This is a genomic window from Roseateles sp. P5_E4 (assembly GCF_054049255.1).
In genome coordinates this window covers 1-57,671 of sequence record NZ_JBFUMS010000016.1, presented here as the reverse complement: position 1 = coordinate 57,671, position 57,671 = coordinate 1, and the positions used below count along the sequence as shown (strand labels likewise).

At 65.0% G+C, this 57,671-nt stretch carries 44 protein-coding genes and 3 pseudogenes (1 of these 47 running past the window's edge); 25 read left to right on the top strand and 22 right to left on the bottom strand.

The genetic code is table 11. The features are described 5' to 3' along the window. Nucleotides 1-217, top strand: partial view of a hypothetical protein gene (locus ACXJLH_RS25570; RefSeq protein WP_457447141.1) — the end only. Its footprint begins 2,189 nt before the window's first position; 217 of the gene's 2,406 nt are visible here — the last part of the coding sequence; the start codon falls outside the window, past its left edge; its stop codon occupies nt 215-217. 413 nt (nt 218-630) lie between these two features. Here ACXJLH_RS25570 and ACXJLH_RS25565 read toward each other — a convergent pair whose 3' ends face one another. The 5 genes from ACXJLH_RS25565 to imuA all read right to left on the bottom strand — a co-directional run bounded on the left by ACXJLH_RS25565 (nt 631) and on the right by imuA (nt 10,643). Continuing rightward, nucleotides 631-3,753, bottom strand: a complete 3,123-nt coding sequence (locus ACXJLH_RS25565; protein WP_457447139.1) for a CHAT domain-containing protein — start codon at nt 3,751-3,753, stop codon at nt 631-633. Nucleotides 3,754-3,756: 3 nt separating this feature from the next. After that, a complete protein-coding gene (locus ACXJLH_RS25560) occupies nt 3,757-4,896 on the bottom strand; it encodes a hypothetical protein (protein ID WP_457447137.1) in 1,140 nt (379 codons plus the stop codon). 429 nt (nt 4,897-5,325) lie between these two features. After that, nucleotides 5,326-8,493 (bottom strand): error-prone DNA polymerase, encoded by a 3,168-nt coding sequence (locus tag ACXJLH_RS25555; RefSeq protein WP_457447136.1) that lies wholly within the window; start codon nt 8,491-8,493, stop codon nt 5,326-5,328. Beyond that, nucleotides 8,453-9,787, bottom strand: a complete 1,335-nt coding sequence (locus ACXJLH_RS25550; RefSeq protein WP_457447134.1) for a Y-family DNA polymerase — start codon at nt 9,785-9,787, stop codon at nt 8,453-8,455. Before ACXJLH_RS25550 ends, ACXJLH_RS25555 begins: the two co-directional genes overlap by 41 nt. Next, nucleotides 9,705-10,643, bottom strand: a complete 939-nt coding sequence (gene imuA / locus ACXJLH_RS25545; protein WP_457447132.1) for a translesion DNA synthesis-associated protein ImuA — start codon at nt 10,641-10,643, stop codon at nt 9,705-9,707. The genes ACXJLH_RS25550 and imuA overlap by 83 nt, the downstream gene beginning before the upstream one ends. A gap of 68 nt (nt 10,644-10,711) precedes the next feature. On the opposite strand from imuA, the gene ACXJLH_RS25540 reads away from it, so the two are divergent. Continuing rightward, the gene (locus ACXJLH_RS25540) at nt 10,712-11,398 is read left to right on the top strand and encodes a zinc-finger-containing protein (protein WP_457447130.1); all 687 of its coding nucleotides are present in this window, start codon (nt 10,712-10,714) and stop codon (nt 11,396-11,398) included. Nucleotides 11,399-11,647: 249 nt separating this feature from the next. Here the strand turns inward: ACXJLH_RS25540 and ACXJLH_RS25535 are convergent, their stop codons facing one another. The 6 genes from ACXJLH_RS25535 to ACXJLH_RS25510 form a co-directional block, all read right to left on the bottom strand. Beyond that, nucleotides 11,648-12,205, bottom strand: a complete 558-nt coding sequence (locus tag ACXJLH_RS25535; protein WP_457447128.1) for a hypothetical protein — start codon at nt 12,203-12,205, stop codon at nt 11,648-11,650. After that, complete coding sequence (locus ACXJLH_RS25530; protein ID WP_457447126.1) at nt 12,190-12,429, bottom strand: hypothetical protein; 240 nt, start codon at nt 12,427-12,429, stop codon at nt 12,190-12,192. The genes ACXJLH_RS25535 and ACXJLH_RS25530 overlap by 16 nt, the downstream gene beginning before the upstream one ends. Continuing rightward, nucleotides 12,430-13,008 carry a hypothetical protein gene (locus ACXJLH_RS25525; protein ID WP_457447124.1) on the bottom strand — a complete coding sequence of 193 codons (579 nt, stop codon included), beginning with the start codon at nt 13,006-13,008 and terminating at the stop codon, nt 12,430-12,432. Then, nucleotides 12,929-13,423 (bottom strand): hypothetical protein, encoded by a 495-nt coding sequence (locus tag ACXJLH_RS25520; RefSeq protein WP_457447122.1) that lies wholly within the window; start codon nt 13,421-13,423, stop codon nt 12,929-12,931. The genes ACXJLH_RS25525 and ACXJLH_RS25520 overlap by 80 nt, the downstream gene beginning before the upstream one ends. Before the next feature lie 14 nt (nt 13,424-13,437). Beyond that, a complete protein-coding gene (locus tag ACXJLH_RS25515) occupies nt 13,438-14,175 on the bottom strand; it encodes a hypothetical protein (protein WP_457447120.1) in 738 nt (245 codons plus the stop codon). Between the two features lie 318 nt (nt 14,176-14,493). Further along, nucleotides 14,494-15,456, bottom strand: coding sequence for an SOS response-associated peptidase family protein (locus ACXJLH_RS25510; RefSeq protein ID WP_457447118.1), 963 nt, complete (start codon nt 15,454-15,456; stop codon nt 14,494-14,496). Between the two features lie 120 nt (nt 15,457-15,576). On the opposite strand from ACXJLH_RS25510, the gene ACXJLH_RS25505 reads away from it, so the two are divergent. From ACXJLH_RS25505 to ACXJLH_RS25490, 4 genes are all read left to right on the top strand, one after another. Then, complete coding sequence (locus tag ACXJLH_RS25505) at nt 15,577-16,344, top strand: zinc-finger-containing protein (RefSeq protein ID WP_457447116.1); 768 nt, start codon at nt 15,577-15,579, stop codon at nt 16,342-16,344. A 667-nt stretch (nt 16,345-17,011) separates the two neighbouring features. After that, nucleotides 17,012-17,692, top strand: coding sequence for a hypothetical protein (locus tag ACXJLH_RS25500; protein ID WP_457447114.1), 681 nt, complete (start codon nt 17,012-17,014; stop codon nt 17,690-17,692). A gap of 1 nt (nt 17,693) precedes the next feature. Then, the gene (locus ACXJLH_RS25495) at nt 17,694-17,942 is read left to right on the top strand and encodes a hypothetical protein (RefSeq protein WP_457447112.1); all 249 of its coding nucleotides are present in this window, start codon (nt 17,694-17,696) and stop codon (nt 17,940-17,942) included. A 272-nt stretch (nt 17,943-18,214) separates the two neighbouring features. After that, the gene (locus ACXJLH_RS25490; RefSeq protein WP_457447110.1) at nt 18,215-20,905 is read left to right on the top strand and encodes a TrlF family AAA-like ATPase; all 2,691 of its coding nucleotides are present in this window, start codon (nt 18,215-18,217) and stop codon (nt 20,903-20,905) included. 117 nt (nt 20,906-21,022) lie between these two features. Here ACXJLH_RS25490 and ACXJLH_RS25485 read toward each other — a convergent pair whose 3' ends face one another. The 3 genes from ACXJLH_RS25485 to ACXJLH_RS25475 all read right to left on the bottom strand — a co-directional run bounded on the left by ACXJLH_RS25485 (nt 21,023) and on the right by ACXJLH_RS25475 (nt 22,580). Further along, nucleotides 21,023-21,844 (bottom strand): S1/P1 nuclease, encoded by an 822-nt coding sequence (locus tag ACXJLH_RS25485; protein ID WP_457447108.1) that lies wholly within the window; start codon nt 21,842-21,844, stop codon nt 21,023-21,025. Nucleotides 21,845-21,910: 66 nt separating this feature from the next. Further along, complete coding sequence (locus ACXJLH_RS25480; RefSeq protein WP_457447233.1) at nt 21,911-22,132, bottom strand: helix-turn-helix domain-containing protein; 222 nt, start codon at nt 22,130-22,132, stop codon at nt 21,911-21,913. Between the two features lie 145 nt (nt 22,133-22,277). Then, complete coding sequence (locus ACXJLH_RS25475; protein ID WP_457447106.1) at nt 22,278-22,580, bottom strand: helix-turn-helix domain-containing protein; 303 nt, start codon at nt 22,578-22,580, stop codon at nt 22,278-22,280. Nucleotides 22,581-22,867: 287 nt separating this feature from the next. Between ACXJLH_RS25475 and ACXJLH_RS25470 the strand changes: the two genes are divergently transcribed. Together ACXJLH_RS25470 and ACXJLH_RS25465 are read left to right on the top strand one after the other, a co-directional pair. After that, a complete protein-coding gene (locus ACXJLH_RS25470) occupies nt 22,868-23,236 on the top strand; it encodes a hypothetical protein (RefSeq protein ID WP_457447104.1) in 369 nt (122 codons plus the stop codon). Between the two features lie 50 nt (nt 23,237-23,286). Further along, a complete protein-coding gene (locus ACXJLH_RS25465) occupies nt 23,287-23,562 on the top strand; it encodes an antitoxin Xre/MbcA/ParS toxin-binding domain-containing protein (RefSeq protein ID WP_457447102.1) in 276 nt (91 codons plus the stop codon). Between the two features lie 703 nt (nt 23,563-24,265). On the opposite strand, the gene ACXJLH_RS25460 is transcribed toward ACXJLH_RS25465, so the two are convergent. The 4 genes and pseudogenes from ACXJLH_RS25460 to ACXJLH_RS25445 form a co-directional block, all read right to left on the bottom strand. Continuing rightward, complete coding sequence (locus ACXJLH_RS25460; protein ID WP_457447101.1) at nt 24,266-26,581, bottom strand: hypothetical protein; 2,316 nt, start codon at nt 26,579-26,581, stop codon at nt 24,266-24,268. Beyond that, nucleotides 26,578-27,669 (bottom strand): hypothetical protein, encoded by a 1,092-nt coding sequence (locus tag ACXJLH_RS25455; RefSeq protein WP_457447099.1) that lies wholly within the window; start codon nt 27,667-27,669, stop codon nt 26,578-26,580. Before ACXJLH_RS25455 ends, ACXJLH_RS25460 begins: the two co-directional genes overlap by 4 nt. Nucleotides 27,670-27,690: 21 nt before the next feature. Further along, nucleotides 27,691-28,734, bottom strand: coding sequence for a hypothetical protein (locus ACXJLH_RS25450; protein ID WP_457447097.1), 1,044 nt, complete (start codon nt 28,732-28,734; stop codon nt 27,691-27,693). 568 nt (nt 28,735-29,302) lie between these two features. Next, nucleotides 29,303-29,515: pseudogene (locus ACXJLH_RS25445) on the bottom strand (magnesium chelatase domain-containing protein); the annotation flags it as partial. Nucleotides 29,516-29,838: 323 nt separating this feature from the next. Here ACXJLH_RS25445 and ACXJLH_RS25440 point away from each other — a divergent pair. From ACXJLH_RS25440 to ACXJLH_RS25405, 8 genes are all read left to right on the top strand, one after another. Next, nucleotides 29,839-30,576, top strand: coding sequence for a TorF family putative porin (locus ACXJLH_RS25440; protein ID WP_056192317.1), 738 nt, complete (start codon nt 29,839-29,841; stop codon nt 30,574-30,576). Nucleotides 30,577-30,591: 15 nt separating this feature from the next. After that, nucleotides 30,592-30,930, top strand: a complete 339-nt coding sequence (glnK, locus tag ACXJLH_RS25435; RefSeq protein WP_056192325.1) for a P-II family nitrogen regulator — start codon at nt 30,592-30,594, stop codon at nt 30,928-30,930. 35 nt (nt 30,931-30,965) lie between these two features. After that, a complete protein-coding gene (gene amt / locus ACXJLH_RS25430; protein ID WP_457320170.1) occupies nt 30,966-32,480 on the top strand; it encodes an ammonium transporter in 1,515 nt (504 codons plus the stop codon). Nucleotides 32,481-32,568: 88 nt separating this feature from the next. After that, nucleotides 32,569-33,714: a GGDEF domain-containing protein gene (locus ACXJLH_RS25425; RefSeq protein ID WP_457447096.1), complete on the top strand. Its 1,146-nt coding sequence runs from the start codon at nt 32,569-32,571 to the stop codon at nt 33,712-33,714. A gap of 208 nt (nt 33,715-33,922) precedes the next feature. After that, nucleotides 33,923-35,188, top strand: coding sequence for a glutamate--cysteine ligase (gshA, locus tag ACXJLH_RS25420; RefSeq protein ID WP_056192333.1), 1,266 nt, complete (start codon nt 33,923-33,925; stop codon nt 35,186-35,188). 68 nt (nt 35,189-35,256) lie between these two features. After that, complete coding sequence (locus tag ACXJLH_RS25415; RefSeq protein ID WP_457447094.1) at nt 35,257-37,257, top strand: M13 family metallopeptidase; 2,001 nt, start codon at nt 35,257-35,259, stop codon at nt 37,255-37,257. 149 nt (nt 37,258-37,406) lie between these two features. Continuing rightward, complete coding sequence (locus ACXJLH_RS25410; RefSeq protein WP_056192339.1) at nt 37,407-39,290, top strand: potassium transporter Kup; 1,884 nt, start codon at nt 37,407-37,409, stop codon at nt 39,288-39,290. A gap of 138 nt (nt 39,291-39,428) precedes the next feature. Next, entirely contained in the window at nt 39,429-40,748 is a 1,320-nt protein-coding gene (locus ACXJLH_RS25405; RefSeq protein WP_457350932.1) for an APC family permease, read from the top strand. Here ACXJLH_RS25405 and ACXJLH_RS25400 read toward each other — a convergent pair. Continuing rightward, nucleotides 40,745-41,515 (bottom strand): class II glutamine amidotransferase, encoded by a 771-nt coding sequence (locus ACXJLH_RS25400; protein WP_457320178.1) that lies wholly within the window; start codon nt 41,513-41,515, stop codon nt 40,745-40,747. The two genes, ACXJLH_RS25405 and ACXJLH_RS25400, sit on opposite strands and share 4 nt — an antisense overlap. A 44-nt stretch (nt 41,516-41,559) precedes the next feature. On the opposite strand from ACXJLH_RS25400, the gene ACXJLH_RS25395 reads away from it, so the two are divergent. From ACXJLH_RS25395 to ACXJLH_RS25385, 3 genes are read left to right on the top strand one after another with little or no spacing between them, the layout of a single operon-like run. After that, entirely contained in the window at nt 41,560-42,738 is a 1,179-nt protein-coding gene (locus tag ACXJLH_RS25395; RefSeq protein ID WP_457447092.1) for a benzoate/H(+) symporter BenE family transporter, read from the top strand. Nucleotides 42,739-42,796: 58 nt separating this feature from the next. Next, the gene (gshB, locus tag ACXJLH_RS25390; protein WP_457390552.1) at nt 42,797-43,744 is read left to right on the top strand and encodes a glutathione synthase; all 948 of its coding nucleotides are present in this window, start codon (nt 42,797-42,799) and stop codon (nt 43,742-43,744) included. Beyond that, nucleotides 43,741-45,435: a DUF885 domain-containing protein gene (locus tag ACXJLH_RS25385; RefSeq protein WP_457447090.1), complete on the top strand. Its 1,695-nt coding sequence runs from the start codon at nt 43,741-43,743 to the stop codon at nt 45,433-45,435. The genes gshB and ACXJLH_RS25385 overlap by 4 nt, the downstream gene beginning before the upstream one ends. On the opposite strand, the gene ACXJLH_RS25380 is transcribed toward ACXJLH_RS25385, so the two are convergent. Next, nucleotides 45,425-47,338, bottom strand: coding sequence for a hypothetical protein (locus ACXJLH_RS25380; RefSeq protein WP_457447088.1), 1,914 nt, complete (start codon nt 47,336-47,338; stop codon nt 45,425-45,427). The genes ACXJLH_RS25385 and ACXJLH_RS25380 overlap by 11 nt on opposite strands. 33 nt (nt 47,339-47,371) lie before the next feature. Continuing rightward, a complete protein-coding gene (locus ACXJLH_RS25375) occupies nt 47,372-48,595 on the bottom strand; it encodes a flavin-dependent oxidoreductase (RefSeq protein ID WP_457447086.1) in 1,224 nt (407 codons plus the stop codon). A 64-nt stretch (nt 48,596-48,659) separates the two neighbouring features. Between ACXJLH_RS25375 and ACXJLH_RS25370 the strand changes: the two genes are divergently transcribed. From ACXJLH_RS25370 to ACXJLH_RS25345, 6 genes and pseudogenes are all read left to right on the top strand, one after another. Further along, nucleotides 48,660-49,163, top strand: coding sequence for a MarR family winged helix-turn-helix transcriptional regulator (locus ACXJLH_RS25370; protein ID WP_457447084.1), 504 nt, complete (start codon nt 48,660-48,662; stop codon nt 49,161-49,163). 26 nt (nt 49,164-49,189) lie between these two features. Next, a complete protein-coding gene (locus ACXJLH_RS25365) occupies nt 49,190-50,149 on the top strand; it encodes a Bug family tripartite tricarboxylate transporter substrate binding protein (protein ID WP_457390557.1) in 960 nt (319 codons plus the stop codon). A gap of 27 nt (nt 50,150-50,176) precedes the next feature. After that, entirely contained in the window at nt 50,177-52,597 is a 2,421-nt protein-coding gene (locus ACXJLH_RS25360) for a tetratricopeptide repeat protein (RefSeq protein ID WP_457447082.1), read from the top strand. Further along, complete coding sequence (locus ACXJLH_RS25355; RefSeq protein WP_457447080.1) at nt 52,594-54,720, top strand: FUSC family protein; 2,127 nt, start codon at nt 52,594-52,596, stop codon at nt 54,718-54,720. The genes ACXJLH_RS25360 and ACXJLH_RS25355 overlap by 4 nt, the downstream gene beginning before the upstream one ends. 2 nt (nt 54,721-54,722) lie before the next feature. Then, the gene (locus tag ACXJLH_RS25350; RefSeq protein ID WP_457390583.1) at nt 54,723-55,823 is read left to right on the top strand and encodes an S-(hydroxymethyl)glutathione dehydrogenase/class III alcohol dehydrogenase; all 1,101 of its coding nucleotides are present in this window, start codon (nt 54,723-54,725) and stop codon (nt 55,821-55,823) included. Between the two features lie 166 nt (nt 55,824-55,989). Continuing rightward, a pseudogene (locus ACXJLH_RS25345) lies at nt 55,990-56,939 on the top strand (IS481 family transposase). A 537-nt stretch (nt 56,940-57,476) separates the two neighbouring features. Here ACXJLH_RS25345 and ACXJLH_RS25340 read toward each other — a convergent pair. Beyond that, a pseudogene (locus tag ACXJLH_RS25340) lies at nt 57,477-57,671 on the bottom strand (IS481 family transposase); the annotation flags it as partial.

Sequence of the window (57,671 nt, the reverse complement as noted above, 5' to 3'; positions counted from 1 at the left end):
AGGCACTGTGTGGGGCGAGGACGGCATGATTAAGGCGTATGAACGCAAACGCGACGAGATTGGCGCCTGGAGGACAGATGAAGACGAGCGGCTCCGCACGTTTTCTGCTTGGCTGACCGAGCAACTAGACCGCCGGATCGACGCGGAGAAGCAGCGCGCGGACGAGAGCCTGGCGCTACGCAAGTACCAATATGGCGTGGGGAGTGAGGGCGACTGAGCCGCTTGCGACAGCGCAGCCGGCGTGGGCTCGCGCGCCGCTGCCCGTGCCGGTCAACGCGCCGCGATCATGCACGGGAAGGTGAACTGGCAACCTCAATAACCGGGCCCTCATGCCTTGTCAGACCGTGCGGCTGCTGTCGGCGACGACCGCGAACAGAGAATCCTGGCCACGTGCAGCCGTTCAACCTCGCATAGCGGGCGGCAGCAAGGTGCGCCCAAAGCCGAAGTTCATCGAACCTCAGCACCAGGCTGCTTGCTGCGCTTCGAGTCCGACAGCCGAACGGCTCTGCCCGACCCTGAAGAGACATCCGCCGACTTGATCTCGCCGCCCGAAAGCTGCCGAACCGCCTGGCTCAGCGGGGTAGGAAGCAACGGCCGCGCCGAAGGTCATCCGTGCTTCCGATCAGACCCTCAAGCCCCGTAGATCACAAAGGCTGCCCAGAAGTACGGGTGAGAGAACGGCCGCTCTCTTGCGCTTGCGAGCGTGTGGCGACGCAGTTCCCGTTGCAGCAGTGACGGGTCGATTGCCACGCCAGCTTCTTGCATTGCGCCGTAGTAGCGCGCGAGCGATTCATTGGTGGCGTCACGCAGCCAACGCTGCGCCGCGCGCAGCGCTTGCGCCGGACTCAGGCGATCACGAAGCAGACCCTCGTAGAGCCTTCGCGAAAGAAGCAGGGTCGCGGCATCGTCCACACGCCACGCCGTTCCAATGATCGCGGCCGCACCCGCCCTGATGAAGGCCGCCGGCAGGCCCAGGAACTCGTCTGGGCGGCCCACATCCGTCTTGCCGCTCTCGCACGCAGACAGCGTGATGAGGCGGCACTGCGACAAGTCCAGTTCCAAGGATATCCAGCGCTGCCCCACCAGGAAGAATTCCTCCAGCGCAGGCCGTCGCTCTGCGGCCGCACTCAGGCCCTCGTTGCTCCTCGTCAGCGCATCGTGCGCAAGCTGAAGCCCGGAGAAGTTGCCGCCTTCGGTCGTGTAGAACGCGTGGCAACTCAGATGGACATACCGCTTGCCGCGGACGCCGCCGATCACGTTTTGCCCACTGGCAGCCGCGCCCGCCAGCACTGCAGCTTGCGTCTTTTCGAACAGCGCGGCGATCGCGGTGCCTTCAGCACGGCCGAAGTCAAGATCCCCCAACGGGTCTGCGATGGCCAAGAAGGAGTCCGCCTGCCCGGCGCGCTTGGTTGCTCGCCGTTGCATCATGGACAGCAGGCGCAGGCTGGGCGCATATGAGATCGCATAGCTGTCCAGCAGACTCCCGGAGAACTCGGGGCCTGATGAAGCCGCCGACAGCGGCAGCAGTCCGAGCCCCCCTTGCGGAAGGACGACGACCGGAGCGCCCTCGGCCAGGCCCAGCGCCCTGAGTTTTTCGGCGACGCGCGCGCAGAACACGGACCACAGCCGCTCGCACATTGCGGCAACACCCTTGCGGCGCTCAGCGCGTGCCGCGTGGGCCTGCGAGTTGTTCCACTCGCCTATGAGTGCGATGAGATCGTTGTCGGTGAACTCGTCAAGCCACAGCAGGTCTTCGGCCGTGATCTGCGTGTGACCGCCCGGAACAACGAGGACGGCGCATCCGGCGATGCTGAAGGCTGGCAAGACGAGCGCCCCGCCTTCGGGGCAAAGCTCGAGGAGTCCTTGCTCGTCGATGTCTTTTCTGAGGGCCTTTGGCGTCGTCGCTTTGATCTTGGCAATGACGGCCGTCAACTCCAACCACGCGGTGCGGTTCATGTTGTCGACCAGCTCGGCGCGCTTGTCGTCGGCCCCAGGCTTGGTGGAGATGACTTTCGTCGTGCGCAGCATGCGTACGACCCGCCTCGCCTTCTCAAGCTCCTCGCACGTCTCAGGAGCCAGAAGGCCCTCGTCGACATCGAAGGCTTCCATCTCCTCGGACAGCACACGGCTGCGACCACCTTCAAGAAGCGCGATGCCCTCGCCCAAGCGACCCAGACGGAAGCAGATGTACGCAGCTGCGGCGTATGCGGTACCAAAGTCGCCGAATGCCTCTCGGCGATTCTCCTCGCTGTATTCCTCGGCGAGCATCTTTTCGGTGACGGCAATCGCGGATTGATAAGCGGCCAACGCGCCTTCCCAATCGCGCGTCTCAAGTGCAGCAAGCGCCTGTCGCAGATCGGCACTGCGCGGATCGCTCGCAAGTCGCGCCTCGAAGCTCTTCAGGTTTGCAAGGCGCAGGCGGCCTAAGGTTTCCTGAAGACGGTCCTCCGACAACTGATGCTGAACCTCCGCTGCGCGTTCCAGATGCTCCACCGCCTGGGTGGCGTTCGACAGGGCGTCACCCTTCTCGCGCTCCAGGAAGGCATTGCCCACGTTGAACTGCATCGCGGCCCAAGCGCTCGCGTCCTCCTCACGGTCGACCAGATTTGCCGCTGCCTGGTAGCACACCAAGGAGGCCTCTACGCGATCGGCGGGACCGCCTTCGCCATACTGGTAGCGCCAATAGCCCAGGGCGTCGTACGCCGCTGCCAGCGACCTCTCATCGCCGAGCGCGCGGAATCCTGCGACAGCAAGCTCATACTGTTCATCGGCCAGGGCGTGATCGGCCATTGCTTGCGCTACAACAAGGTGGCATTGGCTGCGCCGCGCGAGCCACGGTCCAGCCTGAAAGTCGGCGCGTGTGATCGGCTCGAGCGGGTGCTGCTGCGAGCCACCCGCATGGCCGGTCGATCGCGTGAGCTGGAACAGCATCATGTTCAGCTCCGCCCACAGCAAAGGGTTGTTGGTCGCGGTCAGCTCGCGCGTGGCCTGTTCCAGGTGGGCGACTGCACGAGTGAGATCCTGCGCGCGCAGCGCGCCAGCCGCTTTGTTCAGGGCATCGTTCGGCGATGTCTGAGGATCGTAGACCTCGGGTGCCGGAAGCAGCGCTCGAAGTCGTTCAGGTCCCACGCGGCGGCAGCTCTCCAGGAGTCCGCGCTGCTCGCGCAGCTCCCAGAGGGCTTCCCACTTGTGCTCCTCGCGCGCCCGGGCAATTCGCTCGTCCAGCTCCTGTGCGACATCAGGCTCATAGAGCTGGGGCACACACGTCAGCAGGTACTGCTGCTTCCAGCCCGTGTCGGCCTCGATGAGCGCGGTCGTCAATCCCTTGACCGGGTACGTTGGCGTGGCGCTCAGGGCATGAGGCAACAAGGCACGCGCGACCACTTCGACTTCTGAGAACAGCGAGTCGTCCCACAAGTCCTCCATCACCTCGCGCAGCATGCCCAGCGCAAACACGAGTTGGTTGTGGTCATCCAAGCTCATGGTGCCCGGGGAGGGCGAGAACACAAGCCGGGAGCCCTCGACGTCTCTAGCCACAAGAATGGGCGCGTTTGTGGCGGTCTGCGTGTTGCAGGCCTCGCAGCGAAAGACGTGGATGCTCCCGTCTAGGATTCGCGCACGCAGGTCGGGGTTCTCGGCGACGTCGGCAAGAAGCCAGACCACGGGCTGCCATGCGACGCCACAAGCGGGGCACTTCTCGAACAGCGGTGCCCCGCCCGACAGATCAAACGGTGCGAGCCGGGTGGCGGCCATGGGTCACCAGCCAGCTAGCGCTTGACGTGCCTTGACGACCTCTTCGGCATAGGCCTGTACCTCACGCTCCAGGTCCTCGTCCGCGCCTATCGCTAGAAGCTGTCGATCTGCGCGCTCATCGGGAACCCAGGACGATGCGTCGTTGTCTCGCTTGCCTCGGTAGCTGCGTTCGAGCACAGGCTGCATGGCCAGCTCACGGCAGCGCAAAAACGCCGCCTTCACGATCTGCTCTGCCTCGGCGCGCAAGTAGCTTGGCTCGGCACGCAGGAAGGTCTGCGCTTCCCGGATGAGCGTTCGGCACTTCTCCCACGCGCTCTTTCGTGCCTCGTCGTCGGCCAACGGATCGTCGAGTAGCCCCTGGGCGATGTCTTCCGCTTCGCGCAGGCGATCGTCCCACTGCGTGCCAACGCCCAGGTCTCTGGAGCGGGCGCTGGTCTTGCGAACCTCAATGACCACGTACGACAGGCCCGACAGCGGCTGCCCGCCCGCATACACACGCTGATCCTTCACCTCCAGCCGTGGAAGCGGTGACGGGATCGGGTTGTCAGCGTCGCGCGACCCCAGGACGACGTAGTAGCCGGGCGTGAGCTCGTTCGTCGACAGGTTGAAGTCGCCAGTGAACTGCAGGATGGGCTCCTGTTCCTCCGCCGGCAGGAAGGTCTGCACGATGTCCTCGGCCAGCGCGCTCACCGTCTTGGCGATCGCCACGCTCCCGGGCGCGAGCGAGAGGACGGCAGAGAAGCTGTCCTTGTTGACGAGCGCCGCGAGCTTGGTCAGCCGATTTTCCTTGTCCAGATGGAAGTCGACGGACAGGGAGACTTGGGACATCACCGCCGGCGTCAGGTCTACGAGGTTCACCGCCAGGCCCAGTTGCTCATCGACGCTCGGATTGACGGCGCGCGCCTGCTGCAGGGAGCGCAGGCCCTTTTCGCCCAGGAGCTGGTGATGCAGGTTAACCTGCGTGGACACAAGCACTGCCCGGACCTTGCTCCAAATGGAGCCCACGAAGGAAACCTGCGCCGCGTAGACGCGAATGGAGAAGTAGTCGACGCCGACCCGCACGGGATCAGAGGTGAACGCAGAGGGCACGAAGATCGGCGTCGACGTGCCGATCGCTGCATACGAAGAGTCTCGGCTCGCCATCTCACCCTCCACGTGTTGCCGGTGCTGCGACCGCACCTGGGCCCTCCTCTGGACGAGTCTAGTGGGCTGCCGCTCGCTCGGCACTCCCCACGTTCATAGACTCCACCGCGTCTGCAGGTCACGCCCCGCGCCGCATCGGCGAACCCCTTCGCCGGCCGCCCATTCATGCCGGCCACTCTATCTGAGCGAGGCCAGCAGCGGGGCCGGACGGAAGCAGTCGTGCCCCGACGCCTACTCCTGGCCGAGGGCGCCAGTTCGCCGCCGTTGACCGAATACCCGTTCCCGCTGCGGTGGCGACCGTCAACCCTGGAGTTGAACTTCGGCTTTGTCGCACATAGCTGCCGCATCGACGCCGGTCATGAACGCAGCAGCCGCTGCGAAGCTGACATGCCGATCCGTTCGCACGCGCTGGTAGGGCACGAGCTGAACTTATCTGAAATCGCGGCTCGTCGTGGCGAGCCCACCGAGCAGTGGAGACCAGTCCTCGAGGTGGCTCGCGACGATGTTGCTGACGCCGTGTTCGCGCTGAAGCCGCCCCTTCACGGCAACCAGCTGCCCGTTCAGCACGACCGGACGGATGTGCGGCTTTTCCCAGATGCCGCGATAGATGATGAGCTGGATCTCGCCGGCCTCGTCCTCCAGGGACAGGAAGATGACGCCCTTGGCGGTCTCAGGCTGCTGCTTCGTCGTCACGATGCCGCAGGTGTGCACCTCCCGGCCATCGGGCATGTCGTTCAGTTGGCCAGACGTCAACAGCCTGAAGCGCGGCTGTTCTTGAAGCTGCTGGCGAAGCAGGGCTAGCGGATGTGTGCGCAGGGTCAGCCGCAGCGAGTCGTAGTCGAACATCACGTCCTCGCCCTCTGGTCCCCGCTCCAGCTCAAGGTAGTCCTCGGGGATCGGCACGCCTTGGAAGAGCGGTGGCGCCTTCTGCAGCGCGCTCGCTTTCCAAACCTGCTGACGCCTGTGTCCGCTCAGGCTGGCCAGCGCATCGCCGGATGCCAGCGCCGTCATTTGCTGCTGGTTCAGCCTTGAGCGGCTGGCCAGGTCCTCGGCGCTCTCGAACGGATGCTCTGCTCGCGCCGCGCAGATGGCCTCTGCCGATTCGATCTTGAGGCTCTTGACGATCTTGAGGCCCAAGCGCACGGCACTGCCGTCGCCGTGTGGCTCCAGCGTGCACTCCCAGTTGCTGTACGTGACGTCGGGCGGCAGGATGACGACGTTCTTGCGACGCGCATCCTGGTACAGCTGACTGGACGAGTAGAAGCCCAGGGGTTGAGCGTTCATCATCGCGGCGAAGAACTCCATCGGGTGATGGCACTTCAGCCAGCAACTGGCATAGACCAGCAGCGCGAACGATGCGGCATGGCTTTCAGGAAAGCCGTATTCGCTGAAGCCCTCGATCTGCTTGAAGATCGACTCGGCGAACTCTGGGTCGTAGCCGCGCTCGGCCATGCCCTTGGTGATCTTCTCGTAGTGCTTCTTCAAGCCGCCCTTGCGCTTCCAGGCGGCCATGTCTCGACGTAAGCCGTCGGCCTCGCCGCCCGTGTAGCCGGCCGCGATCATGGCGATCTGCATGACCTGCTCCTGGAAGATGGGCACGCCCAACGTCCGCTCGAGCGCCGGCCTCAGTTCCTCGCTGGGGATGATGATGGGCTCGGTGCCGTCGCGCCGGTTCAGATACGGATGGACCATGCCGCCATGGATGGGGCCGGGTCTCACGATGGCCACCTCGATGACCAAGTCGTAGAACGTCTTTGGCTTGAGCCGCGGCGACATGGAGCGCTGCGCCCGGCTCTCGATCTGGAACACGCCGATGGTGTCGGCGAAGGTGATCATCTCGTAGGTCTCAGGGTCCTCCGCCGGGATGTCCTGCATGGAGAACTCGTAGCCCTTGGTCTGGCTGACGAAGTCCAGCGTACGGCGGATGGCGCTGAGCATGCCGAGACCAAGGACGTCGACCTTCATCAGCCCAACGGCGTCGAGATCGTCTTTGTCCCACTGGATGATGGTGCGATCGACCATCGACGCGTTCTCTACCGGCACTAGGCGCGTGACGGGCCCGTTGCTGAGCACGAAGCCGCCCGGATGCTGGGACATGTGCCGCGGCATGTTGAGGATCTGCTTCACCAGCGCGATGAGCTGCTTCACCGCGAGGTCGTTGACGTCGATGCCCACTTCCTTGAGGCGCTGCGGGTTGATGTCTTCCTGGCCCTCCCACCAGGGGAAGTTGTCGGCGAGCGCTTGGAGCAGCGGCAGCTCGAAACCCAAGGCCTTGCCGACATCCTTCAGCGCGCTCTTGATCCGGTACGAGATGACGACTGCTGTCAGCGCCGCGCGCTCGCGGCCGTACCGTTCGTAGAGGTACTGGATGACCTCCTCGCGGCGCTGGTGCTCAAAGTCGATGTCGATGTCCGGCGGCTCGTTTCGTTCGCGACTGATGAACCGCTCGAAGAGGGTGCTGAGCCTCGCCGGATCGACCTCGGTGACGCCGGTGGCATAGCAGACGACGCTGTTCGCTGCCGAACCACGCCCCTGACAGAGGATGTGCTTGCTGCGCGCAAAGCGGACGATGTCCGCGACGGTGAGGAAGTAGTGCTCGTAGCCCAGTTCGGTGATCAAGGCCAGTTCGCGCTCGATCTGCTCATTGACCGCCGCAGAGATGCCATCCGGCCATCGCCTGCCTGCACCCTCATAGGTGATGCGCCTCAGATGCCTGGCCGGCGTCTCTCCATCGGGCACAACCTCGCTGGGATAGTGGTACTGGATCTCGTCCAGGCTGAAATCACACCGATTGGCGACCACGAGGGTCTGAGCGAGCAGGTCCGCGGCGAATGTGCGCGCCAGACGTCCGCGCATGCGCAAATGCCGTTCGGCATTGATGTCGAGCGCCTTGCCGCATTCGATCAGCGGCTTGCGCAGCCGGACTGCGGTCATCACGTCCATCAGCGGCTTGCGGCTGCGAGCGTGCATCGTTGCATCACCCACGGCAACCAGCGGGATCTCGGTCTCGGCGCTGACCGCGCGCAGGCGCTCCAAGCGAATCTGGTCATCGCTGCGCCGGAGCTGGTCGACGCCAAGCCAGGTGCGTCCGATGAAGTGAGTGAGCAGCCAGCGGCCAAGCTTCAGGAGCGTGTCTGGCTTGGCGTGGCGCTCGGGACAGGCGATGACGACGCAGTCATCGAGCTCATCGCGTTGGATGTCGTCGACGCTGAGCTTGTACGTCCCTTTCTTGGAGCTGCGCCGCAGCTTGGTGATGAACTGACTGAGGTTGCCGTATCCGTTGATGTTGCATGCCAGGACCACGAGCGTGAAAGGCAGCTCGCCCGTCACCTCGAACTGGCTGCCCACCAGGAGCTTGATGCCGCGCTCCTTGGCTTCAAGATGTGCGCGGACGATGCCGGCCACCGAGCAGTAGTCGGTGATGGCGATTGCCGAGTAGCCGTACTGGTGGGCGCGTTCGATCAGCTCCTGCGGAAAACTGGCTCCGCGTTGGAAGCTGAAGTTGCTGATGCACCGCAGCTCGGCGTAGTCGGGAAGGTCGTCGGCCACGGCATCCTCACGCAAAGATCCCGTCGAGGAACCAAGCCAGGTCGCCATCGGCCAACTGCGTGCAGAAGATCCACAGCGTGCCTGCCGTCTCCGACTGGGCCACCCAGTAGTCCCGTTGCACGTTGCGCGTCGACGATGTGCCAGGCAGGCGATCCCACCAACCGCCTTCGACCAGCTCAGGCCCCACCAACAGCGTCAGCGGACCTTGGTAGTGCGGTTGTCCATCGCGAACGACCAGGCGCAGTGGCTCGCCCTGCAAGATCGTGGCGGCAGCGAGTTCTGGGACGGGCTCGGGCGTACGCGCCCTGCGCTTGGCTGCCGGCGTCCACCGCACCGCACAGGAGGTGCGATGGTCGTCCAGCAGGCGGGGGGCCACCACGCATTCCGGGCCGAAGCGTGCGGCCAGGCGTTCACCGAGCATCGTGATCGACTCGCCGTCGCCCAGGCGCTCGGGCAACAGGGACATCGACTTCTCGGTGACCAGCTCGACACCGACAGCGTCCAGGCGCAGCTCCCCGACCGGTGCGAGGAGCTCCAGCTTGGCCAGGTGTTCGGCCAGCAGCCGCGTGAAGTGCTCCAGGTCGCGAATGGGTTCGGCCGAGCGGATGGTCACCTCGCCGCCATCGCCTGCATCCTTGGAGCGCATGGAGTCGTGGATCCAGCGCAACCGAAAGCCCAGAGCGCCGGCATGCCGAGCGCTCAACCACCCGCACATCTGCATCAACAACGGCCGCGCGTACTCGAGCAGCGCGGGGGCGTTGTCTTCGCGGGCTGGCAGCTCGTAGCGGGTGCTGAACTCTTCGGGGATGACCTCCCACTTGAAGGCCTCAGCGTATTTGCCATACGTCTGCTCCAGCGCAAGGATGACCGGCGCACCGAACCTCCGACTCACGCCATCACGTGGCAGGCCTCGCAGCTGGCCCAGCGTGTTGATTCCCATGCGGCTCAGCACATCAGCGTGTGCCGCGGCGGCGGTCAGCGCGACGAGGGGCAGTGGATCGAGAACGGGCTGCAGCAGCCGGTCGCCAAGGTCCAACACGCCGCAGCGCGCGAGGACTAACGCGGCCTTGGCGTTGGGCGCCCAGCCGATGCCGGTGACGCCCAGGTCCGGGGCTTCGTCGCTGATGCGCTCCTTCAGGGCGGAGAGGCCTTTGAACAGGCGCAGGCTGGCCTCGACCTCCATGACGATTGCGCACCCCTCGACCGTGGCGACGCGAGGCGTGAACTGCAGGCACCAGAGGGCGAGCCCTCGCAGGGCGTCAGAGGCTTGCAGCTCGGGCGATGGCGTCGATGGCGGTTCTGGCAGCGGCTTGGGCGAGATGAGCAGGGCGACCCAGAGCACGGCGGGCCTCGTTGGTTGAGCGGACCAGGCTTGGCCGGCGCAGGCGCTCGGTCAGCACGTGGTGAAGTCCGCCAGGGATGGAATCGAGAAGCAGCGGTGTCTCCAACGCCGGCCCTCGGCGCTTGAAGATCTCTACCTTGATCTGCCAGTCAAAGAGCACCGAAGCCATGACACGCAATGGCGCCGGCGACGGGTCGTGTCGAGCCTCAATGGGACGGATGATGAAAACGGGACCCTCGCAGCCTTGCGCCAGGACCTGCAGGCGACGTAGCTGCTCTGGCCGGGCCTGCGGCAGCCAGGTCAGGATCGCCGCAGCTGAGTTGGACCGGATCGCCTGTTCTGTCGCCCAGAGGCGGTGCGACGGCAGGTCGACCTTCACCCAGAGCAGGTTGTCCTCCTCGATGCCGAGATGGCGCAGGCCGACCAGATGCGGCTGCTTGGGATGGCCCACGACGACGACGGTGCGACCGCCGCAGACCAGGGGCCGCAGGCTGGGACCGATAAGCCGCCATTCCAGAAGCGAGGGCTGCGGTTGCAGCACTTCGATGAGGCTGCCGCAAGGCCAGCCGCCATCGGTCAGTTGAGCGTCGAGCTCAGCAAAGCCGGTCGCCACGAAGGCGGCGCGGCCACTGCCGAGCTGGTTGCCGCGCCAGACAGCGTCAGCCAGCTCCGGGGGAAGGGGCGGCGCTGGGGGATCTGCGTTCTGGGTCGGATTCAGCAGCTGGCTTGGGGCGGTAGCTGGAACCTGTGCAGGCTCGGGCGCTTCCAGGCGAGACAACGCCAGCGCCGGGGTTTCGGCACTGGACGGCTCGTCTACGGAGTTCAGAATGAGCTCCGCCTGGGTGGGCGCAAACATGGTGGGGTGGCATCAAATACTGTTTATTTATACAGTACACCATGCCGCAGCTTGTCGTCCACCCGCACATGAACGCCATCGCCGCTTCAATGACCGATCACACGTCGCGCGCTCCCGTAGGGCCGGCCGATCGCTGCCCGTACTGCCAATCGGGCGTGGAGCTGGTGCCGGGCATGGACGTGTATCCAGACCGTGAGGAGCTGGCCGATCGCCACATCTGGCGCTGTACAGCCTGCGACGCCCATGTCGGCTGCCACAAGCCAGGCGCCCGCGTGGTCCTGCGAGGCGGGGAGGTCGTCATCAGCGACGGCACGTTGGCCATGGGGACGCTGGCCGATCACAACCTGAGGGCGGCTCGCGTTGAGACGCATCGGATGTTTGACAGCCTCTGGGCGCCGCCGGCGTGCATGTCGCGGCATGACGCCTATGCCTGGATGGCGAAGCTGCTGGCGATCCCTCACGAGGAGGCGCATATCGCCAGCCTGACCTATGACGAGGCCATCAAGGTGCAGTTGGCCATCGAGGACCTGCTTCGACCGCCCGGCGAGAAGCCGGAACTGCCTGGCGCCGCACACTGGCTGCAAAGGGCGGGCATCGAATTCACGGTAGAGGCCGATGGGCGGCTGGCGGTGAAGGCCGGTGACGAGGTAATTGACTACTGGCTGGACCGCGATACGTGGGAGATCCGTGGCCAGTTGCTGGGCGAGCGAGAGGGCCTGCACGATCTAGTCATGTATTGCCGGCCACGCAGCTAGGCCAGTAGGTAGAAGTCGCGATGCGCCACCTAGAGCTGTAGACGGCTCCGTCCACGCGCGCCGTCGAACTTGAAAGTCCTGCTGGCGTCGGAGCCAGCGGCACGAAGGTGCCTAGGCCCCTGGCCTGCGGTTCAGATGCTTTTGGGGCTCAGCATGCGAAGGCAGCGGCCCTGATTGCACACGACTATGGATGAAATTCATGCTGCCGCACGGTGCAGTCTCAAGCTTGGCTGCGGTGCGCCCGAATTGCTATTTAGATGGTGTCGCGCCTTTCGCATCGCTTAACGCCGGTCGTTCCAGCATTCTCACCTGATAGATCTCACGTGCGAATACCAGCAGAAAAGCATAGGAGACAAAAAGCACCATCACGCCAATCAAAGAGGTTTGCAATCTCAATTTTGAGACAGAAAGTTCCACCTCAATGAGATTGGCCGGCAGCTTTGAAAGTCGAGTTGACTTCCAGAGTTGATAGCCGCAAAAACACACGGCCGCTACGGTGAGAAATCCGACGAGAAAAAGGATTACATTCGCCGCCCATATCTGCCATTTGAAAATTGAAATTTCGACATCACGTATCTCGTTTTCTTGCTCAAAGAAACGCTTCGCGTACCGTTCATCCGAATCTTGGGCCTTGTTATAAGACTTGCAGGCCGCTGCCTTGGTTTGCTCCTCTTGCAGTTTGGCCTGATATATTTTTTCGGAGAGCTGACAGAGTTCGAGTTGATTGTTTGAAGTTTGTGCAGAGTTCGCAGGGGATGCAAATATGCCTAGGCAAGCTAGCAAAAGCAATGTCAGGGCTTTTTGCATTGCGAATGCTCCTCGCCTGACTTGCGCTTATATTCCTCGCAATGGATTTTTAAATCATCCTTCTTTTCAGGTGCAGTTTTTGGACGTTCGGCGTCGCGAATGTAAATGTCACTCGCATCGGGTTGACTAGCTGCTGGCTTGGGCGCGCTGGCGCTTTTTGGAAGCGCTTGCACATTTGCTGAAATGATCAAGCCTATTGCCGCGCAAAAAGTTGATACTTTCATTTATTGCTCCGAGTTGGCTTCTAAATATGAAAAGGTCATGCGCAAATAATAGCGCGGTGGAAGTTCAGGGTATTTGGGAACATGTCTGCCAACCCTTACTGAGATGCGCTCGCCTGTATCTGTGTTCCTGAAGCTTGCCCTTTGTTCTGGCTTCGAGCTTCTGTCCTGCTTTAAAACAGCACCAAAGCAAGTCTTAATCATCTGCACTGTTTCGAGAAAAACGCTTTCCGCGACTGCCTTGTCATCCTGCATTCTCTTCTCGCACTCATAGCTCYTTGAATCGCCAGCGGATTCAGTTAGGCATTTGTCGAAAGGTTTCGGGATGACTTTTCCGACATATTTGTTCATTACCGAGTCGAATTCATCAGCCCGCAAATTCACATAGTCATTCCTCACGCTTCCAGAAATGGTTTTTAAAGCTTCGCAAGAAGCGTCGTCTTGGGCGTGCGAATTGTTTGTGGCGAGCCCAGCCAACAAGGCCGCCGCGACAAATCTCGACTTACTCCTTATCTTCATATCTCTTGTATTCAAAATAGATGTACCACCACGGCGCATGCCACATCTGAGTGAGTGAGACATATCTTCGATCCTTAGGATTGTTCCGGTGAGGTGGTTCGTCGAAGTCGAAACTGATCCCGCCGTGGCTTCGAGCCTCAACTTCAAGCGGCTCTTTTGAATGGTCACACTGCCAAAATTCTTTGACGGTGTCCATGTATGCCGTGGTGGCTTCGTCTACTTTCTCTTTGCCGAAATGGGTGTGCCACTCGCACGTGTACTTGCTTTCCTTTGCGCTATCGACCTCGATGTAACATTCTTTCGTTCCACTCAGAGTTTTGCGTGACTTGTATTTTTTGTACTCTGAATCTTTCTTGAGTAATTCGCCTTGCCATTCCTTGAAGTTGTCTCCGGCTGCCTTGCGCATGTCTGTTAGGGTTGTGCAGGCATCAGATTCCGCTTTGACGGCCAAAGCAGCCAGAAGGGTGAAGGCAATCATGAACTTCTTCATCCCTATCCCCGCAGCCTCATAACCGCTTTATAGCCCTCATCAGAAGCAAACCAAACGTCCGGAAGTTTGTCCTCATCCCACCATTGGGTGGCATGTGCATATCCCGCTGTCATGGCTTCGATGCGAACTGCAGCGCTCCCATACTTTGTTGGATCAAAATACCCGGAATCATCTCCGCGGACACTGAGTGCGGACGTATATGCGCTAAGGTTTATTGTTCCAGGTTCGAGTTTTTCCTTATTTCCCAAATACCAGCCAGAGAGATAGTCGGCGTGAGTTTCCCAGACAAATCGCTTTTCTTGCAGGCGCGTTGAGTATTGAAATGCATGTGCCCACTCGTGGGCCGCGATGCCAATTAGCGAGCTTCGCCAATCTGCCGGCCTCAATTCATACTCGGTGTTGACCAAGCGCTTGCCAATTAGTATTAGGCTTTCCGTGTCCTCACCTCGTCTTAAGGTTCGAGCTGCGGGCGCTTTTCCATCTTCGAATATCTGAAATTCTGGCTTCACGCGAAACCATTTGTTGAGAAGCCGAGTTTCTTCGCGTAAGGCGCGATCAAATCGCGAGATGCCGCTTCCGGATAACAGGATTGGCTTCTCGCTGCCTTCAACAGAGTCGGGGGCTACTCCACAAGCCGGGGCCACAGCTGTTTGGCTCGGTGATGGAGCGATGCCATTTCTGGGAAGTGCGAATGAAGCACGAAGTCCGCAGCAACTGAGGCAGGTCAGGCAGGAGGTCACTTGGCGTCGACTGACCATTTGTGGAACCCTCTTCGATCTCGCATCAACGACTGATTGGGACTGTGATGGTCGACTGTTGCCTGAGGCAAGGCGTTGAGCTTCTACCCTTAGTCGAATTGATGACAGAGGCTGCTTGCTCATGGCGCGCATGACTAGACAACAACTTCGCCATATGCCTCGCTGCACAGCCTGTGCCGTCAGATGCTGGGCTAGCGCGTCGAGCTGAAGCCGCCTTCAGTACGGCGAGGCGCCGGCGAGCCAATTGTGCTGAATGCCTCCTTGGCGGAACCCCGCAGGATTGGCGATGCCGTGCCCTGTTTATGCAGCTAAAAGTTGGTGCTCGTAGTACGGTCGCTCGCGCTCTTCGAGCAGTTGATCCAGTGCGTCGAGGCTGCTGCCCTCGGGTGTCAGCCAGGCCATCACGTTTTCCGGACGGAGCGGCACCACGCAACGGTCGTGACCTGCGTCAAAGACTTCCTGCGGTGGATCGTCAGTGATGAAGGCGAACGAATCCAACGGCTCTTCGCCCTCTCGCTCCCAGTGCGACACCAGGCAAGCGATCAGCATGTCCTGACCGTTGGTAGGCGTGAAAACGATCTCGGTCGTGGATTCCTCTTCGCCCGGCAGCATCGCGCGGCCCTCGGCCTTATAGGTCGGCACCCATTCGTAGAACGACTGGGCGACCACCAAGCCGTGCGTGTGCCCGAACTCCCCACGCCAGAACTCGCGCAGGCTGTCGCGACGGGCATTGAAGGTTCCTGGGAACTTCTCGTCGTAGAACGCTGGCGCGCGTGCCGGCCGGCACTGGTAGCGCATCGGCTTGATGACCAGTTGGCCGTCCTGCATGACCATGACTGGCACATAGCTCTTTGGGAAGATCCGTCCGTCGGCCGGATGGTGTTCGATGCGGTGCATCTCGGCGATCTTCTGGCGGGCACGCTCAATCTTGTTGGTCGCGATTCGCTGGCTTTCCAGGGCCGTCTTGGTCTGCTTGACCTGCAGCTTGCGCTCGGCTTCGACCAGGCGCGCACGTTGGGTGAACAGCTCCTCCTCGAACCTGGCGCTCTGTAGCCGTCGGTGTTCGAGGACCATGTCCCAGATCTGGCGCTCTTCGTCGGTCTGCGGATTAGCGAAGGCGTTCTCGATGCCGCGCGGGATCATGAGCTTCGCGCCCTGATGCCGGCGGAAAAAGATGTTGAAGAACTCCTTGATGCCGAGCTTGGCGCGGAACTCACGCACGTACTTCCGGTAGTCGGACCAGACCTGGGCCGAATAGCACATCGCTCACCTCCAGCGGTTGAAGCCTCGATGCTATCGGGCAGGCGCCAGAGCTAGGGCTGCTCCCGGTTGAAAACTCTCCATCCGCCGCCCAGACTGCAAGAACTCGGAAACACGCCGCCGATGAGTTCGCCTGCCGCTGCTGATGCCGTCGAAGACGACCTGAACCCGTTTGAGCCGGCGCCTGGTCAGACGCACTTCAAGCCGCGCGGCATGGTGTGCACTCAGTGCCAGCACGACACCGTGGTCGTCGCCGGCGATGTCATTTATCCCGACCGGCCTGACCTCTTCGACCGCTTTTTCTGGCTGTGCAGGGACTGTTGGCGGTACGTCGGCTGCCATGCGGCAAAAAAGGATGTCGACGAGGATGGCAACGTGAGCTGGGGCAGGGCCGGCGCCGTTCCGCTCGGCGACGTCGCCGACGAAAAGCTGAGGGGGCTGAGGTCGCGCGCACATCAGCTTTTCGATCCGATCTGGCAAGGTGGCTCAAAGACCCGATCCGAGGCCTATGAATGGCTGGGAGGATTCTTGGGCGTGCGGCCGAGCCAGGCACACATCGCAATGCTGGACGAGGCGCAGTGCCGGCGGCTGATCGACGCGCTGTTCGTGGCACCTTCCGAGGTGTCGGCGCCCGACATCGATGTGGCGACAGAACTTCAGCTTGCAGAACGGTTCAATCGCAACGTGCGCGGCTTGCACAGGCTGGCCAAGCAGTTGGCTGACGCCGGCGTGAAGTTCCAGGTTAAGAACAACGGCCACCACCTGATCGTGCACACCGCGCGGGATATCTTCGACGTGTGGCTGGCCACCGAGAGGTGGGCGTCCAGAAGCACGCGGGCAACGCAGCACGGCGTCGGCGCGATGTTGCGCGCGGCCGGCGCCGCCATCTGAAGTCTCCAGGCGGGAACAGGCCGGCCACTCGAAGCTAGATCTGCTGGTGTGCAGAGTGTCTGCTTCAACGTGTACTGTTTTGGGTCACGCACACGTCGGGCCCCCGGGCGACCTTTGCGTTGAGAGGGGCGACGCTGGCGTTGGGCCTGCTTATTCCGGCGGTGTCGATCAGGTAGACCAACGCGCAGGTCACCTGTGGTGGGGCACGATCACCGTGGTTGGCACGATGGATCTGCGACCTCGAGTCCTCTGTAAAGTTTTGTTGCTAAGGGTTGGCGTGCGGCCTTCCTAATCCCCGATAACGCCGATACTTAGCGATACGCAGAGATAGTAGCGATACGCGAGATATGGGGCGAAACTCGCAACTTGTTGATTTTGCCTGGGAAATTTGATTTCGTTGCTGGGAAAGCGCAAAACTCAGATAGTGAGTTACACTGTTTTGGCAACATCTGACTCCCCTGAGTTCGCCATTTTTGCCAACTACTGAGTGACTGGGGGATTCTAAGTCGTTGATTTCAAAGAGCGGCTCTGGACAATTGAGCCTGTTCCAGACAACGCTTTGCCAGCCATGACGACTACAGACCCCACCCAGCTCCCGCCCCTGCCACCACTCAACGCGCCGCAAGGTGTGACGGTGCCACCGCCGCCCTTGACTGTGCCACCCTCGGTGAGCGCTCCGCTGCCCACAGTCGCTCTCCCTGGCGTGCCGTTCGTCGCGCCGCCGCCTGGATCGACTACCCTGAACTTCGACGCGGCTGCGTTCGCGGCGGCGCAGCTCGAACAGAAGAACAAGAAGCAGGCTGCCAAGGCGAATTCCAAAGCGAAGCAGGCGTCCATCGACATTCGCAAGCTGCACTGGCCCGAGGTCAAGGACGAAGACCTGTGGTTGCTCGATGCGGCGACCAAGAAGCGCGGCGGCTTCTCGCAGGTGCCTCGCCCGCTCCCGTTGATCATCAACATCATCAACAACATCGCCAAGCGCATGCATGGCAAGTCGATCCCTGCGGGCAAGACGTACTTGGTCCTGTGGATGCACCACTTCAGCGAAGGGCTGGTGAAGATTCATAGCGAAGCCGACGCCGCATATGAAGCGGGCTATGACGGCCAGCGGAACATCACCACCTTCCGCGCCCACATGAAGCTGCTGCAAGAGATTGGCTTCATCGACTACCGCAAGGGTCCGAAGGGGCCGATGCAGTACGTCCTGATGCGGAGCCCCTACAAGGTCTTGAAGAAGCTGCACGGGGAGAGGGACGCCAAGGGCATGAAGCTTGTGGCCGATGAAGAGTTCGCCGCCGTCATCGAGCGGGTGAACGACATTGGCTCTCGCGACGAGTTAGAGGACTGACATGCAGCGCAATCTTGTTGAAGAGCTGTATCGCGAGCTGGACGCGACAGATGAGGCGTATGTGCGCAACAAGCTTGCGACCAACGGCTACCCCACCTCGAAGATCAAGCACGTCAGGACTTGGATCGAACGGAAAGATGCCGAGGCAAAGGCCCGTCATGACGCGTCCGTGCGCTTCTGGACGATGATTGCTGGGGTAGGCACTCTCGGCACAGTCGTGGTCGCTGCGTTGGGCATGATCCGCAATTAGCCCGGACCCGTTCGCAGCCATTCCGGCCTGAGGGCTCAAGAAAACGTCGGCGACGCGCTTTGGTCGGCGATGTGGGGCGGCAATCGGATGTTGGCCGGTTGCGCACAGGCAGGCGGGCGTTCGTGATTTCGCCGATTGCGCCACCGGCGCGCCGGCCCTAGCCTGCGGACACAAAAAGCGCACGGCAGAGGCGGCTAGCTCGCCAATGTCGATGCGCTTGCACCACGCAACGCTGCAAGCGGCACTCATGCGCAGCGCTTGAAGGGAGGACCATGGCCGTATCTGATGACATCGACGCGCAGTCCGTCGGGGCGATGTTCTATCGCGCTGATCTGCACATCCATTCTTACGGCGGCTCTCACGATGTCTCTGACACCGCGATGACCCCGGAGAAGATCGTGGCAACGGCTGTTGACGAGAACATCTCGATCATCTCGATCACGGACCACAACGACATATCCAACGTCAAGCAGGCCATCGAGATCGGACAACGCAGTGACGTCCTGGTGATCCCTGGCGTCGAGCTTTCAACTGCGCAGGGGCACCTACTCTGCTACCTCCCCGACTACGCTCGACTGGCGAAGTTCTATGCCAACTTGGACATCGTCGACGCGGGCCTTCCGAATTCGCGATGCCAGCAGTCCATCCTTGAATGTCTAACCGCGGCGAACGCCCACGGGGGCTTCAGCATCCTTGCCCACGTCGATATTGCCTCAGGCTTCGAGCACGACAATCCCGGTGGCTCGCCCCACAAGGTGGACGTTATCTGCCATCCCGGCCTTGCGGGCATAGAGCTCAAGCACGCCACCTCGGACATCCACTACTCGCCGTCAGATGGTGTGGCGGAGCGAGTTCAGATGGGTCAGCAGAGGATCGCCCGCCTGCGCCTCGGCGCACGACAGTTCCTCGCCAGGGTCATGAACTCCGACTCCCACACGCTCAGCGCGCTTGGCCGGAACGCATCTAACGACAAGCGCATCACCCGGTACAAGATGGACGAGCCCAGCTTCGCAGCGCTCAAGATCGCACTGGAAGATGCGGATGCCCGGGTGCGCATCGAAGACTTGATACCGCAAGCTGTGCCCCATGTCGTCGGGATGGCGATTGAGGGGGGATTCCTCGACAAGCAGGTCATTCAATTCAGCCGCAACTTGAACTGCATCATCGGAGGTCGCGGTACCGGCAAGTCGACCACCTTTGAGGGCGTGCGCTGCCTGGTAGACACCGACGAGGAGCCAGGCAAGGTTGTCGATTCGGAGGTGTGGCCGGACGTCTTGCATCTCGTCTGGCAGGACAAGGCGGGTCAGCGCCACATGCTGGCACGCTACAAGGACTGTGCGGTTGAGAATGTTGACGACGCGGACGGTGGCCCATGCGCCTTCGACATCGATTGCTTTGGGCAAGGGGACGCGGCCCGCATCAGCATAGAAGCTCAGAAGAACCCGCTGGCGCTGCTGAACTATCTGGACAAGTTCGTCGACCTCGGGGCCTCGCTGGAGGAGGAAGATGCGGCGCGGGATGAACTGCTGAACCTGCAGACCGCTATCGAGAAGGCTGAGCAGCAGGTAGCGCTGATCCCTCAGATCCAGCGGCAGCTGACGACGACGCAGAGCGCTCTTACCGCGATGCAGAAGCCCGAGGTCAAGGCGCTGATAGAACTGCAGCGCCACCTCGCAACCGAGCGAGAACTTCGGAGCCAGATCGTTGCGAAGCTCAAGCTGCTCAAGAACAGTGGCGACGTCACCACCCAGGCCAGCACTGCAGATGAAATCACCCAGCTCGCGAGCCCAGGCTCACTGACGCTAGGTCGCAAGGAGTTCGAAGCCATCGTGACCGAGGTGGGTGTCTTCAAGTCGCTGGTGGTCGACGCGAAGCAAAAGATCTCGGCAGGCGCGTCGACGTTGGAGGCGGCGGTAGCCGGGCAGACAGCAGCGTGGAAGGCGAAGGACGTCGAAGCTCAGGGCAAGATTGATACGAAGAAGAGGGAGCTGGAGGCCCTAAGGATCACCTTCGACATGTCGTACATCACGAAGCTGACGAACGATGAGGCCAGCCACAAGGCGACGCTGAAGAATCTGGAAGCGTGGAAAGCGAATTTGACGGAGTCGAAGCGCAAGCGGATTACAGCGCTGGCCCGGCGTCGCACTGCACGCGGCCGCATCTCAACACTGCGCGAGTCCTTCGGGCGCTTGGCTACGAGCACCCTGAGAGAAGCGCTGTCTGACCTCCAGGTCAGCCTGAAATATGCCTGCAGCGCGTACTCTCCCGACGCGTCGGATCAGATCATCGCTGCCATGGGGTGGCGCACCAATCAGCAAGTCAGGGCAAGCTACTTGGTCGAAGACCTGACGGTGCCCGCTTTGTTGGAGGCGATCGAGAAGAACGACACCAGTACGCTGACCGCGTTGAAGACCAAGGACGGAGCGCAAGCCTTCGATGCCGCGGAGGCTAGGGCCGTGTTGGACCGCCTCGCGGTTCCTGCAGCAAAGTTTGCGCTTGAGCGCGTCGCGCTGTTTGATGTCCCCAAGCTCCAGGTCAGCAAGCGCGTTCCCGATGGCTCCGGCGGCTGGCGCACAACTCGCCGTGAGTTCTCCAAGCTCTCGCTCGGACAGCAACAGTCCATCCTTCTCGCCTTGATGCTGTCCGCCAACAGCGACAAGCCCCTGATCATTGATCAGCCCGAGGACAACTTGGACGGCGAATTTATCTACTCGACGTTGGTACCGGTGTTGCGCCGGGCCAAGGAGCGCCGCCAGGTCATCATCGTCACCCACAACGCGAATGTCGCGGTGTTGGGCGACGCTGAGCAGATCATCGTAATGAAGGCCAACAACGACCACGCAGAGATCGTTTCCCGTGGGTCAATAGATCTTCCTGAGACGCGGGACGCCGCCTGCGCAATCCTTGAAGGAGCCCGCGAGGCGTTCACAAGCCGCGCCAGGATGTATGGCTTCGAGATGTGAGGCGGATTCGCAGCCTTACCGTTGAAAGATGGCGGAAGCATCGGCGTACCGCAGGCGACTGTCAGCGTGTGACTCCCCGGGCTGCGTAGATTCGGGAGTCGAGGTCGGGACCTCAGTTCAATCGAAGACCGCGTTCAGCGTCATCGCCAGGCGCCGCCCGGCCGTGACGATTTGTTCCTTGACCGTAGCAACGCCCATCGCGTCGTAGGCGTCATCCGCGGCGAACGACTGGTGCTTCGCCTTGCAGGCGAACCCATCGAACCCATAAGCAGTCCGCCTGGCCAGCTGGTTCGATTCGGCTGCCCAATCAGCGGCGACCTGTGGCGCGTTCAACGGCGCCTTCGGGCTCTCCACTGCCCAGACCTTGGCTGCTGCCGTCTCGGACTGACCGCGCAGGGCAGCCTTCACCAGACTGGAGTCCCAGTAGGTGTGGAGCTTGCACGAGGAGGGTTGCGAAGCGCCAAACTCGACGCACAGCCGATTCGTGACCGTGGAGCCGTTGCCGCCATAGTCCCCGTTGTCTGCCGCGTGTAAGGGCTGATGGACGTCACCGATCAGGTGGACGAGGACTCGGAGTGCCTTCAGTGCCTCTTCCGGCGGGCCGGATCTGAGCGTGTCGCGTGCCCATTCGATGCGCTCGGTGGCGCAATTGCCGTTCTTGCACTTTGGCTCCGCCTCGCCACAGGCCTTCATGTTGACGAAGTGCCAGCGTTGCATGGCGTTGCCTTCTGGAGTACCTCGGACCTCGTCCATCCAAGTCGAGACCGCCGCCAACGAGTCGGCGTTCATAATGCGTCGCACGGAAATGCGGGCCTTCACGCTGAGCTCGGCGTCCGCCACGTAGCCGACCATGCGGTGCCCTTCGGCGCCCCACGACCAGCTGGCGGTCGTGAAGGCCAGTCCGAGCGCGGCGGTAAACCAAAGTCCGATTCGTTTCATCAGGCCATCTTCCGGCATGAGCAAGCGAGCTAAAACTCGTGCTTCCCCATAGCCGCTTACCCGCGGCTAGCGTCGGCGCCTGAAGGTCTTCTCTACCGGGGCGAGCAGGTCGCCCGCCTCGCAGCCCAGGCCTCTGGCCAATTTGAGCAATGCAAGAAGGGTTGGCTGGCTCAGTCCGCGCTCAAGTCGACTGATGTACGAACGCTCGATTCCGGTCTCCAAGGCAAGCGCCTCTTGGGACAGTCCCGCGTCAAGGCGTCGGGCCCGTGCCGCTTTGCCAAACGCCATTGCGATGCCTGCATCGAGGCTGCTATAGCCCTTCGGGCGGCCGGCTTTGAGGGTAGTCTTCAGGCGGACAGGCATCCGCCGAAGGGTCCAAGAACTGAGCTATCTACACCACGTTATAGATAACTCAAATCGATCGACTTCGTGCTCAGGGTGATGGTGGTCGTGGGCTGTTTCGGCGCAATACGCGCAGGCCTGCGGTGCCGTGCGGGGCCAGTTCCGCATGCAGCTCGCTGAGGAACTCGATGAAGTCGATGTCGAGGGCGCTCAGCCAGTCTCTCAGCTCGATGACGTCAAGCCTGCGCTCGCCGCGCTCCACCTTGCTGACCAGCCCTTGGTGGCGGCCCAGCAGCAACGCCAGATCTCGTTGCCGAAGGCGCCTGCGCGTGCGTGTGCGCTTGAGCATTTCGAGAAAGATCTCGTTGTGACGGGAGTGCAGGATCTTTGGCATGGTGCTATTCGTTGCGCACCCTACGCCACCCTGTGCCGTATTCGGTAAGCGCATTTTTTCCCCGGCGTACCGGTTGCTCATTTGCGGAAAACCTTGGCGCCGATGCATGGTGCGCGCAGAATTTCCATGAGTTATTTAAACCTCAACCGCCAAGCCATGGTCTCATCAAGCCGACGACATAGCCTCGCATGCCGACCGTTCATCCTGCGCAGCCATCAACCGAACAAGGGACATGGAGCTGGTGGACCTTCCGTTCGATGTCCGAGGGCCAGCTTTCAGGGTGGCGCATGAGCTCGACCGAGCTGGTGCAGATCACCTGTGCCAACGAGAGGGACGCTCCGGCTGTCGAAGCGCAGCCGCGCATGTTGGTTCATTCCTGGCGGTTGATCAGGACACCAGCCGGCACCCTTCATCTGGTGACTCTCAGGGACGTGAGCGATGCGCAAGGAACTGTTCGGGTCACGTCACCGATCTCAGCCGTTGACCGCGGTCGGGTCGTCGTGACCACGTCGTCGGGCCGCGAGTACGAACTCGTGGGGCCCGCAGAGGAACGCGAGACCGAGCGCGAAGTCCTTCGCGCGGGAGCGGTCAGGTTGGGCATGGGTCGCGCCGTCGACGTCAGCGCGCTGGCCTGGGACCTCGTGCACATCGACTAGGACACGTTGCGACTTCAACGCTCAGTCGCGACTTCAATCAAGCTGCATGCATGACCATTCCAGCCAACGTTGCTGCCTTCATCACAGAGCAACGCAAGGTGCTCGACGAGCTGGAGAAGTTCGTCGAGACGCCAGAGTACCGACGCCTGTTGGCAGCCGCTGTGCCAATATTGGTCGATGAAGACCCTGAGCCATGGCTAACGCAATGGCTGATTGAGCCCGCCTATGGCCTTCAAGGCCGGCCTTTGGACGTGGCGGCCCGGCCGGGAGGGGTCGAGCGCGTAGAGCAGCACTTGAAGTGGATCTCCAACTTCGTGGTCGGCTAAGTAGCGTGGGCGTCGAGGTCATGGGATCGTACGAGGGGATTTCCCGTCTCAGGCGCAATGTGTGCTGGGAGATTTGCGCTTGCCGGCTGCGGGTGGACGCGCGAGCCAGCTCTGCACGCTGTTTGGCAAATATTCCTGGAGACCTTGAGCAGTTGGTCGCCATCAATATCGGGCACACCTTGCGGCTAGAGTCGCGCTCTAGGAAAGTCTCCGCATGACAAGCGTTCGAGTTGCCCCCGGCAAGTTCGTCACCATTTCCTCCGAGCTGGCGGAGAAGGCAGCGCGAGTGTTCGCGACTGGCCTGACGCGCGACCAAGTCCGCGAGCTCATGGCCACGGAGCCTCGCGTTGCCGAGACCGTCATCATCGGGTCGTCCAAGCCGCTGACGCTGGCCCGGCCGAAGACAGTTGTTGGAAAGACTTCCTCGTCCGCCTGGGCCGCTTGCGTCGCAGGACTGGCTGATGCTTCGGCTGGAAAGCGCTAAATCCCGAAAGCTCGATTCCAGTCTGACGGTGGATGACCGTCCACGTCGGAGGCGCTAAGCGACAACGTCGGAAAACACAGGCATTTAAATCTGATCAGCAATGCCGTCGCGCTGCCGCTTGATGTGCCCGGCACGCTAGTGGCTCTAGGGCCAGCCGAAGGCGACTAGGGAAACTTTGTCTTGCGCAGCCAGCTTGAGGGTGTTCGCCGCAATTCTTCTCTAAGGTCGGGCCTGCGGGTAGGAAGCCTTCAGGGAATCGTCCGTGGTCGGCAGCTTGAAACGTTCGCGGAGCTCGGCAATGTCGTACGCGTCCCGACGATCCCGCGATCGCTTTCTCAACCACACAAACATCGCGGCGTACGCAGTGATCACTGAGATGGCCAAGCAGAGGAAGGGAAGCGCACCGATGAGATCTCGAGGCTCGGGCAACAAAAAGATGGGCGACTGCCGTGAGTCGCTGGTGGCTCGCGAGTTCGACAGGATTCCAGTGAGAAGAAATCCCCCCAGACCTGCGAGCGTTGCATAGAACAGTTGGCGCAGCCTCGCCTGCGAATTCATGTTCGAGCTCTTTCCAATCCGCGCTCTCATTTGACTGATCACATAGGCACGGTCATCTTTTGAATCTGTGCTGGTTTTCATGCGCTCGGCAGCCAGAAGATCGAGGTACAGATCCCCGAAGACATCAAGCGCGGGCAACTGCAGGTACTGCTCGTTACTCACCAGCATGGCCCGGACCATCTGCTTTTGTCGTGAGGCAGAAACGCCTTCAAAGAGCGCCTCCTCCAAGCTGTCCAGCGCTTCCAGGATTTCCTGACGCGAACGAGCCTTGATCTCAACGGACCTTGCGCTGGCCACATCGGACAGCCGCAACGCGACGTCTTGAGCAATGCGATCGGCATCGGCTTTTCGTTCCGCTTCCAGGTCGTCCAGGCGTTTGGACATGCTATGTAAATCGACCGACGAGCTTGCAGCCGCGGGGCTGCCAGCCGAATCGCCGACAGGCTGTTTGCTCTTGAGCAATGGAAGCGCCGTTGACTTAAAGGAGGCCGAAAAGTCCGGCGCTGTGAAGTTCACGAACTTGTCATTGCCCAGTAGACGGCGAATTTCAGCGCTGGAGTAACCCACCGAGACCACCAAGAGCTTGCCATCGAGCCCCAGCGAGCGGAACGTCTCGCGCAGGCGTTGAATGCGCCTCGCGGTGCCGACCTCGTCGACCGCGTCGGTGGCCATAACGATCTTGACCAGCAGGCACAGCTGCCCTTGGTCATCGAGTACGCCGCGTTCGGCCAAGTCCTCGCCGATCTTTAGGTCGCGAGTGACCGTGCCGAATGCAGTGAGGATCAGGTCGATCTCCACGAGCGCCTGCTGGGCTTTGGTCTCCAGACTTCCCGCCTTCATGGCGGCGCCAAGCAACTTTCGCTCATCGGCATTCCAAAGGTCGCCGTGACTGTCTTCGAACGCATGGTGAGCTATACGCAAGACGTCTCGCGGGCTGCCGCCGGAGAGCTCTCGCAACGGGCCGACGATGGCATGACCTCCGAGCGGCATGAGCGCTCCCAGGTAAGCCTCCAGGAGCAGCCGACACTCCTGTTCAGACAGCTCGCCTACCGTCAGCGGTTTAGGCGTCCTGAATCGCGGCTGGACGTCTGGTGGCAAGACCGTCCACGCGCGAGGCATTCCGGCAATAACCAACAGCGACCGCTGCCGCGCGGCCTGTTCTGCGAGCTTCTTGATCAACGACCCCATCTCGCGGCGCCGGCGATCGTCCTCTGTGAAGAGGACGACCTCGGCTTGGTCGACCAGGATGATCAGCGGAACGCCCGCCACTTGATGCAGCGCTGCGATGACTTCCAACGCAGCGATCGCGTTGGTCTCAGCGTCGGCGGCGCCCAGTGGCGCCGCGACACCAATGGCTGCTAGGTTCTTGTCGCTCGGCCCTCCCGAGATCCAGGTGTAGGCCTCAACGCCATATTGCGAGGAGGGCACATCCAGCAAAGCGCGCGCGAGCAAAGTACCCACATCGTGACTGGAGGACAGCTTCACCAAGAGGTCTTGCCGCAACAGGTCCAGGTCCAAGTTGCCCTGTTGCTCCAACTGCTGGAGTCCCCCGACCGTTCCCAGCGTTTCGATTAACGCCTCTGTCATGGCCGCCGAGCGGACCTTTTCCCGGGCCAGCGTCAGCAGCGCCAGTTGGATGATGTCAATGATGACCGAGCGTTCCAAGCCCTTCATCAGCGCTCGGTAGAGCGACAGCATGTCATTGCTATCGCACTTGGCGTAGAGGACCGTTGAACGGATGGTGGCAGACTCGCGAGCTTTCTCTGCCAGCCATGTCAACAGGTGGGTTTTGCCGGATCCTTGCTCGCCACTGAGCGCGATGGCGGTTCCAAAGGCCCGGTCTTCAAGGGCGTAGCAGGCCAAATAGTCCGACAGCAGCCGATGCGGTTCCTCCATGTACTGGAGCTTGGCGCAAGTCACGAGTCGGGTGCCGTAGCTGGCCACCGCTTCTGCAGGGAAGGGGTTGTTGGGCATCATGACGTGGCCTTCTCGCCAATGCTGGCTCCGGCATTTCGCACGTGGACCGGCTCGATCATCGTTTGCAGTGGATTGAGAGCCTGCAGCGACTGCGCATCATGTGCATTGAATTCCTGCGGCACGGCCCGGGCCCTTTCGGTGAAAGCGCGGTACAGCACACGCCGCAGCCATCCCACTTGATGCTTCACGCCACCAGCCGAGTGGACGCTGCCTGCACGGAACATTTCCTTGATGGCTTCCCTTGTGAAAGGGAACAACTGCGCATCGGCGCCAGTAGGCGCATTCTTCAAACGCTGCAGCCCGATTCGGGTTTCGATGTAGAGGATGGCCTTGTCCTCATCGAGCGGTTCTGCACGAATCCAAGCGACGTTTTGACCCACTTTGCTGGCATGGCACACCTTGGCATAGGCCTCGTCCGAGGTCATCACGATGACGGCCTGGCAGCAGCCCGCGACGGCATCCTGAATGTGTCCCCAACTGGCGTCGTCACCGCCGCCGGTGAGACGCAGGACGATGTCCAGATCCAAGTCCTTAGCGACAAACTGAAGCGTCTGGAACAGGGGTGCAGACATGAGGTTCCGCCCCAAGTCCACATCGGCTCGAGCAGTCGCCAGATCTTGTTGCAGTTCTGTCAGCAGCGCGACCTCGGGGAGTGCCGGCCGATGAAACCGTAGCGCGTTGGCCAAACACGTCGCGACGGTCAGTACATTGCGATTCTTGTCGCGGCTGTCCAGGGGAACGTTCACGACCACCGCTAGGCGACCCGACTCCGAGGCCATCTTGTGAATGATCAAGTTGACCAGTGAATCTCTCCCTGACTGCTTGCCCCCGGAAACCAGCACCAACAGAGGATTGGCAACCATCAGTTGCGGCGATGGGTAGTTCGCTAACCCATCTCCCACCGTCAGCCCGCCGAGCAACGGGCTCTGTGCCCAGTCGTAGATGTCGAAGTAGAGCGTCTTGACACGGGGGTCGATTGCCGGGTTCAGTGCCTGTTGCATCGCGGTCTTCTCGTACGCGACACCTTGTTCGTCCACCGCCGGAAAGAAAGGGTCGTCTCGGAGCTGCCAAAGAAGGCGTTCAACCATCGTCATTCCTCTGCTGAGATTTCAGTTGGGTTTGTGCCGCAAAAGATGCCGAGCCAACACGTGCTCAAGCTTAGGCCTGTCTTCCTCCCGCAAGGCCACTTCCAGCGCGTCTCTGTCCTTGCAAGGGATGGCCGCCCAGAGACCGCAGTCACTGAGCTCCTTCTTGATACGCACGCCCCATCCCTTCGGGTGCGTCGTGAAGATGGTCTCGTAGAGGCCATCCTCCTTGAACAGCTCGGTCAACCGACTCGATGACGATTCGCGGAACCCTGACCAGCCGGCGCGCTCGACCAGATTCGCGTCATGCGACTTCTGCAGGCGATACACCCAGTAGCCCAAGGTGCTGGTCACCAGAACCGGGATGAGGATGCCAATGAACCAGAAACTGGCCTTGAGGACCGGCGAATATTCCTCTCGGGACAGCTGCACAGTCTGCTCGACCACCGACAGTCCGTCCCGGTAGAACAAAACCTTCCCCTTGGCACCCGATGCCTTGGAAGGAAACGCGGAATCAGGAATGCGCAGCCGAACCCGTTGCTCCTGTGGCCCGACATCCTTGAGCACCACCGTCGTCAGCATTGCTCCAACTGTTGAACAGGCCGGGGTACGGGATCCCAGAACCTCCAAGGTGGCGCCGGGGAGCCCAGAGGTGCCCACCTGAACGTCAACGGGCGTGGTCGCCAGATGCCGGACGCTGAAATCCGCGCAGGTGTCGCCATCGCCGAAGTACTGCAGCCGCGGGCGCTCGAGGATAGTTGCCAGGCCGGATACCAACAGGGGATCTGCGCCCTTGGAGCCTTTTTGAGCACTGCGCGTGCCGGTCGTCGCGGCGCCTCGGGCCGCGCTGGCTGCTGAGGCGGCAGGGACAGGGGCAGGCGTGCCATGCGGCGCAAGGGCGAATGCAGCGGTAGCGAGCAGGGCAAGCCCAACCCCGATGCTCAGTGCAAGGGCTTTCTGCAAAAGTCGTTGCCAGGTTGCCTGCAGTGAGGCGAGCGCGCGTGCACTTCTGTGGCAGTCGGTGGCCGCAGTCTTTGCAGACGGCCCTGTAATTGCTGTGGAGGCCATCTTTCCACTCCGTCCCGGGCCTTCAGTGTTATGTCTGGAGAATGCCATCGTCAATCGCGACGTTCAGCTTCTCCACAGGTTTGACTAGGTGCTCTTACCAGGGGGCACATCCGGATCACATAGGCCAGTCGCGGAACGGAACAACACCGGAGCGTGCGGACAGCGCACGCGAAAACCAGGACGAGGCGGGGCTTGATAGCGGCTGGATGCTGCAGTCCGGGGCTTGCGGACGATCTGTTCCTTACCCGTGGCCGCGCCCATCGCGTCAAAGCGTCGTCCGAGGCAAACGACTGGCACTTCACCTAACAGGAAGGAGAGCATGTGCACTCACGCGAATGCCACCTACTCGACTCCGCACAAGGCAGCAATGCACTTGTGGGCGCAGGACCTTCGCCAAACATCTGTTGCGCGCCTCCGCGGACGTTGGTGGCACGGCACAGGTGGGAGGGCCGGGCGCTCCGCGCCCGGCAGGTCCGTGGACAACGCGTTGCGTTGACCACCGACATAAAACTTAAGAGGCGCGGTGAGCCGAGGTCTTTGACCTACCTGACACACTTTTGCGAAAAAGTGCTTGACTACATTGGATGCGCTTGTTCGCTGGGAATGACAGCCCGCTGTTCTGCAGCGCCGCGCGCACGCGCTCGCGGGCTTCCTTGACCTCGGTGTCTGCGAGCCCGACGACCGTGAACGACGGCAGACCGTTGGCCAGATGGACTTCCACGGTGACCGGCGCGGCGGCGAGGCCATCGAGAGCGCGGCTGTAGACGGTGGCGAGACTCATTGAAGGTCAGCTGGCGAGGGTAGTTGACGCTGGCGGCTGCATTGATCGTGCCGGGGCGGGCGATCCCGGCATCAGTGCGGCTCCTGAGCCGGCGGGCCAGTCTAGCCGCCGGTCCGTCGCAGATCGGCCCGGTGCTTCTCCCAGGAATGCACCGTATAAGTGCCATCCAAACCGCACGAAGATCCAATTTGGTGCAAATGCCTGACTTGGGGGCGCGACCCGCCCAGATTCGTGCGGGGTGACAAGGTGTGACGCTTGGCACGGAAGCTGCAAATACCCCGCCGGATCGAAACCCCCCACTTTTTACTCAGGAGCTCCCCGCCATGAAGTTGTCCCCTTCGCTGCTCGTTCTGGCACTGGCCGCGGCCGCTCTGCCTGCGTTTGCCGATGAGCCGGCGCCAGCGCCGGACCCGTTGTCGTTCAACGTCGGCGTCGTCAGCGAATACCGCTACCGCGGCATTTCCCAGTCGCGCCTGAAGCCGGCCCTGCAAGGCGGCCTGGACTACGCCGCGCCGAGCGGTTTCTACGTCGGCGCCTGGGCGTCGACGATCAAGTGGATCAAGGACGCGGGCGGCGACGGCCAGGTCGAGGTCGACCTGTACGGCGGCTACAAGACCGAAGTCGCCACGGGCCTGACGCTGGACGTCGGCGTGCTGCAGTACTACTACCCCAGCAACAAGCTGTCCACCAGCGCCAACACCTTCGAAATCTACGGCGCACTCAGCTACGGCCCCGTGACGGCGAAGTACTCCAACACCAACGGCACCAACCTGTTCGGCGTGCCGGGCACCAAGTACAGCGGCTACTTCGACGTGTCGGCCAATTTCGACCTGGGCGATGGCATGACGCTGACGCCGCACATCGGCCATCAGACGATGCGCCACGTGCCCGCCGGCTCCTACTCCGACTACTCGCTGACGCTGGCCAAGGACTTCTCCGGCCTGGTGCTGAGCGGCGCCGTGATCGGTACCGATGCCGACAAGAGCTTCTACGCCAGTCCCGCCAACGGCAAGTTCATGGGCAAGACCATGCTGGTTGTCGGCCTGAAGAAGACCTTCTGATTACTGGAGAGCGACATGAAATTGATCACTGCCGTCATCAAGCCCTTCAAGCTCGACGAGGTGCGTGAGGCCCTGAGCGCCATCGGCGTGCAGGGGCTGACGGTCACCGAAGTCAAAGGCTTCGGGCGCCAGAAGGGCCACACCGAGCTGTACCGCGGCGCCGAATACGTCGTCGACTTCCTGCCCAAGGTCAAGATCGAGGCCGCCGTGAACGACGACGTCGTCGAGCGCGTCATCGAGGCCATCGAGTCCTCCGCCCGCACCGGCAAGATCGGTGACGGCAAGATTTTCGTGTCGCCGCTGGATCAGGTCGTACGCATCCGCACCGGCGAAACCGGCAACGACGCGCTCTGAAGCGCGTCCATAACAACCGTTTGGAGATCACTCAAATGAAGAAACTCCTCGCCGGCCTTGCGCTTGCCGCCGGCCTGCTGGCGCCGGCCGCCTGGGCCCAGGAAGCTGCTTCGGCGCCTGCCGCCGCCGTGGCGGCCACGGCTGCTCCCGCAGCTTCCGCGGCCGATGCTGCCGCCTCCGCGCCGGCTGATGCAGCCTCTGCCCCGGCCGCTGCCGTGCCCAACAAGGGCGACACCGCCTGGATGCTGCTGTCCACGCTGCTCGTCATCATGATGACGGTGCCTGGCCTGGCCCTCTTCTACGGCGGCCTGGTGCGCAGCAAGAACATGCTGTCGGTGCTGATGCAGGTCATGGTCGGCTTCTCGCTGATCGTCGTGCTGTGGGTGCTGTACGGCTACAGCTTCGCGTTCACCGAGGGCAATGCCTTCATCGGTGGCACGGATCGCCTGTTCATGAAGGGCATCTGGGACAACGTCGCGGGCACCTTCGCCACTGGTGGCACCTTCAGCAAGGGTGTGCCGATGTACGAGATGGTGTTCGCCGTCTTCCAGGCCACCTTCGCCGGCATCACCGCCTGCCTGATCATTGGCGCCTTCGCCGAACGCATCAAGTTCTCGGCGGCCCTGGCCTTCCTGACGCTGTGGTTCACGTTCAGCTACCTGCCGATCGCCCACATGGTCTGGTTCTGGATGGGCCCGGACGCCTACTCCGCCAAGGAAGTCGCCGATGCGATGAACGCCAAGGCCGGCTATATCTGGCAGATGGGTGCGCTGGACTTCGCCGGCGGCACGGTGGTGCACATCAACGCCGCCGTTGCGGGCCTGGTGGGTGCCTTCATGATCGGCAAGCGTGTCGGCTACGGCAAGGAGCAGTTCACGCCGCACAGCCTGACGCTGACCATGGTCGGTGCCTCGCTGCTGTGGGTGGGCTGGTTCGGCTTCAACGCCGGCTCCGCACTGGAAGCCAACGGCTTCGCGGCTCTGGCCTTCATCAACACCTTCGCTGCCACGGCTGCCGCCGTGCTGGCCTGGTGCGTGGGTGAAGCGCTGCTCAAGGGCAAGGCCTCGATGCTGGGTGCTGCCTCGGGTGCCGTCGCCGGCCTCGTGGCCATCACGCCGGCCGCCGGCAACGTCGGTATCGGTGGCGGTCTCGTCATCGGCATCGTCGCCGGCTTCGCCTGCCTGTGGGGTGTGTCGGGCCTGAAGAAGCTGCTGGGTGCGGACGACTCGCTGGACGTCTTCGGCGTGCACGGTGTCGGCGGTATCGTCGGCGCGCTGCTGACCGGTGTGTTCGCCTCGCCCAACCTGGGTGGCCCCAGCGCCATGGGTGACTGGGTCACGGCGACCATGATCACGCCGGCCGACTTCTCGATCGGCGCGCAGTTCTGGATCCAGGCCAAGGCCGTCGGCATCACCATCGTCTGGTCGGGCATCGTCTCGTTGATCGCCTACAAGCTGGTCGATATGACCATCGGCCTGCGCGTCACCGAAGAGGAAGAGCGCGAAGGTCTGGACATCTCGTCGCACGGCGAGACGGCCTACCACAAGTGATCCTTGGGACCGGCGCCAAGCCGGCCCCTCTTTCACGCCAGGCCGCCCCTCGGGGCGGCTTTTTCTTGGCCCCTGCGGACCCGCCGTTATGCTGGCCCGTATGGATGTCATCACCCTCCTCGGGGCGGTGCTGGTCAACGCGCTGTTGATGAGCCTGGCGCTGGCCGTCGGCGTTGGGCTGCGCACCCGCAGCGGCTTGCAGGCCTGGCAGTTCATGCTCCTCGGCCAGGCATTCGGCTTCGGCCTGTTGATTGGCGCCACCTTTGGCGCACCGCGCCTGCTGGCGACGCTCGGGGTCATGGCGCTGAGCGGGTCGGCCTCGGCCACGGTGATCACGGCCTGTCGTTTCCTGGGGTTGAGGGCCTCACGGCGCTGGCTGCTGGGTGCGCCGCTGGGGCTGGGCGTCGTGCATGCCCTGGTCTTCAGCGACCTCGGCGTCGCCACCGGCCTGACCAACCTGACCATCGGCGCCCAGATCATCTGGGCCAGCGTGCTGCTGCTGCGCGGCGCGGGCGGCATGCGCTGGCGCTGGTTGTGCGGCGGCGCTGCGCTGGCCAACGGCGCGATGACGCTGGCCCGCGGCTGCCTGGCGCTGGGCTGGCCCGAGATCTATCCGCGCTTTCTCACGCCCAATCCGCTCAACATCGGCTCGATGATGCTGCTCAACGCCAGCCTCGTGCTCGGCACCATGGGCTTTTTGCTGGCTCATCGTGACGCGGCCGAGCAGGCCCTGGTGCGGCTGGCCTCGCTGGACACGTTGACCGGCCTGCTGAACCGCCGGGAATGGATGAACCGCGCCGGCCGGGCGCTGGGGATCGGCGCCACGAGGGAGGCGGCTCCCGTGCTGATGATGCTGGACCTGGATCATTTCAAGCGCGTCAACGACGAACGCGGCCACCCGGTCGGCGATGAGGTGCTCAAGCTGGCCGGCGAGGTGCTGCGCGGCGAACTGCGCGCCAGCGACCTGGTCGGCCGCTACGGCGGCGAGGAGTTCTGCCTGCTGCTGCAGCACTGCGAGCCCGAGGCCTTCGGCCGGTTGGACTCGCGCCTGCACATGGCACTGACGCGACGCTGTGAGGCGAGCCTGGGCTTCATCGTCGACTTCAGTGCCGGCGCCGTGCGCGTCCAGCCCGGCGAGGCCCTGGCCGCTGCCATCAAGCGGGCCGACGATGAGCTCTACCGGGCCAAGCACGCCGGGCGCGGGCGCACCTCCTGCGCGGGCGGCGTCTTGTGATCCGTCCGGTCGCCCCCAGGTGGGTCGACCTGCAGAAGCTGCAAACGAACACCGCACGCCCGCTCATCTCGCCGCAACGCCGCCACTCGGCGTTGCAAAACTTGCCGTAGCCCCCAGCTACGGCGGCGTTTTGCGCCTTGATTGGCGACGCTGCGGCGGTCTGCTCGGCCGCGCAGAGTCCATTCACAGCTTCTGAGATCATTCGGCCATGGTTCCCCATCTGATCACCGCCCTCAACGGCCCCATCAATGAGCTGGAGGCCCGCATCCTGGAATCCATGCCGGCCACGGAACGCTGGTTCAGGCTGGAATGGATGGAGCACACGCCGACCTTCTACGCCTCGGTGGACCTGCGCAATGCCGGCTTCAAGTTGGCGCCGGTCGACACCAACCTGTTCCCCGGCGGCTTCAACCACCTCACGGCCCAGATGCTGCCCCAGGCCGTGCAGGCCGCCATGGCGGCCATCGAGAAGATCTGCCCCGAGGCGCGCAACCTGCTGGTCATTCCCGAGACCGGTGCGCAGTGCAGCTTCTACCTGGACAACCTCGCCACGCTGGCCCGCATCTTCACGCAGGCCGGCCTGAACGTGCGCTTCGGCACGCTGGACACCAGCGTCACCGAGCCCACCGAGCTGCGCATGCAAAACGGCGAGACCCTGGTCGTCGAGCCCCTGGTGCGCAAGCGTGGCCGGCTGATGCTCAAGGGCTTCGACCCCTGCACCATCCTGCTCAACAACGACCTCTCGGCCGGCACGCCGCCGCAGCTGATGGGCTTGCATGAGCAATACCTGCTGCCGCCGCTGCATGCCGGCTGGACGGTGCGGCGCAAGAGCCAGCACTTCCGCGCCTATGAGGAAGTGGCCAAGCGCTTCGGCAAGCTGCTGGGCATGGACCCCTGGCTGATCACGCCCATGTCCAGCAGCGTCGACCTGCACGGCAAGAAGGGCCTGGAGGCGCTGCAGACGGCGGCCGACGCCCAGCTGACCAAGGTGCGCCGCAAGTACAAGGAATACGGCATCAACGAGAAGCCCTTCGTCATCATCAAGAGCGACGTGGGCAGCTATGGCAAGGGCGTCATGACCGTGCGCGACGCCAAGGACATCGAGGGTCTGGCTGCAGCGCTGCCCGAGAACCTGGGCCAGGAGGTCATCGTGCAGGAGGGCGTGCCCACCCACGAGCGCGTGCACGAGGCCGTGGCCGAACCGGTCGTCTACATGATGGATCGCTACGTCGTCGGCGGCTACTACCGCGTGCATGCCCACCGCGGCATCGACGAGAGCCTCAATGCCCCGGGCGCCAGCTATGTGCCGCTGGCCTTCGCCGACTCACCTCATCTGCCCCGCCCCGGCGAGAAGCCTGGAGCGAGCGCTCCCAATCGCTTCTACATGTACGGCGTCATCGGCAGGCTGGCCATGCTGGCGGCCAGCTACGAGCTGGAGGCGACGGACCCGCAGGCGGAGGCGGAAGCGGCCTGAGCGGGCAACTTTCGGCAGGGCGCGGCCTTTGATCTAGGCTGGCGGTTTCGCGCAAACCGCTGCCCCAGATGAAGATCTACCGCCTCGCCGCCCTCGTTCTGTCCCTTCAGTTGGCCGGCCTTGCCGGTGCCGCACCGCATTCCGGCCTCGACCTCGCCGGCATCGACCGCGCCGTGCGCCCGCAGGACGACCTGTTCCGCGCCGGCAACGGCCATTGGCTGTCCACCACCGAGATCCCGGCCGACAAGTCCTCCTTCGGCATGGTGGCCCAGCTGCGCGACCTGTCCGACCAGCGCGTGCGCGCCCTCGTCGAGGGAGCGGCCCAGGCCAAGCCCGGTTCGGCGGAACACAAGATCGGCGCCTATTACGCCGGGTTCATGGACACCGCGGCCATCGACAAGGCCGGCATGGCGCCGATGAAGCCCATGCTGGACAGCATCGCCGCCCTCCAGACCCGCCAGCAGCTCGCCGCCTGGCTGGGGCGCCAAAACGGCGTCATCGACCAGCCGCTGACGATGGTCGTCGATGCCGACTTCAAGCAGCCCGGCATCAACCGCCTGACGCTGAACCAGACCGGCCTGGGCCTGCCGAACCGCGACTACTACCTGAAGGACGACGCTCGCATGGCCGCCGCCCGCACGGCCTACCAGACCTATCTGCAGGTGCTGGCCGGCGCGGCCGGTCTGCCGGAAGGCGCCGCTGCACGCGCTTACGCCTTCGAGCAGCGTCTGGCCGAAGCCCAGTGGCCGGCCGAGGAAAACCGCGACCCGCAGAAGATCTACAACCCGATGACGCCGGCGGAACTGGCCGCCAAGGCGCCGGGCCTGGACTGGGCGGCCCTGCTGGCGGCCGCCGGCGTGCCGGCGCCCGACCGTGTCATCGTGGCCCAGCCCAGCTATGCCGCGGCCGCCGCCCAACTGATGGCCGAGGCGCCGCTGGAGGATGTGCGCGCCTATCTCGCCCTGCGCGCGCTGGATCTGGGCGCCGATGTGCTGCCCCAGCCGCTGCGGGAGGCCCGCTTCGCCTTCCGTGGCACGGCGCTGAGCGGCGCCAAGACCGAGCAGCCACGCTGGCAGCAGGCCGTGGCCGACCTGAACAACGCGCTGGGCGAGGCGGTCGGCGAGGCCTATGTGAAGCGCAACTTCCAGGCCGCCGACAAGGCCCGCATGCTCAAGCTGGTCAACAACCTGATGGCCGCCTATGGCGAGTCCATCGACGGCCTGGGCTGGATGACGCCCGCCACCAAGGCCAAGGCCAAGGACAAGCTCTCCAAATACCTGGTCAAGATCGGCTACCCCGATGTCTGGCGCAGTTATGCCGCGCTGGACGTGAAGGTGGGAGATCCGCTGGGCAACCGCCAGCGCGCCGCGCAGTTCGAATGGCAGCGCCAGGTGGCCAAGGCCGGTAAGCCGGTCGACAAGCGCGAATGGGGCATGACGCCCCAGACCGTCAACGCCTACTACAACCCGACCTTCAACGAGATCGTCTTCCCGGCCGCCGTGCTGCAGCCGCCGCTGTACAACACCCGCGCCGACGACGCGGTCAACTACGGCGCCATCGGGGCCGTCATCGGCCACGAGATCAGCCATGGCTTCGACGACGAGGGCAGCCAGTTCGACGGCGACGGGGCGCTGGCCAACTGGTGGACCGATGCCGACCGCCAGGCTTTCGAGAAGGTCGGCGAGCGCCTGGTGGCCCAGTACGCCGCCTACGAGCCCATTGCGGGCAAGCATGTGAACGGCAAGCTGACGCTGGGCGAGAACATGGCCGACCTGTCCGGCCTGCAGATCGCCTACAAGGCCTATCTGCGCTCGCTGGGCGGCAAGCCGGCCCCGGTCATCGACGGCCTCACCGGCCCGCAGCGCTTCTTCATGGGCTGGTCGCAGGCCTGGCGCGAAAAGATGCGCGAGCCGCGCCGCCTGCAGCAACTGACGGCCGACCCGCACTCGCCCGCGGAGTTCCGCGCCAATGGCGCCGCCGTCAACCACGACGGCTTCCACGAAGCCTTCAAGACCCAGGCCGGCGACAGGATGTTCAAGCCCGCGGAGGCGCGCATCCGCATCTGGTGAGAGGGTCGCCCGCGCTTACGCCTGCAGAGGGGCAGGCGTCAAGCCTCGGAACCATGGTTTTGCTGCGCTGCACAAAAACCCAAAACCGGGCGCAGAATCCCCTCTTTCGAACAACAAAAGCCACTGCTCAAGCCGGTGGCCTTCGCGAAGTGAGTTCTTCTCATGCGGCCCGCAGCCCCTCGGCGCTGGCGGGTCTGACCCTCGGGGCCCTCGGAGTGGTCTATGGCGACATCGGCACCAGCCCGCTGTATGCCCTCAAAGAAGTCTTCCATGGCGGTCATGTCAGCACGACGCCCGAGAACATCCTTGGCGTGCTGTCCCTGCTGTTCTGGACGCTGACCGTCGTCGTTTCGATCAAGTATGTGCTGCTGATCCTGCGCGCCGACAACAACGGTGAGGGCGGCCTCATCGCCATGCTGGCGCTGGCCACCAATGCCGTGAACGACAAGCCGCCGCTGCGCCGCACGCTGATGCTGGTCGGCCTGTTCGGCACGGCCATCTTCTTCGGCGACGCCGTCATCACGCCGGCCATGACGGTGCTGGGCGCCGTCGAGGGCATCGACGTCTATGAGCCGCATCTGCACGACGCCATCCTGCCGATCACGCTGATCGTCATGGTCGGCCTGTTCGCCGTGCAGCGCTTCGGCACCGGCGGCATCGGCAAGGCCTTCGGGCCCATCATGATGCTGTGGTTCCTGACACTGGTGGCGCTGGGCCTGCCGCACATCTTCGAGAACCCGCGTGTGCTGGCGGCCGTCAATCCCGTCTATGCGCTGCACTTCTGCCTCGAATACCGCTGGGTCGCCTTTGTCGCCCTGGGCGCCGTCGTGCTCGTCGTCACGGGCGGCGAGGCTCTGTATGCCGACCTGGGCCATTTCGGCAAGAAGCCCATCCGCATCGCCTGGTATGGCGTCGTCATGCCGGCCCTGGTGATCAACTATTTCGGCCAGGGCGCCATGCTGCTGGACAACCCCGAAGGCGTGAAGAACCCTTTCTTCCTGCTGGCACCCGGCTGGGCCGAGATTCCCCTCTTCCTGCTTGCCACTGGCGCGGCCATCGTTGCGTCGCAGGCCCTGATCACGGCGGCCTTCTCGGTCACCAAGCAGGCCATCCAGCTCGGCATCCTGCCGCGGCTGCGCGTGCTCCACACCAGCGTGCGCGACATCGGCCAGATCTACGTGCCCTTCATCAACTGGGGCCTGTTCAGCCTGGTGATCCTGGCCGTCGTCTTCTTCGGCTCGTCCACCAAGCTGGCCGGGGCCTACGGCGTGGCCGTCACCATCGACATGACGATCACCACGGTGATGACCTTCTTCGTCATCCGCTACGGCTGGAAATACCCGCTGGCGCTGTGCATCGCGGCCACGGGCATCTTCTTCCTCATCGACGTCACCTTCCTCGCGTCCAACCTGCTCAAGGTTGCCGCCGGCGGTTGGTTCCCGCTCTTGATCGGTATCGGCATGTTCACGCTGATGCTGACCTGGAAGCAGGGCCGCAAGCAGCTGTCCGACAAGCTGCGCGAGGACGCCATCGAGCTGGACACCTTCCTCGACGCCGTCTTCATCAACCCGCCGACCCGCGTGGCCGGTACGGCCGTCTTCCTGTCGTCCGAGAAGGGCTCCACGCCCAACGCGCTGCTGCATAACCTCAAGCACAACAAGGTGCTGCACGAGCAGAACGTCTTCGTCACCGTCAAGCACCATGAGGTGCCCTGGGTCGGCTTCGAGAAGCGCTGCGAGGTCGAGGCCCTGGGGCACTGCTGCTGGCAGGTGGCCCTGCACTTCGGCTTCAAGAACGAGCCCGACGTGCCCGAGGCCCTGGCCCTGCTGAAGAAGCATGGCGTGCAGCTCGACGAGATGGAGACCAGCTACTTCCTGAGCCGCGACATCGTCATCCCGACCATCGGCTCGGGCATGGCGCTGTGGCGCGAGAAGCTGTTCGCCAGCATGCACCGCAACGCGGCCGCCGCGGCCGACTTCCTGCACCTGCCAACCAACCGCATCGTCGAGCTGGGCAGCAAGGTCGAGATATAGGCCCACCCCCTACGCGCTTCGCGCGCCCCCTCAAGGGGGCACTGCCAGTGGCCCGGCAGAGCCGGTTCCACGGCAGTCGCGCGAGGGTGCGTCCGGCTGCGCCGGCCGCAGAGCGTCGAGCTTTAGCATCGCGGGCCTATGTCACTGCCCACCCCTGAACGTCGTCTTGGCGCGCGGCATGCCGGCGCCCTCTGCGTCGGCATGGTCGTCGGTGCCGGCATCTTCAAGACCTCGCCCATGGTGGCGCAGTCCCTGCCCGACGCGGGGCAGCTCTATCTGGCCTGGGCCCTGGGCGGCGTGCTGTCCTTTGTCGGCGCGCTGTGCTTTGCCGAGCTGGCTTCGGCATTCCCCGATGCCGGCGGCGACTATCACTTCCTGCGCCGGGCTTTTGGCCGGCGGCTGGGCTTCCTGTTCGCCTGGTCGCGCTTCGCTGTCATCCACACCGGCTCGATGGCGCTGCTGGGTTTCGTCTTCGGCGACTATCTCGCGCAGGTGGTCGATCTGAGCCCCTGGCTGGGCACCCATGCCAGCGCATTGCTGGCGGCCGCGCTGATCGTGCTGCTGACCGGGCTGAACCTGCTGGGCGTGCGCGTGGGCCTGGGCACGCAGCTGGGCCTGACGACGCTGGTGATTGCCGGCCTGCTACTGCTTGGCTTCGCGGCCGGCGCGCAGCAGCTCGGCGGTCAGCCGCCCGCGACGCAAGGCGCGGCCACCCTGGAGACCAACTGGGGCACGGCCATGGTCTTCGTCTTCCTGGCCTATGGCGGCTGGAGCGACGCGGCGACGCTGTCGGCTGAAATGCGCGACGAGAAGCGCGGCATCGTCCGTGCGCTGCTGCTGGGCTTGAGCGTGGTGATGGTCCTCTACCTGCTCGCCAACTGGGCCTATGTGCGCGTGCTGGGCCTGCCCGGGCTGGCGCGCAGCGAGGCGCCGGCCGCCGAGCTGATGCGCCTTGCCCTTGGCCGTGGTGCCGAGTTGCTGATGGTGGGTGTGGTCACGTTGACCGCGCTGTCGGTCATGAACGCCATCCTGATCGCCGGCCCGCGCACCACCTATGCCGCGGCGCGCGATCTCGCGGCCGAGTGGCGGCTGGCGCACTGGAACGCACGCCGCGGCACGCCCAGTGCGGCCGTCGTCGCGACATCGGCCGTGGCTCTGTTGCTCGTCGGCCTTGGCGACCTGACGCGTGGTGGTTTCTCGACCATGGTGGACTATCTGTCGCCCGTCTACTGGTTCTTCCTGGTGCTCAGCGGCCTGGCGCTGATCGTGCTGCGCCGCCGCGAGCCCGAGCGGCTGCGACCGTTTCGCGTGCCGCTGTACCCGTGGCTGCCCCTGCTGTTCAGCGCCTGCAGCAGCTATGTGCTGTGGTCCAGCCTGGTCTATGTGAAGGCCGGCGCCATCGTCGGCGTGGTCGTGCTGGCGGTGGGCGCGTTGCTGCTTTGGTGGCGAGGCACCTAGCCGCAGAGCAGCCGGCGCTCGATGCGCCCGTCATGCACATGCACGACCTCGCCCTTGGCCAGCGGCTGCCAGGCCTCGGCGTCGTCGCCCAGCGGCTCCGACGCAATCGCCCAGCCGCCCGGCTGGGGCTTGAGATAGAGGCTGGGCGGCTTGTCGTCGCTGGCCCAGCGCACCGCCCAGAGCTGCTCGCCATCGGCCAGTGCCGCCGAGAAGCGCAGCGGCGTGGTGATGCCGCGCGCCCCCATTTCGTCCACCGTGTCCAGCAGCACCTGGCGCGTTGCCGCCTCGACCGTCGCGCCGGCCTTCACGCGGCCCATGATGAGCAGGAAGAGCAGCTCCGAATCCGTCGCGCCGCGCTTCAGGTCGTAGAGCTCGTCGCTCAGCTGCGTCTCCATCACCCGGCGCAGGCGCGGGAAGTCGCCGATCTGGCCGTTGTGGATGAAGAGATAGCGGTCCAGATGAAAGGGATGGCAGTTCTGCCTGGAGACGCCGCCCCCGGTCGCCGCCCGCACATGGGCCATGAAGAGATGGGAGCGCACATTGGCGCACAGGGCCATCAGGTTGTCGTCGCTCCAGGCCGGCATCACCTCGCGGTAGACGCCCGGCGTGTCGCGCTCGCCATACCAGCCGATGCCGAAGCCGTCACCATTGGTGACCGACTTGGCCTCCGAAGCCTGCAGGCTCTGGCGCACCAGCGAATGGCGCGGCTTGCAGACCAGGTCTTCCAGAAAGATCGCGTCGCCCGAGTAGGCAAGGAACCGGCACATCCGTCGTGCACTTCCGTCGTTGAGGTGGCGGCTATGCTGGCCGCATGCGTCGTTTGCTGCAAGACTTTTCGCCCTCGACCGTTGTTGCCGGCTTCGTTGCGGTGCTGGTGGGCTACACCAGCTCGGTGGCCATCATCTTCCAGGCCACCGTGGCACTGGGCGCCACGCAGGCCCAGACCGCCTCCTGGCTGTGGGCCCTGGGCCTGGGCATGGGCGTCACCAGCATCGCCTTGAGCTTGTGGACCCGCCAGCCCGTGCTGACGGCATGGTCCACACCGGGCGCCGCCCTGCTCGCGTCCACCTCGGGCCTGGACATGCCCGAGGCGGTCGGCGCCTTCATCGTCTGCGGCCTGCTCATTGCCTGGGCCGGCGCCAGTGGCTGGTTCGAGAGGCTGATGGACCGCATTCCCGTGGCCGTCGCCTCGGCGCTGCTGGCCGGCGTGCTGGCCCGTTTCGGCCTGGACGCGGTGACCAGCGCCAAGACCGCGCCGGAGCTCGTCCTGGCGATGGCCGCGGCCTATCTGCTGGGGCGGCGCCTGTGGCCGCGTTACGCGGTGCCCGGCGTGCTGATCGCCGGCGTCATCGTCGCCCTGGTCCAGGGCCGGCTCAGCTTCCTCGGCATCGACACGGGCCAGATCTTCGTGACGCCGGTCTGGACCGCGCCCCAGTTCACCTGGCATGCCGCCATCGGCGTGGCCCTGCCGCTGTTCATCGTCACGATGGCCTCGCAGAACCTGCCCGGTGTTGCGGCCCAGCGGGCCAGTGGCTATGCAACGCCGGTGTCCGCTTCCATCGCTGTGACCGGCGCGGCGACGACGCTGCTGGCGCCCTTTGGCGGCTATGCCTTCAACCTGGCCGCCATCACGGCCGCCATCTGCATGGGCCGTGAGGCGCATGAGGACCCGGCACGGCGCTACACGGCGTCCATCGCCGCGGGCCTGTTCTATGTCCTCGTCGGCCTGGCGGGCGGCGCCGTCGCCATGCTGCTGGCCGCCTTCCCGCGCGAACTCGTCGCGGCGATCGCCGGCCTGGCCCTGCTGGGCACTATCGCCGGCGCGCTCGCCACGTCGCTGAAGGACGAGGGCCACCGCGACGCGGCCATCCTGACCTTCCTGGTCTGCCTGTCCGGCATCAGCGTCTTCGGCATCGGCGCGGCCTTCTGGGGTGTGGTGGCGGGCGGCATCGCGACGCTCGCCGCGACCTTCCGCCGCACTCGGCCTTAGGTGGGCGAGGCGGCCGGCCCTGTGCAACACTGGCCGGATTGCACAGGCCCCCTCGATCATGAAGCTGCTCTTCGTTGCCGACCCCCTCGATACCTTCAAGACCTACAAGGACTCCACCTTCGCCATGATGCGCGAGGCCGCCCGGCGCGGCCACAGCATCGTCGCCTGCGAGGCCAGCCAGCTCGTCTGGCTGCGCGGCGGCCGCGTCACGGCGCGCGGCGCGCTGGAGATCTCGCTGACGGGCGATGCCGATGCCTGGTACACCGTCACGTCGACCGGTGATGTCGCCCTGGCCGACGTCGATGCCGTGCTGATGCGCAAGGACCCGCCCTTTGACAGCGAGTTCTTCTACGCCACCCACCTGCTCAGCCAGGCCGAGCGAGAGGGCGCCCGCGTTTTCAACCGGGCCAGCGCCCTGCGCGAGCACCCCGAGAAGCTGGCCATCCTCGAGTTCCCGCAGTTCATCTCGCCGACGCTCGTCACGCGCGACCCGGCCGAGATCCGCGCCTTCCATGCCGAGCAGCGCGACATCATCTTGAAGCCCCTGGACGGCATGGGCGGCATGGGCATCTTCCGCGTCAAGGAAGATGGCCTGAACCTTGGCAGCATCATCGAGACGCTGAACAAGGACGGCACGCAGACGGTCATGGTGCAGCGCTTCATCCCGGCCATCACGGAGGGCGACAAGCGCATCCTCATCATCGGCGGCAAGCCCGTGCCGCATTGCCTGGCGCGCATCCCGCAGGGCAACGAGGTGCGCGGCAACCTGGCCGCCGGCGGCAAGGGCGTGGCCCGCCCGCTGACCGCTCGCGACCGCGAGATCGCCGAATACCTCGGCCCCATCCTGGCCGCACGCGGCCTGCTGCTGGTGGGCCTGGACGTCATCGGCGAGAACGTCACCGAGATCAACGTGACCAGCCCGACCTGCTTCCAGGAGATCACGGACCAAAGCGGCTTCGACGTGGCCAAGATGTTCGTCGATGCGTTGGAAGAGGCCATGGCATGAGGCGCCGTGACTTCACCGCCTTCGGCCTGTCGGCCGTTGCGTTGCCGGCATTCGCCCAGGATGCGGGCTTCGGCAAGCTGACCGACAAGTTCCTAGAGGCACTGTGGCGCCAGGACCCCGATGCCGCCGTGGCCGCCGGGCGCTTCGAGTTCGCCCAGCAAGTCACTCTGCCGAGCAACGCCCAGCGCGAGCGCATGCGGGCCTTCCTGACGCAGTGGCAGGCCGAGTTCGAGCGCCAACCCGAGGCGGCGCTGAACACCAGCCAGCGTATGGATCGCGCGGTATTGATTGCCAAGATCCAGAGCGACCTCTGGCGACTGGACACGCTGCGCGAATGGTCCTGGAACCCTGCCGAGCACAACCCCGCGGCGCCCCTGGACCTGCTGCTCAACACCGACTACGCCCCGCTGGCCGCCCGCCTGGCGGCGCTGAAGCCGCGCATCGCAGCATTGCCCGCCTACTACCGCGCGGCGCGAACCAGCCTGGCCGGCGTCACGCGCGAGCACACTGAGCTGGCCATCCAGCAGGCACCGGGCGTGCTCAGCGTGCTCGACGACATTGCCAAGCGTGCGGCCGAAGCGGGCCAGGCCGTGGCCTTCAAAGCGCCGTTGAACCAGGCCCGCGCCGCGGTGAGCAGCTATGTGGGCCATCTGAAGCAACTGCTGCCTACGGCACGGCGGCCCTTCCGCCTCGGCGCGACGCTGTACGAGCCCAAGTTCGCCCACGACATCCAGTCGGCCCGCACAGCCCGCGAAACCTATGAGCTGGCCCAGCAACGCCGCGAGGAGGTGTTGGCCAGCATGCAGACGCAAGCCGCAGCGCTGTGGCCGAGCGTCATCGGCAGCGAGGCGCCTCCTGCCGACCGCTTTGCGCTGATCGGCCGCGTCATCGCCAAGCTCAGCGAAAGGCATGTGGCCCGCGAGCGTTTCGTTGACGAGATCCGCGCCCAGATCCCGCAGCTCGAAGCCTGGGTGCGCGAGCACGACCTGCTGAGCCAGGACGCCAGCAAACCGCTGGCCGTGCGCGAGACGCCCGAATACCAGCGCGGCGTGGCCGGCGCCAGCATCGAGGCGCCCGGCGCCTACCGGCCCCAGGACCGCACCTATTACAACGTCACGCCGCTGGACGACCTGACGCCCGAGCAGGCCGAGAGTTCACTGCGCGAATACAACCACTGGATCCTGCAGATCCTCAACATCCACGAGGCCATCCCCGGCCACTACACCCAGCTCGTGCACGCCAACCGCGCGCCGAGCAAGGTCAAGGCCCTGTTCGGCAACGGTGCGATGGTGGAAGGCTGGGCCGTCTACGGCGAGCGCATGATGATCGAGAGCGGCTACGGCGCCTCGCCCGAAATGACGCTGATGTACGGCAAATGGCATCTGCGCTCGGTCACCAACACCGTGCTCGACTACAGCGTGCACGTGCTCGGTATGAGCGAGGCCGACGCGCTGGACCTGCTGGTGCGCCAGGCCTTCCAGACCGAGCGCGAGGCCAAGGAAAAGTGGCGGCGCGTGCAGCTCAGCTCGGTGCAACTGACCAGCTACTTCAGCGGCTACAGCGAGATCTTTGCGCTGCGCGAGGCGTTGAAAGCCAAGCCAGGCTTCAACCTCAAGGCCTTCCACGAGCAGTTCCTGAGCTATGGCAATGCGCCCGTGCGCCTCATCGCGGCGGACATGCTCAAAGCGTGAAGTGATCGTGCACCCGCGGCGCCGTCGCCGCGGGGTCGTCGTTGCGCCAGACCGGCCCCGGCGTGCCCGCACGCCGCCAGCGCCGCGGCACCCGGTCGATGGCAATGAAGAAGGCCTGCATGCTGCCGTCCGGCGTGATGCAAAAGCGCAAAAAGCCCTTGTGGTCCTGTCCGTCCAGGGCTGAGTAGGCGTTGTTGGTCAGCAGGCCCAGCCGGCACATCAGCGCCAGATAGCCGCCAAACAGCGCCGAGCCCAGCACGGCGCCGCCGATGAACACGCCCACGCCGACCAGCAGCGAATGCAGGATCAGCCCCAGCCACTGGTCGCGGCTGCCCAGGCCCGCCCACAGGCTGACGGCCTGGTGCATGAAGAACTCCAGGCTGAACACCGCCAGCACGTGCACGCCCGCATGCACGGCACCCATGCCCCAGGTGACGGCCCAGCGCTTGGTGCGACCGTCGTCGGGTGACAGCTCGTCCACGGCCTCGCGGCCCATGGTCATGCAGCCAAAGGCCATCAGCCCGTTGATCAGAAAGCCCAGCGGGCTGAACACCATCGCCTTGAGCCATAGCGCCAGCACGGCCAGGTAGTCGCCCGGCCCGTAGGCCCACAGCGGCTGGAAACCATCGGCCCGGAACGACCAGGAGAAGGGGCTGGAGTTCAGGTAGGCGTTGAACCAGTACAGCGCGCCCAGCAGCAGCGCAAAGCCCACGTTGCCGTTGCCGCCCTCCCGACGCGGCAGGAAGGCGAACAGATTGCGCCAGGCCCGCCCCTGCGACGCTTCGGCCGCCGGGTAGACGGTGGCTTCCTTGCGCTCGAAATGCACACCCCGGGCGCGCCGGCCCGTCAGGCCGACCTTGAGGGCCGGCGTCTCGGTGCGTGGCTCGGGCGGGATGCAGTCCTCGGTGTCGAAGGCCTGCAGCCGCACGGGCCGTGTGGTCGCCCTGGTGTGCGTCGGGTGGGTGAAGGCGCCGCCGCAGCCGCAGGTGACGAGGCGGCCGTCTCGGGCCAGATCTTGGGAGTCCCAACGCATGTAGTGGTGCAGGTCGCCGGCCAGGCGCAGCCGGATGCGGCCGCGCAGCAGGCCCTCCAGGCGCTGGTAGCGCTTGGGGTGGCTCTCATCGGCGCCGTCGCCGATGGGCCGTGTCCAGTAGGGCTCGGGGTAGATGAGGATGACCTTGTCGTCCGGGCCGATGACGGCCGGCTTGCCATGGCCGCCGATGGCCAGGGCCTCGAACTGCTCGTACTGGTCGCGGTCGATGTCACGCGTCAGTGCAAAGTCCAGGGCCAGGGCCCACCAGCCGCCGGGCAGCTTGACGCAGAAATAGGACTGGCGCTGTGGAATGTCGGCGCCCAGCAGCGGCGCGGAGTCGTAGCCGCGCACGAAGTAGCGGCTGAAGGTCGAGGCCGAGTCCATCCAGTCGTGGTTCTGCGGCACGGCCGCCAGCGTCAGCCGCCGGCCACGCACCAGGGTGTCGGCGAAGTCGTTGCGCACCGCTTCGAACATCTCGACGAAGCGGAAGCGGTAGTCCTCGGTGCTGGCAGCCGGGTAGGCGAGGTCGCCGCCGAACAGCAGCAACTGGCCTCTTGGGAGGGTCTGCAAGGTCTCGCCGTCGAGAGCCAGCTCGGGCGCCAGCGCGGCGCTCGCCACCGCATAGCTGGCGTTGCCGCCGTCGCCGGTGTCGGCGATGAAATCAAACCAGAACGTACCGTCGGCCTCGGGCTGGCTGCGGTCGATGACCACCAGCGGTTGCGGCTGTGCCTCGCGGCCGTCGCGGTTGCGCAGCTGGTCCAGTGACGACAGCACCTGGTTGGCGGCCGTCCACAGCACGCTGGGTTGGTACCAGGCGACCGGATGGCGTTCGTGGGGTGGAACGGAGCGGCCGAGCTTGGGTGAAGGCATGGGGCGCGATGATCCTCGCGGCCCCGGCGGTGATCAAGGGGCGCGTGTGCGATGCCCCGCAGCCGCCTTGTACGCATTGATCTCGGCCGCCACCTCTGCCGGGGCGATGACATCCGCCAGATTCGTGAAGCCCTCCGGCGCCAGCGCCTCCACGCGGTCCAGGATGGCGTCCAGCCCTTCCCTGCGGTTCATCTCGACGATGCGGGCGCACATGGGCCGCCGTTCGTCCTCGTAGGCGGCCAGTCCCGTGTCGAGGTCGGCGTGTGCGCTCAGGGCCTCGGCCAGCGCCTTGGCATCCATGATGGCCTGGGTCGCGCCGTTGGAGCCGATCGGCACCATCGGGTGGGCTGCGTCACCCAGCAGCGTCGAGCGGCCGAGCTGCCAGCGTGGCAGCGGATCGCGATCCACCATGGGCCATTCCAGCATCTGCTCGGCGCGGCTGATGAGGCCAGGCACGTCCAGCCAGTCGAAGTGCCAGTGACCAAAGGTGGGCAGCAGGTCGTCGAGATTGCCGGCGCGGCTCCAGTCGGCGCGGTCGGGGGCGGTCAGGCCGGGCGTGGGCTCCTGCACGCGGCGGTCGGCGATCCAGTTGATGAGCTGCAGCCCGTCGGCCCGCGGCGCGCCAATCGGGTAGACGACGAACTTGGCCTGGCTGTGGCCGGCCTGCACCATGGTGCGGCCGTCCAGGAAGGGCGGCGCCCAGGTCGTGCCACGCCACATCATGACGCCGCGCCAACAGGGCGCACCTTCGTCGGGTGCCAGGCGGCGGCGCAGGGCGGAGTGGATGCCGTCGGCGCCGATGACGAGATCCGCCGCCTGCTCGCGCGGGCCGTCCACGGTTGCGATCTCGGCAATGGCGCGGTCGCCTTCATCGCGCACGTTGACGACGCGCTGGCCGTCGAGCACCGTGACCTTGGCCGAGGCTTCGGCCCAGAGCCGCATCTGCAGCTCACCGCGATGGATGCTGAACTGCGGATGGCTGTAGCCGCCCTCCAGGCCGCGCGGGTCGCGGTAGATGGCCTGGCCGTGCTTGTTGGCGAAGACGAGGGCCGAGGTCTCGACGGCCATGTCGCGCAGCGCCGGCAGCAGGCCCAATTCGTCCAGCACGGCGACCGCATGCGGCAACAGGTTGATGCCCACGCCCAGCGGTTTAGGTTCCCGCACCGACTCCAGCACCGTCACGGCGTGGCCGCGTGCGTGCAGGGCCAGCGCGGCCGTCAGCCCGCCGATGCCACCGCCTGCGATCAGGATCTTCATGAGCTCAGGTTAACTCAGGGTAAGCGAGATAGTTGCAGTGAGCAACAAAAACTAAGCTGGATTGGTGAGCACGCCCGACGGCCCCAGCGCCATTCCTCCCGAAGGCCCGATGTTGCCTGTTCCCGGGCTGGATTACGGCCTGCTGGACGGCTTGCTGGGCTATGCGCTGCGGCGCGCGCAGAACGCGCTCTACCTGGACTTCTACCGCGCCACCGCCGAGTGGGACATCAGCCCGCCGCGCTTTGCCGCCCTGGTGCTGATCGCACGCAACCCCGGCCTGCGCCAGGGGCTGCTCGGCCAGGCCATGGGCCTGCACCGCAGCGGCGCGCTGCGCCTGACCGACTGGCTCACCGCCCAGGGCTGGGTCGAGCGCCGCGACGCGCCCGACGACGCGCGCAGCTGGGGCCTGCATCTGACGCCGGCCGGCAAAAGACTGCTGGCCAAGCTTGAAGCCGCCGTCGCCGAGCATGACCGTGCACTGGTCCGGGCCCTGGGCGACCAGGGGCCTGCACTGCAAACGGCCCTGGAGCGCCTCGCCCGCGTTGCCACTGCAGCGCCTATCAACTGACAACACGACCGGAGACAAGAGAAATGATGCAACGACGCCACCTGATGCTTTCCTTCGCGGCCTTGCCGCTCGCTGCGCGCGCGCAAGGCCAGCCGCCGCGCATCCTCGTCGGTTTCCCGGCCGGCGGCTCGGTGGATACGACGGCCCGCCGCTTCGCCGAATTCGGCCGCGGCAAGCTGGCCGAGACCATCCTCGTCGAGCAGAAGGTGGGCGCCGGCGGGCGCATCGCCATTGGCGCGCTGAAGGACGCGGCCCCCGACGGCCTGACGATGCTGCTCGGCCCTTCGTCCATGTTCACCGTCTACCCGCATGCCTACCGCAAGCTGGCCTACAACCCGGCGACCGACGTCATCCCGGTCTCGCCATTGGCGCTGTCGACCTGCGGTTTCGGCGTCGGGCCTCAGGTGCCGGCCACCGTCAAGACACTGGCGCAACTGGCCGACTGGCTGAAGGCCAACCCCGACAAGGCCGCCTACGCCTCGCCCGCAGCGGGCGCCATGCCCCACTTCCTCGGCAACCAGTTCGAGCACGCGGCCGGCCTCAAGCTCACGCACGCGCCCTACCGAGGCGCGGCGCCCGGCATGCAGGACCTGATGGGCGGCCAGATTGCCGCGGGCTGCTTCTCCATCGGCGACTTCCTGCCCCACCTCGCCTCCGGCCGCGTGCGCCTGCTCGGCGTGACCGACAAGGCCCGCTCGCGCTTCGTGCCCGATGTGCCCACCTTCGAGGAGCAGGGCTTCAAGGGCATCGTTGGCGTCGAGACCTACGGCCTCTTCCTGCCGGCCAAGACGCCGCAGGCGACGGTCGACAAGCTGGCTGAAGTGGCCCGCGCCGCGGTGCGCGAGCCCGGCGTCATCGAGGCCCTGGCCAAGCTGGGGTTCGAGCCGCTGTCACTGCCGCCGGCAGACTACGCCAAGCGCCTGGCCGCCGAACGCGAGTACTGGGGGCCGGTCGTCAAGGCGTCGGGGTTCTCGTCGGACGATTAGCATCGGCGCTCCACTCATGGAGCCTGAATGCCCTGGCGTCGACTGGCTGTTGGCCTCGCTGCTTGCCTTGCTGTTTGCCTGACCCTGAATGCGGCCCATGCGGCGACCGACGCCGCGCGGCTGCAGGCGTTGCTGACCGAACAGCAATACGCCGCGGCGCGCGCCGATGTCGACGCATTGCTGCGCGCCAGGCAACCCGATGCCACCGAGCGCGGTGTCATCTACCAATGGCTGTTCGCCCGTGATGACGGTGCCGCCATCGACCGCCGCACGCGAGGCGTGCTGCTTGATCCCCAGGCCGACGCCATCGATCTGCTGGCCGCCGGTCGCCTGGCGCTGGACCGGCGCGACTTCGAGCGCGCCAGGCAGTGCTTCGAGAAGGCTTTGGCGCGGGCAACGCGGCCCGTCGACAAGGCGCAGGCCCTGCGCGGCCTCGGCCAGCGCCGCTATCAGCTGCGCGAGTTCGACGCCTCGCTGCACAAGCTCGAAGCCGGCATCGCCGCCGAACGCACTGCCGACGGCCTGGCGGCGCTGGCTGACACGCTGATCCGCCTGGGCCGCACCGAGGACGCCATTGCCGCGGCCGAGGGCGCCGTGTCGATCAATCGCCACCATGAGGCTGCCCACTACCTGCTCGGCAATGGCTATGTGCGCGAGAACTACAGCCAGCTCGCTGCTCGCCTGGGCGACGGCTTTGCACCGCTGATGGCCGACGTGAGGCGTGCCTCCGATGCCTTCGAAAAGGGCGACTTCGACACGGCGCTGCTCATCAGCCTCGCCGTGCTGGAGCGTTGCCCGCAGCTCGGCCGGGCTCATGCCATCGCGGCCAAGGCGCTGGAGTCGCAGCGCTTTGCCATTGATGTGCACCGCGCCGACTACGAGCGCCGCTTCAAGGCCCTGCCCATGCCCACCGTGCCGGGCATCGAGCGCTATGTACTGAACTGGAAAGAGCTGTCGCCGCGCCACCAGAAGCGTGTGGCACTGTCCGTCGCGCCGTGGAAGGCCTTCATCCCGGTGCTGGTGGAAGGGGGCGCTACCCACTTCATCAAGCCGATGTGGATGCGTCTGTCCGAGACGCCGCAGGCCCATGCGCTCAAGGATGCGCGCATCGACTACGACTCGCGCCTCTGGGACGACGTACGCGGCATGGGCGGGCACTTCACCGTCACCGGCATCGAAGACGTCGAGCGCAGCATCTTCGATCGCTACAACACCGTGCTGCACGAGCTGACCCACCAGGTCCATGGCGTGCTGACGGCCGACCAGGCGCGCAGCATCGAGACCCTCTACCAGCAGGCCAAGTCGCGTGACGCCAGGACACGCAACGGCTTCCTGTCGCGGTATGCCGGCGGCTCGGTGTGGGAGTATTTCGCCGAGGGCGCCAATGCCGCGGCCTCGCCACGGCGCGACGCGTATGACGGCCGCGAGATCGTGCGCGAGCGCCTCATCGAGATGGACCCGGCCCTGCGTGCCGAGATCCGGCGCTTCTTCGCCCAGCGCGACACGCGCGCCAGCTTGCCTGTGGCCCTGGTCAATGCCGGCAACCAGAAGCTGGAAGATGGCCAGCTGGCCGAGGCCAAGCCGCTGTTTGCGCGCGCTCTCAAGCTCGCGCCCACCGACGAGCGCGCGCTGACGGCCCAGCTCAATGCGCTGGCCATCGAGGGTGATGGCGCCGCCGTTGCTGAACTGGCGGCCCGCGCCCTGGCTGCTCATCCGCGCAGCGGTGCGCTGCGCGCGGGTGTCGCCGACGCCCTCTGGCATGGCGGCCGCCCACTGGCTGCCGAGGTTGTGCCTGACCTGGGGCGCGATGTCGAGGCGCTGAAGGGCGAGGACCGCTTCCGCGTCGACCTCGCGCTGGCCGACTACTACCGGCGCCTCGGCGATGTGCCGCGGGCGCTGGCGGCCTATGAGGCCGTGCTGGCCTACCAGGGCGACCAGCCTGAGGCGCTGTGGGGCCGTGCCGCCACGCTGGCGCTGGGCAGTCGCTGGGACGACGCCTTCAAGCAGTACGAGGCTGTGTTGCGGCTGCGCACCGGCCTCGTGCCGCTGCGCCGCGATTACGCGCTGGACCTGCTGCGCGCCGGCCGTAAGGAGGCGGCGCGAGCCCAGATCAAGGAAGCGCTGATCTTGGACCCCGCCGACCCCGACACGCTGGCGCTGAAAGGCTGGCTGGCCCTTCTCGATGGCGACGCCGATGCCGCACGCCGCGATGCCGAGGAAGCGCTGCGGCTGGGGCCGTGGAGCGATCTGGCCGTCATCGTCGAGGCCGCCGCGCTGCAGGCCCTGGGGCAGGGCGAGGCGGCGCAGGTGACTCTCGCGCCTTTGAAGCAGCGCATTGCCAGCAACGCGGCACCGCAATACGTCTACCGGCCCGAAAAGTCGGGCTGGTTCTCGGTGCATGAGCTGCCGGCCAGCGAGCGCCGTGTCATGGAGCTGTTCGTCAAGTGAGATTCATCAAGCGCCTGGAGGCGGCCCATCTGAATGGCCTCAGCGTGGCCCTGGGCGTGGCAGCCACGCATCTCGCCGTCGGCGCGCTGTTTGGCGAGACGGCGGGCCTGGCGGCCGTCGGTGGCGCCGTCTGCGCCAGCCTGACCGATCTGCCCAACCCGCCCCAGCGCGTGCTGCCGCGCGTGTTGCCGGCAGCGGCCGCCGCGGCGCTCGTGACGCTGCTGGTCGGACTGACGGACCACTCGCTCGCGTTGACCGTCGGCCTGATCGCCGTCGTCACCTTCCTGTCGTTGATGGCCCTGGCCTGGGGCCTGCGTGCCGGGCCGCTGTCGTTCGCACCGGTGCTGGCCATGGTCTTCGCGATGGCCTGGGACCGCACGGCCGGCGCCACGTCGCCGCTGGAGCACGCGCTTTGGGTGGGCCTGGGCGGCTGCGTTTATGCCGGCTGGGCGCGCGGCAGCGCGGTCGTGCTGCGCCACCGGCTGCGCGAGTTGGCACTGGCTACGGCACTGCGCGCCACCGAGAAGCGGCTGCGTTCGCGTGCCCAGCGCATTGCCGGCGCGGTGGGCGGCGCCGAGGCGAACATCCGTGCCTCCATTGCCGATGATGTGCTGCTCGCCGATGCATTGCAGGCCGCGCGCGACCAGGTTTTTTCCGCACGGCGCTCACCGCGCAGCCGCCGCCAGACCGACCTCGTGCTTGGCCTCATCGAGCTGCGCGACCTGCTGCTGGCCAGCCGGTTGGACACGGAGCTGCTGGGCCAGGACTTCCCAGGCCGCCAGTGGCGCGCCGCGCTGGCCGACGCGCTGCGCCACCTCGCCGACGTGCTCGCAGCCCTGGCCGACACCGTGGCCTATGGCGCACCGCTGCCCGAGGTGTCTGCCGACGCCTGGCGGGCGCAGTTGGCGGCGCGGTTGGCCGATGTCAGCGCGCCGGCTGGCGACTCGCGCACCCACCTCGCGTCCGCGCTGGCGTCGCGCGTCGGCCACATGCTGGACGACGTCAGCGCCATGGTGGCCCGCCAGACTGCCGCGGACAACCCCGACAGCCCCTGGACACCCGAGCGCCTCGCGCCCTTCGTGTCGCCCGAGGGCTGGCCGCTGGCGGCGCTGAAACCTCATCTGAACCTGCAATCCGGCGTCATGCGCCATGCGCTGCGCTCGGCGCTGGCGCTGTCGTTCGCCTATGCGCTGGGTGCGGCCTTGCCCTGGGCAGCCCACCCCTTCTGGTTGATGCTCAGCGTGGCCGTCGTGCTGCGCGGCAACCTGGAGCAGACGCTGTCACGCCGCAACGAACGCATCATCGGCACCGTGCAAGGCTGCCTGCTGGTGCTGCTGCTGGCGCACGTGAGCTGGACGCCGCTGCTGAGCCTGTGCTTCATCGCGGCCGTGGGCACGGCCCATGCCTATGTGAACCGCCGCTACCGTGTCGCCGCGACGGCCGCGACGTTGATGGCCCTGCTGCAGCCGCTGATGCTGGCGCCCGGCAGCGACCCCTTTATCGCCGAACGCCTGGCCGACACCGTCATCGGCGCGGGCCTGGCATGGCTGTTCAGCTTCGTGCTGCCGTCATGGGAGCGCGCCGCGGTGCCGAGGTTGGGGGCGCAGTTGCGCGGTGCGCTGGCACGGCATTCGGCCAACATGCTGCGCTGGATGCCCGGCGCCGAAGAACAGACCGCCCAGCGCCTGTCGCGCCAGCAGGCGTATACGGCACTCGCTGCGCTCGCTGCAGCGGCCCAGCGCACGCGTGTCGAGCCGGAGCGCGTGCGCCTGCCGGAGGCCGAGATCGAGTCGGCCTTGAGCCATGGTTATCGACTGATGGCGCTGCTCGGCGCGGTGCAGCACCAGGTGCAGCGCCGCACGGCCCGTCTTGACGCCGCCAAGGCCGAGACCGCACTGCCGCTGGCGCGCAAGGCCTGCGTGGATGTGCTCAAGGGCGAGCCCATGACGGGCACCGACCCGGCGGAGACGCCCGACGGCGACGCCGGCGCCTGGCCCGAGCATCTCGGCCAGCAGGACCTGACGCCCTGGCTGCTGCGCCGGCTCAGGCTGTGCCGCCTTGAAGCGCGCGAATTCGTCGCCGCACTGACCCGACTTCAAACCCCTGCAGGAGAACCGAAATGAGCATCCAGACCCGCGCCGCCGTCGCCTGGAAGGCCGGCCAACCGCTGAGCATCGAAACCCTGGACCTGGAAGGCCCGCGCGATGGCGAGGTGCTGGTTGAGGTCAAGGCCACCGGCATCTGCCACACCGACGACTTCACGCTGTCGGGCGCCGACCCCGAAGGCCTGTTCCCGGCCGTGCTCGGCCACGAGGGCGCGGGCGTCGTGCTGGAGAGCAAGGTGCCCTGGCTCAAAGCCGGCGACCATGTCATTCCGCTCTACACGCCCGAATGCCGCGAGTGCAAGTTCTGCCTGAGCCGCAAGACCAATCTCTGCCAGGCCATCCGCTCGACGCAGGGCAAGGGGCTGATGCCCAACGGCACGTCGCGCTTCTCGCTGAACGGCGAGCCCATCTTTCACTACATGGGCACCAGCACGTTCTCGAACCACATCGTCGTGCCCGGCATCGCGCTGGCCAAGATCCGGCCCGATGCGCCGTTCGACAAGGTCTGCTACATCGGCTGCGGCGTGACGACGGGCGTGGGCGCTGTGCTGTTCACGGCCAAGGTGGAGGCGGGCGCCAACGTGGTGGTCTTCGGCCTCGGCGGCATCGGCCTGAACGTCATCCAGGGCGCGAAGATGGTGGGCGCCGGCAAGATCATCGGCGTGGACATCAACCCGGCGCGCGAGGCGATGGCGCGGCAGTTCGGCATGACGGACTTCGTGAATCCCAAGGACGTGGGCAATGTTGTGGACCACATCGTGCAGCTGACCGATGGCGGTGCCGACTATTCGTTCGAATGCGTCGGCAATGTGCAGCTGATGCGCCAGGCGCTGGAATGCACGCACAAGGGTTGGGGGCGCAGCATCATCATCGGCGTGGCGCCGGCGGGGGCGGAGATTGCGACGCGGCCGTTCCAGTTGGTGACGGGGCGGAAGTGGGAAGGCTCGGCGTTTGGTGGCGCGCGCGGCCGGACGGATGTGCCGAAGATCGTCGACTGGTACATGGAAGGCAAGGTAAGGATCGATGAGCTGATCACGCACAAGTTGCCGCTGGAGAGGATCAACGAGGGGTTTGAGTTGATGCGAAGAGGAGAGAGCATTCGCTCGGTGGTGGAGTTTTGAGGAGGCCTTTGCCCAGTACCTCATGACTCGGTGCAGTGAGCCGGGAGTCCGCCCCGGCAGGGCGGGTAACTTTTCTCTGACGCGCTGTTTGGACCGGAGACATGGGTAACGGGTGTGCCAGGACATGGGTAACGCTTTCGGGGTTTCGAAGCCCCGGAAGAAGCCCATGGTCTGGATGGAGAAGAGCACCGTGTCCCTGCGTCAAGAGTTCGTGCACCTGGCCCGCCAGGACGGCGCCAACGTGCGCGCGTTGTGTCGCCAGTTCGGCATCAGCCCCAAGACCGGCTACAAGTGGCTGAGCCGTTTCGAAACCTGCGCGGGCGATGCGCAGGCGCTGCATGACCGCAGCCGTCGCCCGCTGAGCAGCCCCGCCCGCAGTGGCGACGCCATCGAGCAAGCCGTGCTCGGCGTGCGCCGCGAACACCCCGCCTGGGGTGGCCGCAAGATCGCCCGGCGGCTGATGGACCTCGGACAGGCGCAGGTCGCCCCAAGCACCGTCACCCACATCCTGCATCGCCATGGGTTGGTCAGCCCTGCGGCCAGCGACACCGCTCGGCCCTGGCAACGCTTCGAGCACGACGCGCCCAACAGCCTGTGGCAGATCGACTTCAAGGGCCACTTCCCCACGCTGGCCGGGCGCTGCCAGGCGCTCACGCTGCTGGACGATCACTCGCGCTTCAACCTGCGACTGCAGGCGCTGGCGCGCACCGACACGCCCTCGGTGAGGGAGCAACTCGTCCAGACCTTCGAACGCTACGGGCTGCCGCTGCGCATCAACGCCGACAACGGCTCGCCCTGGGGCAGCCCCAGCGGGCGCGGTCACAGCCTCAGCGAATTGGCCATCTGGCTGATCCGCCTGGGCGTGCAGGTGAGCTTCAGCGCCCCGCACCATCCGCAGACCAACGGCAAGCTGGAGCGGTTCCATCGCACGCTGGACGTGGAGGCTGGAACGGCTTCCTTCACTTCCAGGGCCGCCGACTGCATGTGTCCAGCGCGTTGAAGGGACTGCCCATCGGCATCCGCCCCAGCTCCGAATGCGACAGCGTGTACGACGTGTACTTCTGTCATCAGCGCTTCACGCAGTTCGACCTGCACGAGCAGCCGGTGGACACTTGAGAAGGTGTTACCCATGTCCTGGCACGGGTGTTACCCATGTCTCCGGTCCAAACAACGCGCCAGAGAAAAGTCACCGAAAGAGGAGCGCTCAATGCAATCCGCACTCGAGTGGCGGCATGCGCTCGCAAGCTCGGAGTGGGCCGTGCCCACAAGCGACCCGCTACGCTCTCGCTGCTGTCCCTGTGAAGACCATCATCCATTGCCCCTTCACTCCGGTTAACGCCGGCTGCACGCCGGGCTCATCAGGGAATACCGCGTCGCCCGAGCGACGCTGCATTGGGCTGTTCTGGTGAGCACGGCGTGCAGCCGCGCGTCGGACGGGCCTCTGGTGCGATGGATGTTGGTCGTGACAAGTCAGACGCGAGAGCGCAGCGGTTCGCTTCGTGCCGCAATGCCAGCGGTCGTTTTCGCGCGCCGCTCATGACGGCGTCGCGCTGGTGTGCGGTTCAGGGCCTCTTCTTTGGTGACTTTCTTCTGGCCCCGTGTTTGGACCGGAGACATGGGTAACACCCGTGCCAGGACATGGGTAACACCTTCTCAAGTGTCCACCGGCTGCTCGTGCAGGTCGAACTGCGTGAAGCGCTGATGACAGAAGTACACGTCGTACACGCTGTCGCATTCGGAGCTGGGGCGGATGCCGATGGGCAGTCCCTTCAACGCGCTGGACACATGCAGTCGGCGGCCCTGGAAGTGAAGGAAGCCGTTCCAGCCGACGTTAACGACGCAGTCGGT

Excerpts from the sequence above, each read along its gene's own strand:
- ACXJLH_RS25565 (WP_457447139.1), bottom strand. The coding sequence starts at position 3,753 with ATGGCCGCCACCCGGCTCGCACCGTTTGATCTGTCGGGCGGGGCACCG.
- ACXJLH_RS25560 (WP_457447137.1), bottom strand. The coding sequence starts at position 4,896 with ATGGCGAGCCGAGACTCTTCGTATGCAGCGATCGGCACGTCGACGCCG.
- ACXJLH_RS25555 (WP_457447136.1), bottom strand. The coding sequence starts at position 8,493 with ATGGCGACCTGGCTTGGTTCCTCGACGGGATCTTTGCGTGAGGATGCC.
- imuA (WP_457447132.1), bottom strand. The coding sequence starts at position 10,643 with ATGTTTGCGCCCACCCAGGCGGAGCTCATTCTGAACTCCGTAGACGAG.
- ACXJLH_RS25540 (WP_457447130.1), top strand. The coding sequence starts at position 10,712 with ATGAACGCCATCGCCGCTTCAATGACCGATCACACGTCGCGCGCTCCC.
- ACXJLH_RS25535 (WP_457447128.1), bottom strand. The coding sequence starts at position 12,205 with ATGCAAAAAGCCCTGACATTGCTTTTGCTAGCTTGCCTAGGCATATTT.
- ACXJLH_RS25530 (WP_457447126.1), bottom strand. The coding sequence starts at position 12,429 with ATGAAAGTATCAACTTTTTGCGCGGCAATAGGCTTGATCATTTCAGCA.
- ACXJLH_RS25520 (WP_457447122.1), bottom strand. The coding sequence starts at position 13,423 with ATGATTGCCTTCACCCTTCTGGCTGCTTTGGCCGTCAAAGCGGAATCT.
- ACXJLH_RS25510 (WP_457447118.1), bottom strand. The coding sequence starts at position 15,456 with ATGTGCTATTCGGCCCAGGTCTGGTCCGACTACCGGAAGTACGTGCGT.
- ACXJLH_RS25505 (WP_457447116.1), top strand. The coding sequence starts at position 15,577 with ATGAGTTCGCCTGCCGCTGCTGATGCCGTCGAAGACGACCTGAACCCG.
- ACXJLH_RS25495 (WP_457447112.1), top strand. The coding sequence starts at position 17,694 with ATGCAGCGCAATCTTGTTGAAGAGCTGTATCGCGAGCTGGACGCGACA.
- ACXJLH_RS25490 (WP_457447110.1), top strand. The coding sequence starts at position 18,215 with ATGGCCGTATCTGATGACATCGACGCGCAGTCCGTCGGGGCGATGTTC.
- ACXJLH_RS25485 (WP_457447108.1), bottom strand. The coding sequence starts at position 21,844 with ATGAAACGAATCGGACTTTGGTTTACCGCCGCGCTCGGACTGGCCTTC.
- ACXJLH_RS25480 (WP_457447233.1), bottom strand. The coding sequence starts at position 22,132 with ATGGCGTTTGGCAAAGCGGCACGGGCCCGACGCCTTGACGCGGGACTG.
- ACXJLH_RS25475 (WP_457447106.1), bottom strand. The coding sequence starts at position 22,580 with ATGCCAAAGATCCTGCACTCCCGTCACAACGAGATCTTTCTCGAAATG.
- ACXJLH_RS25470 (WP_457447104.1), top strand. The coding sequence starts at position 22,868 with ATGAGCTCGACCGAGCTGGTGCAGATCACCTGTGCCAACGAGAGGGAC.
- ACXJLH_RS25465 (WP_457447102.1), top strand. The coding sequence starts at position 23,287 with ATGACCATTCCAGCCAACGTTGCTGCCTTCATCACAGAGCAACGCAAG.
- ACXJLH_RS25460 (WP_457447101.1), bottom strand. The coding sequence starts at position 26,581 with ATGATGCCCAACAACCCCTTCCCTGCAGAAGCGGTGGCCAGCTACGGC.
- ACXJLH_RS25455 (WP_457447099.1), bottom strand. The coding sequence starts at position 27,669 with ATGGTTGAACGCCTTCTTTGGCAGCTCCGAGACGACCCTTTCTTTCCG.
- ACXJLH_RS25450 (WP_457447097.1), bottom strand. The coding sequence starts at position 28,734 with ATGGCCTCCACAGCAATTACAGGGCCGTCTGCAAAGACTGCGGCCACC.
- ACXJLH_RS25440 (WP_056192317.1), top strand. The coding sequence starts at position 29,839 with ATGAAGTTGTCCCCTTCGCTGCTCGTTCTGGCACTGGCCGCGGCCGCT.
- glnK (WP_056192325.1), top strand. The coding sequence starts at position 30,592 with ATGAAATTGATCACTGCCGTCATCAAGCCCTTCAAGCTCGACGAGGTG.
- amt (WP_457320170.1), top strand. The coding sequence starts at position 30,966 with ATGAAGAAACTCCTCGCCGGCCTTGCGCTTGCCGCCGGCCTGCTGGCG.
- ACXJLH_RS25425 (WP_457447096.1), top strand. The coding sequence starts at position 32,569 with ATGCTGGCCCGTATGGATGTCATCACCCTCCTCGGGGCGGTGCTGGTC.
- gshA (WP_056192333.1), top strand. The coding sequence starts at position 33,923 with ATGGTTCCCCATCTGATCACCGCCCTCAACGGCCCCATCAATGAGCTG.
- ACXJLH_RS25415 (WP_457447094.1), top strand. The coding sequence starts at position 35,257 with ATGAAGATCTACCGCCTCGCCGCCCTCGTTCTGTCCCTTCAGTTGGCC.
- ACXJLH_RS25405 (WP_457350932.1), top strand. The coding sequence starts at position 39,429 with ATGTCACTGCCCACCCCTGAACGTCGTCTTGGCGCGCGGCATGCCGGC.
- ACXJLH_RS25400 (WP_457320178.1), bottom strand. The coding sequence starts at position 41,515 with ATGTGCCGGTTCCTTGCCTACTCGGGCGACGCGATCTTTCTGGAAGAC.
- ACXJLH_RS25395 (WP_457447092.1), top strand. The coding sequence starts at position 41,560 with ATGCGTCGTTTGCTGCAAGACTTTTCGCCCTCGACCGTTGTTGCCGGC.
- gshB (WP_457390552.1), top strand. The coding sequence starts at position 42,797 with ATGAAGCTGCTCTTCGTTGCCGACCCCCTCGATACCTTCAAGACCTAC.
- ACXJLH_RS25385 (WP_457447090.1), top strand. The coding sequence starts at position 43,741 with ATGAGGCGCCGTGACTTCACCGCCTTCGGCCTGTCGGCCGTTGCGTTG.
- ACXJLH_RS25380 (WP_457447088.1), bottom strand. The coding sequence starts at position 47,338 with ATGCCTTCACCCAAGCTCGGCCGCTCCGTTCCACCCCACGAACGCCAT.
- ACXJLH_RS25375 (WP_457447086.1), bottom strand. The coding sequence starts at position 48,595 with ATGAAGATCCTGATCGCAGGCGGTGGCATCGGCGGGCTGACGGCCGCG.
- ACXJLH_RS25365 (WP_457390557.1), top strand. The coding sequence starts at position 49,190 with ATGCAACGACGCCACCTGATGCTTTCCTTCGCGGCCTTGCCGCTCGCT.
- ACXJLH_RS25360 (WP_457447082.1), top strand. The coding sequence starts at position 50,177 with ATGCCCTGGCGTCGACTGGCTGTTGGCCTCGCTGCTTGCCTTGCTGTT.